Annotated in this window: 60 protein-coding genes and 1 other RNA gene (2 of these 61 only partly in view); 20 read left to right on the top strand and 41 right to left on the bottom strand. The window is 61.9% G+C overall.

Annotated features, from left to right (window positions below):
• The 3 genes from uraH to LGT41_RS09055 form a co-directional block, all read right to left on the bottom strand.
• Positions 1-234, bottom strand: partial view of a hydroxyisourate hydrolase gene (gene uraH, locus LGT41_RS09065; protein WP_274126556.1) — the 5' portion only. Its footprint begins 120 nt before the window's first position; only the first 234 of its 354 coding nucleotides appear in the window; its start codon is at positions 232-234; the stop codon falls past the left edge of the window.
• A gap of 124 nt (positions 235-358) precedes the next feature.
• The gene (locus tag LGT41_RS09060; RefSeq protein WP_274126555.1) at positions 359-1540 is read right to left on the bottom strand and encodes a M24 family metallopeptidase; all 1182 of its coding nucleotides are present in this window, start codon (positions 1538-1540) and stop codon (positions 359-361) included.
• 39 nt (positions 1541-1579) lie between these two features.
• Positions 1580-2956, bottom strand: coding sequence for an aspartate aminotransferase family protein (locus tag LGT41_RS09055; protein WP_274126554.1), 1377 nt, complete (start codon positions 2954-2956; stop codon positions 1580-1582).
• A gap of 176 nt (positions 2957-3132) precedes the next feature.
• Here LGT41_RS09055 and LGT41_RS09050 point away from each other — a divergent pair, with 176 nt between their 5' ends.
• The gene (locus LGT41_RS09050; protein ID WP_274126553.1) at positions 3133-3615 is read left to right on the top strand and encodes a VOC family protein; all 483 of its coding nucleotides are present in this window, start codon (positions 3133-3135) and stop codon (positions 3613-3615) included.
• 3 nt (positions 3616-3618) lie between these two features.
• On the opposite strand, the gene LGT41_RS09045 is transcribed toward LGT41_RS09050, so the two are convergent.
• The 3 genes from LGT41_RS09045 to LGT41_RS09035 all read right to left on the bottom strand — a co-directional run bounded on the left by LGT41_RS09045 (position 3619) and on the right by LGT41_RS09035 (position 5158).
• On the bottom strand, positions 3619-4005 hold the full coding sequence (locus LGT41_RS09045) for a hypothetical protein (protein WP_274126552.1): 387 nt from the start codon (positions 4003-4005) through the stop codon (positions 3619-3621).
• 97 nt (positions 4006-4102) lie between these two features.
• Positions 4103-4837: a gamma-glutamyl-gamma-aminobutyrate hydrolase family protein gene (locus tag LGT41_RS09040; protein ID WP_337993006.1), complete on the bottom strand. Its 735-nt coding sequence runs from the start codon at positions 4835-4837 to the stop codon at positions 4103-4105.
• Positions 4838-4897: 60 nt separating this feature from the next.
• Entirely contained in the window at positions 4898-5158 is a 261-nt protein-coding gene (locus tag LGT41_RS09035) for a GlsB/YeaQ/YmgE family stress response membrane protein (RefSeq protein WP_274126550.1), read from the bottom strand.
• Between the two features lie 139 nt (positions 5159-5297).
• Between LGT41_RS09035 and LGT41_RS09030 the strand changes: the two genes are divergently transcribed.
• A complete protein-coding gene (locus LGT41_RS09030) occupies positions 5298-5531 on the top strand; it encodes an HP1242/YdcH family protein (RefSeq protein ID WP_274126549.1) in 234 nt (77 codons plus the stop codon).
• On the opposite strand, the gene LGT41_RS09025 is transcribed toward LGT41_RS09030, so the two are convergent.
• Entirely contained in the window at positions 5528-7720 is a 2193-nt protein-coding gene (locus tag LGT41_RS09025; protein WP_274126548.1) for a malate synthase G, read from the bottom strand. The genes LGT41_RS09030 and LGT41_RS09025 overlap by 4 nt on opposite strands.
• A 152-nt stretch (positions 7721-7872) precedes the next feature.
• Between LGT41_RS09025 and LGT41_RS09020 the strand changes: the two genes are divergently transcribed.
• Genes LGT41_RS09020 through LGT41_RS08995 form a run of 6 tightly spaced genes read left to right on the top strand, consistent with a single transcriptional unit; the run spans position 7873 to position 11899 of the window.
• Positions 7873-8211, top strand: a complete 339-nt coding sequence (locus LGT41_RS09020; protein ID WP_274126547.1) for an ArsR/SmtB family transcription factor — start codon at positions 7873-7875, stop codon at positions 8209-8211.
• Entirely contained in the window at positions 8208-8660 is a 453-nt protein-coding gene (locus tag LGT41_RS09015; RefSeq protein ID WP_274126546.1) for an SRPBCC family protein, read from the top strand. The genes LGT41_RS09020 and LGT41_RS09015 overlap by 4 nt, the downstream gene beginning before the upstream one ends.
• Before the next feature lie 8 nt (positions 8661-8668).
• On the top strand, positions 8669-9157 hold the full coding sequence (locus LGT41_RS09010) for an SRPBCC domain-containing protein (protein WP_274126545.1): 489 nt from the start codon (positions 8669-8671) through the stop codon (positions 9155-9157).
• A 28-nt stretch (positions 9158-9185) separates the two neighbouring features.
• Positions 9186-9797, top strand: coding sequence for a Pr6Pr family membrane protein (locus LGT41_RS09005; RefSeq protein WP_274126544.1), 612 nt, complete (start codon positions 9186-9188; stop codon positions 9795-9797).
• 60 nt (positions 9798-9857) lie between these two features.
• Complete coding sequence (gene gatB / locus LGT41_RS09000; protein ID WP_420720212.1) at positions 9858-11369, top strand: Asp-tRNA(Asn)/Glu-tRNA(Gln) amidotransferase subunit GatB; 1512 nt, start codon at positions 9858-9860, stop codon at positions 11367-11369.
• Between the two features lie 8 nt (positions 11370-11377).
• Positions 11378-11899, top strand: a complete 522-nt coding sequence (locus tag LGT41_RS08995) for a hypothetical protein (RefSeq protein WP_274126542.1) — start codon at positions 11378-11380, stop codon at positions 11897-11899.
• On the opposite strand, the gene LGT41_RS08990 is transcribed toward LGT41_RS08995, so the two are convergent.
• A complete protein-coding gene (locus LGT41_RS08990; protein WP_274126541.1) occupies positions 11896-12156 on the bottom strand; it encodes a BolA family protein in 261 nt (86 codons plus the stop codon). The genes LGT41_RS08995 and LGT41_RS08990 overlap by 4 nt on opposite strands.
• A gap of 78 nt (positions 12157-12234) precedes the next feature.
• Here LGT41_RS08990 and LGT41_RS08985 point away from each other — a divergent pair, with 78 nt between their 5' ends.
• Both LGT41_RS08985 and LGT41_RS08980 read left to right on the top strand, forming a co-directional pair.
• Positions 12235-12774 carry a hypothetical protein gene (locus tag LGT41_RS08985; RefSeq protein WP_274126540.1) on the top strand — a complete coding sequence of 180 codons (540 nt, stop codon included), beginning with the start codon at positions 12235-12237 and terminating at the stop codon, positions 12772-12774.
• Between the two features lie 94 nt (positions 12775-12868).
• On the top strand, positions 12869-13525 hold the full coding sequence (locus LGT41_RS08980; RefSeq protein WP_274126539.1) for a J domain-containing protein: 657 nt from the start codon (positions 12869-12871) through the stop codon (positions 13523-13525).
• Positions 13526-13606: 81 nt separating this feature from the next.
• On the opposite strand, the gene LGT41_RS08975 is transcribed toward LGT41_RS08980, so the two are convergent.
• The 3 genes from LGT41_RS08975 to LGT41_RS08965 form a co-directional block, all read right to left on the bottom strand.
• Positions 13607-14173: a fasciclin domain-containing protein gene (locus LGT41_RS08975; protein WP_274126538.1), complete on the bottom strand. Its 567-nt coding sequence runs from the start codon at positions 14171-14173 to the stop codon at positions 13607-13609.
• A 187-nt stretch (positions 14174-14360) separates the two neighbouring features.
• Positions 14361-15032, bottom strand: a complete 672-nt coding sequence (locus LGT41_RS08970; RefSeq protein WP_274126537.1) for an anti-sigma factor — start codon at positions 15030-15032, stop codon at positions 14361-14363.
• Positions 15029-15568, bottom strand: a complete 540-nt coding sequence (locus LGT41_RS08965; RefSeq protein WP_274126536.1) for a sigma-70 family RNA polymerase sigma factor — start codon at positions 15566-15568, stop codon at positions 15029-15031. Before LGT41_RS08965 ends, LGT41_RS08970 begins: the two co-directional genes overlap by 4 nt.
• A 152-nt stretch (positions 15569-15720) precedes the next feature.
• Between LGT41_RS08965 and cobS the strand changes: the two genes are divergently transcribed.
• Together cobS and cobT are read left to right on the top strand one after the other, a co-directional pair.
• Positions 15721-16692, top strand: a complete 972-nt coding sequence (gene cobS / locus LGT41_RS08960) for a cobaltochelatase subunit CobS (RefSeq protein WP_274126535.1) — start codon at positions 15721-15723, stop codon at positions 16690-16692.
• Complete coding sequence (gene cobT, locus LGT41_RS08955) at positions 16685-18553, top strand: cobaltochelatase subunit CobT (protein WP_274126534.1); 1869 nt, start codon at positions 16685-16687, stop codon at positions 18551-18553. The genes cobS and cobT overlap by 8 nt, the downstream gene beginning before the upstream one ends.
• On the opposite strand, the gene LGT41_RS08950 is transcribed toward cobT, so the two are convergent.
• A complete protein-coding gene (locus LGT41_RS08950; RefSeq protein ID WP_274126533.1) occupies positions 18537-18965 on the bottom strand; it encodes a hypothetical protein in 429 nt (142 codons plus the stop codon). The two genes, cobT and LGT41_RS08950, sit on opposite strands and share 17 nt — an antisense overlap.
• A gap of 66 nt (positions 18966-19031) precedes the next feature.
• Between LGT41_RS08950 and LGT41_RS08945 the strand changes: the two genes are divergently transcribed.
• Genes LGT41_RS08945 through LGT41_RS08935 form a run of 3 tightly spaced genes read left to right on the top strand, consistent with a single transcriptional unit; the run spans position 19032 to position 21691 of the window.
• Positions 19032-20876, top strand: a complete 1845-nt coding sequence (locus LGT41_RS08945; RefSeq protein ID WP_337993005.1) for an aminopeptidase P family protein — start codon at positions 19032-19034, stop codon at positions 20874-20876.
• Between the two features lie 30 nt (positions 20877-20906).
• Positions 20907-21248, top strand: a complete 342-nt coding sequence (locus LGT41_RS08940) for a DUF427 domain-containing protein (protein ID WP_274126532.1) — start codon at positions 20907-20909, stop codon at positions 21246-21248.
• A 2-nt stretch (positions 21249-21250) separates the two neighbouring features.
• The gene (locus tag LGT41_RS08935) at positions 21251-21691 is read left to right on the top strand and encodes a VOC family protein (protein ID WP_274126531.1); all 441 of its coding nucleotides are present in this window, start codon (positions 21251-21253) and stop codon (positions 21689-21691) included.
• On the opposite strand, the gene LGT41_RS08930 is transcribed toward LGT41_RS08935, so the two are convergent.
• Together LGT41_RS08930 and LGT41_RS08925 are read right to left on the bottom strand one after the other, a co-directional pair.
• On the bottom strand, positions 21688-22659 hold the full coding sequence (locus LGT41_RS08930; protein WP_274126530.1) for a Gfo/Idh/MocA family protein: 972 nt from the start codon (positions 22657-22659) through the stop codon (positions 21688-21690). The two genes, LGT41_RS08935 and LGT41_RS08930, sit on opposite strands and share 4 nt — an antisense overlap.
• 90 nt (positions 22660-22749) lie before the next feature.
• Entirely contained in the window at positions 22750-24507 is a 1758-nt protein-coding gene (locus tag LGT41_RS08925) for a chloride channel protein (protein WP_274126529.1), read from the bottom strand.
• Positions 24508-24567: 60 nt separating this feature from the next.
• Here LGT41_RS08925 and LGT41_RS08920 point away from each other — a divergent pair, with 60 nt between their 5' ends.
• Positions 24568-25941 carry an FAD-binding oxidoreductase gene (locus LGT41_RS08920; protein WP_274126528.1) on the top strand — a complete coding sequence of 458 codons (1374 nt, stop codon included), beginning with the start codon at positions 24568-24570 and terminating at the stop codon, positions 25939-25941.
• Here the strand turns inward: LGT41_RS08920 and LGT41_RS08915 are convergent.
• From LGT41_RS08915 to LGT41_RS08805, 23 genes are all read right to left on the bottom strand, one after another.
• The gene (locus LGT41_RS08915; protein ID WP_274126527.1) at positions 25938-26159 is read right to left on the bottom strand and encodes a hypothetical protein; all 222 of its coding nucleotides are present in this window, start codon (positions 26157-26159) and stop codon (positions 25938-25940) included. The two genes, LGT41_RS08920 and LGT41_RS08915, sit on opposite strands and share 4 nt — an antisense overlap.
• An 8-nt stretch (positions 26160-26167) precedes the next feature.
• Positions 26168-26485 carry a TraR/DksA family transcriptional regulator gene (locus tag LGT41_RS08910; protein ID WP_274126526.1) on the bottom strand — a complete coding sequence of 106 codons (318 nt, stop codon included), beginning with the start codon at positions 26483-26485 and terminating at the stop codon, positions 26168-26170.
• A 62-nt stretch (positions 26486-26547) separates the two neighbouring features.
• The gene (recN, locus tag LGT41_RS08905; protein ID WP_274126525.1) at positions 26548-28209 is read right to left on the bottom strand and encodes a DNA repair protein RecN; all 1662 of its coding nucleotides are present in this window, start codon (positions 28207-28209) and stop codon (positions 26548-26550) included.
• Between the two features lie 3 nt (positions 28210-28212).
• The gene (locus tag LGT41_RS08900; RefSeq protein WP_274126524.1) at positions 28213-28992 is read right to left on the bottom strand and encodes an outer membrane protein assembly factor BamD; all 780 of its coding nucleotides are present in this window, start codon (positions 28990-28992) and stop codon (positions 28213-28215) included.
• An 87-nt stretch (positions 28993-29079) separates the two neighbouring features.
• Positions 29080-30000 (bottom strand): UDP-3-O-acyl-N-acetylglucosamine deacetylase, encoded by a 921-nt coding sequence (gene lpxC, locus LGT41_RS08895; RefSeq protein WP_274126523.1) that lies wholly within the window; start codon positions 29998-30000, stop codon positions 29080-29082.
• A 206-nt stretch (positions 30001-30206) separates the two neighbouring features.
• Positions 30207-31754 (bottom strand): cell division protein FtsZ, encoded by a 1548-nt coding sequence (gene ftsZ, locus LGT41_RS08890; RefSeq protein WP_274126522.1) that lies wholly within the window; start codon positions 31752-31754, stop codon positions 30207-30209.
• Positions 31755-31941: 187 nt separating this feature from the next.
• On the bottom strand, positions 31942-33285 hold the full coding sequence (ftsA, locus tag LGT41_RS08885; protein WP_274126521.1) for a cell division protein FtsA: 1344 nt from the start codon (positions 33283-33285) through the stop codon (positions 31942-31944).
• Positions 33282-34157 (bottom strand): cell division protein FtsQ/DivIB, encoded by an 876-nt coding sequence (locus LGT41_RS08880; RefSeq protein ID WP_274126519.1) that lies wholly within the window; start codon positions 34155-34157, stop codon positions 33282-33284. The genes ftsA and LGT41_RS08880 overlap by 4 nt, the downstream gene beginning before the upstream one ends.
• Positions 34145-35059: a D-alanine--D-alanine ligase gene (locus tag LGT41_RS08875; RefSeq protein WP_274126518.1), complete on the bottom strand. Its 915-nt coding sequence runs from the start codon at positions 35057-35059 to the stop codon at positions 34145-34147. The genes LGT41_RS08880 and LGT41_RS08875 overlap by 13 nt, the downstream gene beginning before the upstream one ends.
• A 47-nt stretch (positions 35060-35106) precedes the next feature.
• Positions 35107-36036 carry a UDP-N-acetylmuramate dehydrogenase gene (gene murB, locus LGT41_RS08870; protein WP_274126516.1) on the bottom strand — a complete coding sequence of 310 codons (930 nt, stop codon included), beginning with the start codon at positions 36034-36036 and terminating at the stop codon, positions 35107-35109.
• Positions 36033-36341 (bottom strand): hypothetical protein, encoded by a 309-nt coding sequence (locus LGT41_RS08865; RefSeq protein ID WP_274126514.1) that lies wholly within the window; start codon positions 36339-36341, stop codon positions 36033-36035. The genes murB and LGT41_RS08865 overlap by 4 nt, the downstream gene beginning before the upstream one ends.
• Positions 36342-36575: 234 nt before the next feature.
• On the bottom strand, positions 36576-36830 hold the full coding sequence (locus LGT41_RS08860) for a DUF2484 family protein (protein ID WP_274126512.1): 255 nt from the start codon (positions 36828-36830) through the stop codon (positions 36576-36578).
• Positions 36827-38224 (bottom strand): UDP-N-acetylmuramate--L-alanine ligase, encoded by a 1398-nt coding sequence (gene murC, locus LGT41_RS08855; protein ID WP_274126511.1) that lies wholly within the window; start codon positions 38222-38224, stop codon positions 36827-36829. The genes LGT41_RS08860 and murC overlap by 4 nt, the downstream gene beginning before the upstream one ends.
• Complete coding sequence (locus LGT41_RS08850; RefSeq protein ID WP_274126510.1) at positions 38221-39315, bottom strand: UDP-N-acetylglucosamine--N-acetylmuramyl-(pentapeptide) pyrophosphoryl-undecaprenol N-acetylglucosamine transferase; 1095 nt, start codon at positions 39313-39315, stop codon at positions 38221-38223. Before LGT41_RS08850 ends, murC begins: the two co-directional genes overlap by 4 nt.
• A gap of 1 nt (position 39316) precedes the next feature.
• Positions 39317-40480 (bottom strand): peptidoglycan glycosyltransferase FtsW, encoded by a 1164-nt coding sequence (locus LGT41_RS08845; protein ID WP_274126509.1) that lies wholly within the window; start codon positions 40478-40480, stop codon positions 39317-39319.
• 87 nt (positions 40481-40567) lie between these two features.
• A complete protein-coding gene (murD, locus tag LGT41_RS08840) occupies positions 40568-41968 on the bottom strand; it encodes a UDP-N-acetylmuramoyl-L-alanine--D-glutamate ligase (RefSeq protein ID WP_274126508.1) in 1401 nt (466 codons plus the stop codon).
• 201 nt (positions 41969-42169) lie between these two features.
• Positions 42170-43255 carry a phospho-N-acetylmuramoyl-pentapeptide-transferase gene (gene mraY / locus LGT41_RS08835; RefSeq protein ID WP_274126506.1) on the bottom strand — a complete coding sequence of 362 codons (1086 nt, stop codon included), beginning with the start codon at positions 43253-43255 and terminating at the stop codon, positions 42170-42172.
• A complete protein-coding gene (locus tag LGT41_RS08830; protein ID WP_274126504.1) occupies positions 43256-44698 on the bottom strand; it encodes a UDP-N-acetylmuramoyl-tripeptide--D-alanyl-D-alanine ligase in 1443 nt (480 codons plus the stop codon).
• On the bottom strand, positions 44695-46149 hold the full coding sequence (locus LGT41_RS08825; protein ID WP_274129696.1) for a UDP-N-acetylmuramoyl-L-alanyl-D-glutamate--2,6-diaminopimelate ligase: 1455 nt from the start codon (positions 46147-46149) through the stop codon (positions 44695-44697). The genes LGT41_RS08830 and LGT41_RS08825 overlap by 4 nt, the downstream gene beginning before the upstream one ends.
• A 56-nt stretch (positions 46150-46205) precedes the next feature.
• A complete protein-coding gene (locus LGT41_RS08820) occupies positions 46206-47984 on the bottom strand; it encodes a peptidoglycan D,D-transpeptidase FtsI family protein (protein ID WP_274126503.1) in 1779 nt (592 codons plus the stop codon).
• Complete coding sequence (gene ftsL, locus LGT41_RS08815) at positions 47981-48355, bottom strand: cell division protein FtsL (protein ID WP_274126502.1); 375 nt, start codon at positions 48353-48355, stop codon at positions 47981-47983. Before ftsL ends, LGT41_RS08820 begins: the two co-directional genes overlap by 4 nt.
• Positions 48352-49347 carry a 16S rRNA (cytosine(1402)-N(4))-methyltransferase RsmH gene (rsmH, locus tag LGT41_RS08810; RefSeq protein ID WP_274126501.1) on the bottom strand — a complete coding sequence of 332 codons (996 nt, stop codon included), beginning with the start codon at positions 49345-49347 and terminating at the stop codon, positions 48352-48354. The genes ftsL and rsmH overlap by 4 nt, the downstream gene beginning before the upstream one ends.
• Positions 49348-49349: 2 nt before the next feature.
• Positions 49350-49844, bottom strand: a complete 495-nt coding sequence (locus LGT41_RS08805) for a division/cell wall cluster transcriptional repressor MraZ (protein WP_274126500.1) — start codon at positions 49842-49844, stop codon at positions 49350-49352.
• Between the two features lie 446 nt (positions 49845-50290).
• Between LGT41_RS08805 and LGT41_RS08800 the strand changes: the two genes are divergently transcribed.
• Together LGT41_RS08800 and LGT41_RS08795 are read left to right on the top strand one after the other, a co-directional pair.
• Entirely contained in the window at positions 50291-51244 is a 954-nt protein-coding gene (locus LGT41_RS08800) for an endonuclease/exonuclease/phosphatase family protein (RefSeq protein WP_274126498.1), read from the top strand.
• A gap of 11 nt (positions 51245-51255) precedes the next feature.
• Positions 51256-51684, top strand: coding sequence for a DUF1801 domain-containing protein (locus tag LGT41_RS08795; RefSeq protein ID WP_274126497.1), 429 nt, complete (start codon positions 51256-51258; stop codon positions 51682-51684).
• Positions 51685-51686: 2 nt separating this feature from the next.
• On the opposite strand, the gene rnpB is transcribed toward LGT41_RS08795, so the two are convergent.
• The 3 genes from rnpB to LGT41_RS08780 form a co-directional block, all read right to left on the bottom strand.
• An RNA gene (gene rnpB, locus LGT41_RS08790) (RNase P RNA component class A) lies at positions 51687-52058 on the bottom strand.
• Between the two features lie 11 nt (positions 52059-52069).
• Complete coding sequence (locus LGT41_RS08785; protein WP_274126496.1) at positions 52070-52798, bottom strand: N-acetylmuramoyl-L-alanine amidase; 729 nt, start codon at positions 52796-52798, stop codon at positions 52070-52072.
• Between the two features lies 1 nt (position 52799).
• Positions 52800-53675, bottom strand: a complete 876-nt coding sequence (locus LGT41_RS08780; RefSeq protein WP_274126495.1) for a pseudouridine synthase — start codon at positions 53673-53675, stop codon at positions 52800-52802.
• Between the two features lie 65 nt (positions 53676-53740).
• Between LGT41_RS08780 and LGT41_RS08775 the strand changes: the two genes are divergently transcribed.
• Entirely contained in the window at positions 53741-54223 is a 483-nt protein-coding gene (locus LGT41_RS08775) for a nucleoside deaminase (RefSeq protein WP_274126494.1), read from the top strand.
• Between the two features lie 61 nt (positions 54224-54284).
• Here the strand turns inward: LGT41_RS08775 and LGT41_RS08770 are convergent, their stop codons facing one another.
• On the bottom strand, positions 54285-54977 hold the full coding sequence (locus tag LGT41_RS08770) for a metal-dependent hydrolase (RefSeq protein WP_274126493.1): 693 nt from the start codon (positions 54975-54977) through the stop codon (positions 54285-54287).
• Positions 54978-55035: 58 nt separating this feature from the next.
• On the opposite strand from LGT41_RS08770, the gene LGT41_RS08765 reads away from it, so the two are divergent.
• Positions 55036-55130 carry the start of a ceramidase domain-containing protein gene (locus tag LGT41_RS08765; RefSeq protein ID WP_274126492.1) on the top strand. Its footprint extends 562 nt past the window's final position, so 95 of the gene's 657 nt are visible here — the first part of the coding sequence; its start codon is at positions 55036-55038; its stop codon lies beyond the right edge, outside the window.

The following is a 55130-nucleotide window of genomic DNA, read 5'->3' as shown; positions in this document are numbered from 1 at the left end:
ATCCACCAGCCCGCCTGCGCGCAGATAATCGCCGACATGAAAGACCAGCTCGTAACTGCCGCTGGCCATATCTTCGGGCGCAATCAGCAGCCCGTCGGTGCGGCCATCGGCATTGGTGGTGAATGTGCCAAGCGGGCGGCGCGCGCCACCCGGATCGGCAAAAAGTTCAATTTTCAGCCCCGCCGCAGGTGCGCCGCGCGCGGTGTCAAGGACATGAGTGCTAAGCCCGGCCATAGAATCCCCCATCTGTTTTGGGCAATTCTGCGCGCATGGGGGGTGAAAATCCAGAATTTTTTTGACCAATTGGAAAAATTTCTGGATTGTTGCGCAAATTCAGTGGTTTGGGGCAGATTTTGGCCTAATCCTTGATGAATAACCGCCGTTCTGTGGTGCAAAGACACTCGTAACCATTCTCGGTAATCAGAATGGGTTCGGTGATTTCCAGGCCGCCATCATCGAGCCAGAGTGCGGGCATGAAGTGAAAGCACATGCCGGCCGCCAGCACCGATTTATCGCCCGCGCGGAACGACATGGTGCGCTCGCCCCAATCGGGCGGGTAGGACAGGCCGATGGAATAGCCGCAGCGACCATCTTTATTGAAGCCCGCCTTGTTGAGCGCGGCGTTGAAGGCGTTGGCGATGTCTTCGCACAGATTGCCCGGTTTGGCCTGTTCCAGCCCGGCCTCGACCGCATCAAGCACGGCGGCTTCGGCGTCGAGGTATTTTTGCGGCGCGGCACCCAGGAACAGCGTGCGTGATTGCGGCACATGATAGCGGCGATGCACACCGGCGATTTCAAAGAAGGTGCTTTCGTTCTTGCGCAAAGGCGCGCCATCCCATGTGAGATGCGCGGCAGTGGCATCCAGCCCCGAAGGTGCAAGCGGCACAATGGCGGGGTAGTCGCCCCAAAATTCATCGGTGCCGCGAATGCCTGCGGCGTAAATTTCGGCGACAAGGTCGTTCTTGCGCATTCCGGGTTCAGCCCGCTCCACTATGGCGGCGTGCATCTTGTCGGTAATGCTGGCCGCCCCGCGCATATAGGCGATTTCGCGCGGCGATTTGATGGCGCGCTGCCAGTTCACAAGGCCGTTTGCATCGACAAATTGCGCATCGGGCAGGCCCATGACAAGGGTGATATGGGCGGCGGCGGAATAATAGTAATTGTCTAGCTCCACGCCAATGCGCGCCGTCTCGTATCCGCGCGCCTTAAGCAGGGCGGCAAGGTCGGTCATGGTGTGGATTTCGGGGTTCTGCACCAAATAGTCGGGGTAGCCGACGATGTCGTCATCGCCCATGAACACGGTGCGCTGCGCGCCAACGGCATCCATCCCGCGGCCCCAGTAAACAGGGTCGCCCTCCATCCCCAGCAAAACGGCCTGATGCACGTAGAACGACCAGCCATCATAGCCGCTGATCCAGGCCATGTTCGATGGGTCGGAGATGATGATGCAATCAAGCCCGCGCGCCGCCATTTCGGCGCGCGTGCCCTTGATGCGGGCATGGTATTCTTCGGTGGGAAAATTGTTGATCTGGTAGGACATGCTTCGGCCTGTTGTAAGGGTCAGGCCGAAGCCTGTTGGTTAGAGCGTAGCGGTGACTTTATCGACCGCCTTTGCCGTTGCATCCACAATACGGTCCAATTCCGACGTGGATACACAAAATGGCGGGGCGAAACCCAGAATATCGCCCTGCGGCATGGCGCGCGCGATGATGCCCTGTTCGAGCATGGCCGCCGCAAGTTGCGGGCCGATCTTTTGGGCGGGGTCAAAGAATGTGCGGCTGTCTTTGTCGGCGACGACTTCGACAGCCGCCAAAAGCCCCTCGCCGCGCACATCGCCCACGATGCGCTTGCCCGACAAGGCCGATTTCAGCGCCGCGTTGAAATAGGCGCCCTGGGTTTTGGCGGCATCGACAAGCTTCAGATCGTCGATCAGCTTGAGATTGGCCACACCGGCAGCGGCGCAAATCGGGTGGGCGGAATAGGTCCAGCCGTGGCCGATCGGGCCAAGCTTGTCGGTGCCATCGGCTAGCACCTTGAACATCTTTTCCGATACGATAGAGCCGGAAAGCGGCGCATAGGCCGAAGTCAGCCCCTTGGCGATGGTGATCAGGTCGGGCTTGAGGCCGTAATGGTCCGAGCCGAACATGCTGCCGAGCCGGCCAAAACCGGTAACGACCTCATCGACCACGAGCAGGATATCGTATTTCGACAGAACCGCCTGAATGGCCGCCCAATAGCCTGCGGGCGGGGGGACAATGCCACCGGTGCCAAGCACGGGCTCGCCGATAAAGGCGGCAACGGTGTCCGGGCCTTCGGCCAGAATCAGCTCTTCCAGCGATCGGGCGCAATGGGCCACGAACTCGGCCTCGCTCTGGTCCAGAGTCTCACGGCGATAATAATAGGGCGCTTCGGTATGCACGACTTGCGAGAGCGGCAGATCGAATTTCTTGTGGAAAAGCTCCAGCCCCGTCAGGCTGCCCGTCATCAGGCCCGAGCCGTGATAGCCGCGCCAGCGCGAGATGATCTTCTTCTTTTCGGGCCGGTCCAGCACATTGTTGTAATACCAGATCAGCTTGATATTGGTTTCATTGGCGTCCGAACCGCCAAGCCCGTAATAGACCTTGGACATGCCTGCTGGCGCGCGGTCGATGATCATTTTTGAAAGCGTGATGCTGGCCTCGGTCCCGTGGCCGACATAGGCGTGGTAATAGGCCATTTCGCGCGCCTGATCGGCAATCGCCTCGGCAATTTCGGGGCGGCCATAGCCGACATTCACGCAGTAAAGCCCGGAGAACGCATCCAGCAGGCGGGTGCCGTTGCGGTCTTCGATTTCACAACCCTTGGCCGTGGTGATAACGCGGTTGCCCTGTTCACCCCGCGCAAACTGCCCAAGATGGGTTGAGGGGTGAAAGAAGGTGTCGCGGTCCCACTGGGCCAGATGGTCATTGGTCAGCATGTTGTTTCCCTGGATTGCACTGAACCTGCCTTACCACCCAAAAAAATAGGGTCAACCCCCTTGGCCGGGCCGCATGGGCGGGGCGCGCTCATTTCTTTTGCGGCATCAGGCGCGGTTCTGATAGGCTGGATGACAGCAATTTTGGCAAGCGCGGCAAGGCGGCGGGAAAGGCGCGGATGACATCTTCCAAAAACACCATCTGCCTTTGGTATGAAAGCGATGCCGAAGCAGCGGCGCGGTTCTATGCGGCAACCTTTCCCGATAGCGCGGTCACAGCCGTGCATCGCGCCCCGGCAGATAACCCGTCAACGGCGCAAGGTGCCGTGCTGACGGTGGAATTTACGGTGTGCGGCATTCCCTGTATCGGGCTGAATGGCGGGCCGGCCTTCAAGCAAAGCGAGGCGTTTTCCTTCCAGATTGCCACCGATGACCAAGACGAGACCGACCGTTATTGGAACGCGATTGTCGGCAATGGCGGGCAGGAAAGCATGTGCGGCTGGTGCAAGGATAAATGGGGCGTTTCGTGGCAGATTACTCCGCGCGCGCTGACCAAAGCGATGGCCGCAGGCGGCGAACCCGCCGCACGGGCTTTCAAGGCGATGATGCAGATGAAAAAGCTTGATGTTGCGGCGATTGAGGCGGCGGTGCGGGGCGATTAGCGGCTATTTTGCGCGTGTAAAGCCGGCTGCAAAGCGATTGCCCGTTTTCAGCCGCGCGCTCAGCGATGAGGCGTTGAGCCATGCTTCAATTTCGTCGGTAAATGCCCCCAGAAACGTAACCTCGGCAAGACCTGCAACTTTGTGCAGGGCCTTCATTTCGGGCCAGTCCATTGACGTATCATGATGCCCGATCCAAGCGGTTGGGTTTTCGTACTCGATTACAGCTTGCGCGGTTGCTTCACGCGGATTTGCAAAAAACCGGTAGGACAGCACGCCGCGATGCCCTTCTTGCTCGACCCGTCGCACAAGCGCTAAGACGGCCATGTCAAACTGCGCAGCAGGGGCGAGCAGGTTGTAGCGGTTGAGAATGGTGAGGGTTTCGTCGCTCATTGCAGAACACTAGCGGGAGTTGCAGTCCTTTGCGAGGAGCAAACGGGGGTGATGCAATTCAATCGCATTTAAGACTTCCAATCGCCCGTGCCCGGAGTTAGGCGTGGAGCGCATCGCCGAAGGCGGCGAAAAGCGGGCGTGATACGCTGTCATGCGCGGCGTTCCATTCGGGGTGCCATTGCACGGCCATCGCAAAGCCGGCAGCGCCTGCAATATGGATGGCTTCGGGCGTTTCATCTTCGGCATAGCCTTCGATGATCACGCGGCTGCCCGCCAACTCTATCCCCTGCCCGTGCAGCGAGTTGACGCGCACACGCTCGGCCCCGAACACCTGTGCAAATTTCCCGCCGGGGGCAAGGTGGACATCGTGGCGAAGGGCGAATTTTTCCTCGATCGTGCCATCGGGCGGCATTCGGTGGTTCATGCGGCCCGGCAGGTCGCGGATTTCGGGATGCAGGGTGCCGCCAAAGGCGACGTTGAATTCCTGAAAGCCGCGGCAAATGCCCAGAATCGGCTTGCCCGCCGCAACACAGGCCTGGATGAGCGGCAAAGCCAGTGCATCGCGGTTACGGTCGAAGGCGCCATGCGCCGCGGTTTCCTCATGGCCATAATGGCTGGGGTGGACATTGGGCCGCCCGCCGGGAAAGAGAAACCCCGCACAAGCCGCCATAAGGCTGGCAATTTCGCTGGTATCGGGCAAGGCGGGCACGATCAGCGGCAGTGCCTCGCACACCTCGGCCACGGCGCGCATGTTCATATCGCCCGCGCCCTGCACCATGTAACTGTCGTTGATGAGATGGGCGTTGCCGATGATACCGATGACGGGGCGCAAGCAGGCTCTCCTTTCAGGAATGGCGCAACGGGGCTGGCCGCTGCGCCATTTGTAATGCGTTTACGCCCGGTTCACAAAGCGGATGACGATGAGCAGCAGAACCGCGCCGAGTGTGGCGTTGATGATGCCGCCGATTATGCCCGAACCGATGACAACACCAATGGCCGGCAAGACAAAGCTGGCAATCGCCGCGCCAACGATTCCGACGATGATATTGCCGACAAGGCCAAAGCCATAGCCCTTGACCAACTGGCCCGCAAGCCAGCCGGCAACCGCACCGATAACAACAAGAATGATAATGCCTTCTAGAGTTATAGTCATGTCTCTGCTCCTGTTTCTGGGTGGCGCGAGTCTTGCCTATTTGTGCAAAAAAACAACCCCATTTCGGCTGTGGTTTGATCTGGCGCAATGTTGCGGGCGCACAACGCGGGCAAACTGCCCTGAAAGAAGGAGCGACAGCATGAGCCACCGGCCAAATTCACTTGCCGACCAGTTTCCCGATCAGAGCGAGCGCATTCATGCGCTAAAACTGAACGACGCGCATTTTGCCAAACTGGCCGATGACTATGAGGCGCTGAACAACCAGATCCACCGTGCTGAAACCAATCTGGACCCGGTGGATGATTTTACCGCCGAAACCTGGCGCAAGCAGCGCCTGGCGCTGCTCGACCAGATCGCGCCCTATTTGCGCTAAAGCCTGTTTGCGGCATCTGCGCGGCTTGCCTGCTGGCGCTGGTCTTCCTTGGCCTGCTGGCGATAGGCGTGCAACAGCGGCTCGGTATAGCCCGAGGGCTGTGCGGCGCCTTTCAGCACAAGATCAACGGCGGCATTGAAGGCCGGGCCGTCATAGCCCGGTGCCATTGGCCTATAGGCGGGGTCATCGGCGTTTTGCGCATCGACGACCCTGGCCATTTTGCGCATCACCTCAAGCACGCGCACATCATCCACCACGCCATGTTCCAGCCAATTGGCCATATGCTGGCTTGAAATGCGGCAGGTGGCGCGGTCTTCCATCAGGCCGACATCGTTGATATCGGGCACTTTGGAACAGCCGACACCCTGGTCGACCCAGCGCACGACGTAACCCAGAATGCCCTGCGCGTTGTTTTCCAGCTCGGCGGTGATCTCGTCTTCCGACCAGTTCTGCCCGGCGGCCAGCGGAATGTTCAGCAACCCGCCACGGCCCGGGCGCGGGCCTGCTTCGCGCAGTTTTTGCTGCACGGCGGCAACATCGCACAGATGGTAATGCGTGGCGTGCAGCGTGGCGGCGGTGGGGCTGGGCACCCAGGCGCAATTGGCACCCGCAGCCGGGTGCGCGCCTTTCTGGGCCAGCATATCGGCCATCAAATCCGGCATGGCCCACATGCCCTTGCCGATTTGCGCGCGCCCCATCAGCCCGCAGGCCAGGCCGGTATCGACATTGTTGTTTTCGTAAGCGCCAATCCAGGCGGCGGTTTTCATATCGCCCTTGCGCAGCATCGGCCCGGCCTGCATCGAGGTATGGATCTCGTCGCCCGTCCGGTCGAGGAATCCGGTATTGATGAAGGCGACACGGTGGCGCGCGGCGCGGATACATTCGCCAAGGTTCAGCGATGTGCGGCGCTCTTCATCCATGATGCCGAGCTTCACGGTATTGTTTGGCAGGCGCAGCGCGTTTTCCACTCGGTCGAACAGCTTATCGGCAAAAGCCACTTCCTGTGGCCCGTGCATCTTGGGTTTGACGACATAGATCGAGCCCGCCGCCGAATTGGCATGGTTGAACTTCAGGTCATGCAGCGCGCAAAGCGTGGTGATCATCGCATCCATAATGCCTTCGGGCACCTCGCGGCCCTCGGCATCCAGAATGGCGGGGTTGGTCATCAGGTGGCCGACATTGCGCACCAGCATCAGCGCGCGGCCCTTGACCGTCAGCTTGCCGCCATCAGGCGTTTGGTAGGTGCTGTCGGGGTTCAGCTTGCGGGTGAAGGTCTTGCCGCCCTTGGTAACGGTCTCGGTCAGATCGCCCTTCATCAGCCCCAGCCAGTTGGCATAGGCCAGAACCTTGTCTTCGGCATCGACGGCCGCGACGGAATCTTCGCAATCCATGATCGCTGAAATGGCGGATTCAAGGTAAATGTCGGAAATGCCGGCAAGGTCTTGCGCGCCAACCGGGGTGGATGGATCGACCAGAATTTCCAGCAGCAGGCCGTTCTTGCGCAACAGCACCTGCAACGGGCACAGACCGTTTTCCAGATAGCCGACAAATTGCGACGGGTCGGCAAGGCCGGTTTCGCCTTCGGGCGTGGTGGCGATCAGCATTTCACCATCAACGCGCAGTCTGGTGACATCGGCCCAGCTTCCGCCCGCCAGCGGCGCTGCCCTGTCCAGATGCGCCTTGGCCCAGGCAATGACGCGCGCGCCGCGCTGCGCATCATAGCCCTTACCGCTTGGCAAATCGCCCAGCGCATCGGTGCCATAAAGCGAATCATACAGGCTGCCCCAGCGGGCATTGGCGGCGTTCAGCGCGTAGCGCGCATTCATGACCGGCACCACAAGCTGCGGCCCCGCAATGGAGGCGATTTCGGGGTCGATATTGCTGGTTTCAATCTCGAACGCTGCGCCTTCGGGCACGATATAGCCGATATCGGCCAACATCGCGCCATAGGCGGCGGCGTCATGCGGCTTGTCGCGGTTGGCGATATGCCAGGCATCAATTTTTGCCTGCAATTCTTCGCGTCGCGCCAGCAGCGCGCGGTTCTCGGGGGCAAGTTCGGAGATGATCGCCTCGAAGCCGCGCCAGAAATCGGTGGCCGTGATGCCGGTGCCGGGCAGCGCCTGCTGCTCGATAAAGGCAACGAGCCGGTCATCGACCTGCAATCCGGATTTAATGCTGCGTGCGGTCATTCTGGCCTCTGATACTTGGGGTCTGCGGGTATGTGTATTCAGCATGTGTATACGGCGGGATACCGCCCAGATAGGGTTTTTTGGGGCCACTGGCAACCTTGGCCCCGCAAAAGGGGCTGGACAAATTTTGCGCGACGGCAATACTTAGGCTTATGACTAAGTATTCGCCGCAACTCGATTCGATCTTCCATGCGCTTGCCGACCCGACGCGCCGCGCGGTTCTGGCCCGGCTGGCCCGTGGCCCGGCCAGCGTGGGCGTATTGGCCGAACCCTTCGACATGGCCCTGCCCTCGCTGATGCAGCACATCAAAAAGCTGGAGGACGGCGGGCTGATCGAAACCCGAAAAGAAGGGCGCACACGGCAGTGCGCGCTGCGCCCCGATGCGCTGGCGCCGGTGGAAGACTGGCTGTCGGCCCAGCGCGATATGTGGAATGGCCGCCTGGACCGGCTTGAGGCCTATATCGAAACCCTGACAAAGGAAAAACCATGAACGACCTGAAATTGCACCGCATTCTGAAAGCCCCGCGCGCGCTGATCTGGGAATGTTTTACCCAGCCCGAGCATTTGAAGAATTTCTTCATTCCCAGGCCGCATAAAATTCTTGATGCCGAGGTGCAGCTTTTCGCCGGCGGGCGCTTTTATTCGCTGTTCGAGGTTGACGGGACCGAATACCCGAACGAGGGCTGCGTGCTGGAGGTTGTTACCGGCGAAAAGCTGGTCACGACCGACACGCTGCTGGCCGGTTACATTCCGGCACCCAACCCGTTTTTCACGGCAATCATGACATTTGCCGACCACCCCGATGGCACCGAATACACCGCCCTTGCCCGCCACGGAAACCCCGATACGCGCAAGCGGCACGAAGAAATGGGCTTTCATGAGGGCTGGGGCACGGTGGCCGACCAGTTGGAAGCCTATGCGCAAGGCCTGCAGAATTGAGCGCGGCTATGGACAACCGAACAATGGTGCTGGAACGCCAGTTCAATGCCACACCCGAAGTGGTCTGGGCCGCGCTGAGCGACCCGAACGTGCTGCCAACATGGTGGGGGCCGGACGGGTTCAGCTGCAAAACCAAAGAGATAGACCTGCGCGAAGGCGGGCAATGGCGGTTTGACATGATCGCACCTGATGGCACGGTCTTTGCCAACCGCCACCGCTTTACGGTTTATGACAAGCCGCGCCGCATTGTCTATTTGCTGGATGATGACGGCCGCGGAGAGCAATCCAAAACCGCAGAAATTACGCTGATGCCGCAAGATGGCGGCACGGCGCTGCGGCTCTGTATGCGGTTCGCAACAGCCGAGGACTTGCGCGCCGCCAAAACCTATAACGCGGTTGAATTGGGCTATCAGACATTGGGCAAGCTCGCCGCTTATCTGGAGGCGCATGGACAGGAAACAACCCCTTGCGCCACGCCCGATGGCGCGGTTGAATAGCGCCATTGAAGCCATGCAGGGGTGCAGAATGGGGATACGTGGAATTCACCTTGTGGTGGCGCTTGCCGCCTGGGCGACGCTTGGTACGCAAATCTACCTGACCCTGAATGATGCGGATTTTTCCGGCGCGCTGGCGGCGCTTGTGAATCTGTTCAGCTTTTTCACCATCCTGACCAACACATTGGCCGCAGTGGTGCTAAGTGCGGTCGCGCTTGCACCTTCGGGGCGGATCGCGCAAAACGCGCCACTGCGCGCGGCGGTGGCGCTGTATATCGGCTTTGTGGCGGTGGTGTATCACATTCTGCTGGCCCCGCTGTTCAGCCCGACAGGGCTGAACTGGCTGTTGGACCAGATGTTGCACACCGCCCTGCCCGCGCTTTACATCGGGCTTTGGATGGGCTTTGCGCCAAAGGCCGGGCTGCGGTTCAGCCATGCGCTTTACTGGCTGATTTATCCGCTGGCCTATTGCGCCTATGCCCTGCTGCGCGGTGCGGCGACTGGGCTTTACCCCTATTTCTTTCTTGACCCGACTGCGGCGGGCTATGGCCCGGTTGTGCAGATGGTCGGGCTGCTTGTTGCGGCTTTCCTGCTGGTCGGATTGGCACAAATCGCCTTGTGCCGCGCTGTTGCGCGTGGCTGAGCCCTTGCCCAAGCCCGCCTAACTGCCTACAACCCTTCGCAAACCTAGCTGAGGGCCATGATGAACACGCTTGCCTATACCGACCCGACCCCGAAAATCTATCACGGCGCCAAGGGCGACTATGAGGTGGTGATTGGCATGGAGGTTCATGCGCAGATCGCCAGTAAATCCAAGCTGTTTTCGGGCGCATCCACAGGTTTTGGCGCGGCCCCCAACACGCATGTCAGCCTTGTCGATGCCGCCATGCCGGGCATGTTGCCGGTGGTGAACGCGTTTTGCATCGAACAGGCCGTGCGCACCGGGCTGGGGCTGAAGGCAAAAATCAACCTGTTCTCGAGCTTTGACCGGAAGAACTATTTCTACCCCGACCTGCCGCAAGGCTATCAGATCAGCCAGCTTTACCACCCGATCGTGGGCGAGGGTGAAGTGCTGGTCGACATGGCCCCCGGCATTGGCCGCAAGGTGCGGATCGAACGGATTCATGTGGAGCAGGACGCCGGCAAATCGGTTCATGACATGGACCCGGAGATGAGCTTTGTCGACCTCAACCGCACCGGCGTTGCGCTGATGGAAATTGTCAGCCGCCCCGATATTCGCGGGCCGGAGGAAGCGGCGGAATATGTGCGCAAGCTGCGCCAGATTCTGCGCTATCTGGGCACCTGCGATGGCAATATGCAGGAAGGCAGCCTGCGCGCCGATGTGAACGTGTCGATCTGCACGGCCGGCACTTACGAGAAATTCCGCGAAACGGGCGATTTTTCGCTGCTCGGCACGCGCTGCGAGATCAAGAACATGAACTCCATGCGGTTTATCCAGCAGGCGATTGACTATGAGGTGAAGCGCCAGATCGCGATTGTGGAAGATGGTGGCACGGTCGATCAGGAAACGCGCCTGTATGACCCCAACAAGGGCGAAACCCGCTCGATGCGGAGCAAGGAAGAGGCGCATGACTATCGTTATTTCCCCTGCCCCGACCTGCTGCCGCTGGAAATTGAACAGGCCTGGGTTGATGGCATTGCCGCCAGCCTGCCCGAACTGCCCGATGCCAAGAAGGCGCGCTTTGTGGAAAAATTCGGCATGACCGAATATGACGCCGGCGTGCTGACCGCCGACACGATCAACGCCGATTTCTTTGAAACCGTGGCCAAAGGCCGCGATGGCAAGACAGCGGCAAACTGGATCATCAACGAGCTGTTCGGGCGGCTGAACAAGGAGGGGCTGGAGATCGACGCCTCGCCGATTTCCGCCGATCAGCTTGGCGGATTGCTGGACCTGCTTGCGGCTGACGCAATTTCCGGCAAGATCGCCAAGGATGTGTTCGAGATTGTCTGGACCGAAGGCGGCGAGCCTGCCGAGATTGTCGAGGCACGCGGGATGCGGCAGGTCACCGATACCGGCGCGATTGAAGCGGCGGTTGACGAGGTGATTGCCGCCAATCCCGACAAGGCGGCCGCAGCGCGCGAAAAACCGTCTATGGCGGGCTGGTTCGTGGGTCAGGTGATCAAGGCTTCGGGGGGCAAGGCCAACCCGAAAGTGGTGAATGAAATGGTCCGCGCCAAGCTCGGGCTTTAGGAGGGCGGATGTCTGACTTTGAATATAAGGTGATTGTCGCGCCAAGCGTGGCCAAAAAGGTGAAGGGCATCAAAACCCTGCCCGAACGGTTTGCGCATGTGCTGGCCGAGGCGATCAATACCGAAGCCCGCGAAGGCTGGGAGTATGTGGCCCAGGAACGCTTTCAGGTCGAGGGCAAATCCGGCCTGCTGAGCAAGGCCAAAATCGGCGAAGAAACCTTTCTGATTTTCCGCCGCGCAAAAGATGCAAAAGGCGCCGTGCCGCTTGACCAGCGCCTTGAAACGATGGTGGAAAAACGCGCCCGCAACAAGCCGGTTGAAAAGCCTGCAACGCAAAGCGCGCCGATTGAGACCATAGCGCCGGTGCCCGCCCCCAGCCAGGCCAAGACCGAGCGGGCCGAACCGCGAATGCAGGCCGACCCGGAAGCGCCGCGCACAACCAGCACCAGCGGTGTATTCAGCCCGCTCAGCAGCCGCGATACGGACAGCGATGAAAACGCCCCGAAAATCGGCCCGGCCGGGCGCGATTAGGGCGCAGCCACATCCAGCACCAGCGCATGAACGCGTTCGGCCAGTTCCTCGCGCAGCGCAGCCATGACGGCGCGCTGTGCGGCCACGCGCGACTGCCCACGAAACGCCTCGGCGCGGATTTTCACCGAAAAATGCGTCTGCCCGCCATCGCGATAGCCGCCGTGACCACGATGCGCCTCGCTATCATCTTGAATTTCAAGCAATTCGGGGTGAAATGCCTCTGAAAGTTTGCTATGTATGCGCGCGGCATAGTCCACTTGTTTTCTCCTCTGCCCAACCGGGCAAAATAAAGCACGGCTGTGCGATTCGATAAATTGAGTTCAGGACTATTACCTATGTCGACTGCCAGCAACGCCCAAGGGCGCGGACTGATTTTTCCATTTAACCTGATATTTGCACTGCTGGCCGCAGCCGTTATTTGCGGTCTGGCCGCTGCCGCCTATCTGGCCGCCAGCCAATATGCGGTAGATGCTGGCTTTGAATATTTGCAGCTTGCGGTGATACTCTGGCTGCTTTTTGGCTTTGGTGCCGGGCGCCTGGTGGCCGGGGCAGCCCGCCGCCTTGGGTTGCGCAACCCGGTTCTGGTTCTGCTGCTCGCGCTGGCAAGTGCCTGGATGATGCTGGTTGCAAATTGGGGTCTGTGGAGCCTGAACCAGCCGGGCGCAGCCTTGGCCATTGGCGAGGAAATCCTTCGCTATGCCGGATTATCCCCGCAGGGCTGGGTTGAAACGATAAATGAATGGGCGCGCATTTCCGGGCGCCAATATGGCGGCAGCTTTGGCGAGATGTTCACCAGCGCGCAAATCTATTGGCTCGAAGGCGGCGTAATGGCCACGGTGGCGGGCCTGACCGTTCTCATCAAATCCCGGCGATAATAGGCAGAGTTTGGCAATTTGAAGCAATCCGCCCTTGGCCTTGGCGCCAAAATGGCTATGGTGTTGCGCTCTTGAGCCTTTGGGGAATCAACCTATGCGCCGTCGCACGCCACTCGAATTTGATATTTCCGTGTCTGCCGACAAGAAGAAACGGGCCCGTGCGCGCGGCATGTCGGGGGCTGTGGAAACCTCGTCGCGCAAATGCGACCAGGCGGGCTGCGAGAAGCCCGGCAAGTATCGTGCGCCCAAAAGCGTGGACAACCCCGACGAGTTCCACTGGTTCTGCCTTGATCATGTGCGCGCCTTCAACCAGAAATGGAACTTTTTTGACGCCGCCGCCGCCCCCAGCCCCGATGAGCAGGTGCAGGCCGATGGCGTGTGGGGCCGGGCGACCAAGCCGTTTTCAGGCTCAAGCGAAAAGCTGCGCAATGCCAACCCCGAGGGGCGCGCCTGGCACCGCTTTGGCTTTGATGACCCGCATGAACTGCTGGGCGACAAGGCCACGCTGAACCCCGCCAGCCCGACCGCACGTTCATCGCAACGCCGCCTGCCCCCGACCGAACGCAAGGCGCTGGATATTCTGGGCGCAAAGGATGACATGACCAAGGCCGAAATTCGCAAGGTTTACAAAGCCCTGGTCAAAGACCTTCACCCCGACACGAATTCCGGCAGCCGCGCGGATGAAGACCGCCTGACCGAAGTCGTCTGGGCCTGGGACCAAGTGAAGGCCAGCCGCAGCTTCAGGGATTAGGCACGAAAAAGGGCCGCATGGCGAACCATGCGACCCCGTTGCGCCGGCCGTGTGGGGGAAACCGGCGCGCCAACGTTGAAATTACATCGCTGGCAGCAGGACGCGGTCGATCACATGGATAACACCATTTGACTGTTTAACGTCTGCAATCGTCACATTTGCGACCCCGCCTGTTTCGTCTTCGATCATGATGTTGTCATCGGCGCCATAGCTGACTTTCAGCGTGCAGCCGCCAACGGTTTCCACGTTGTGGACGCCGCCATCATCATCAACCATGCCGCGAATGGCATCTGAAAGCGCATTGGTTGGAACAACATGGCAGGTCAGGATCTTGACAAGCGTATCTTTGTTTTCCGGCAACAACAGGCTTTCAACCGTGCCTTCGGGAAGCGCATCAAACGCCGCGTTGACCGGGGCAAACACGGTGAACGGGCCTTCGCCCTGCAAGGTTTCAACCAGACCGGCGGCGGCAACAGCGGCCACAAGCGTGGTGTGGTCGGCCGAGTTCATGGCGTTTTCTACAATGTTCATGGTTTCGAACATTTCAGCGCCACCCACCATCGGGTTGCCCATTGAATGGCTTTCGGCAAATGCGGTGCCTGCGGTCATCGACAGGGCGATAGCGGCGGTCATCATACGGATCTTCATTGTGTCTCTCCTTTGTTGGCAGTCCTACTCTCACGCGGACCTGAAGTAGATACGCAGGCAGCGGACAGATAGTTTCAAAGGTGGGAAATTTTTTTCTGATGACCTTTGGAAACAGGCCGGGTAACGCAGCTATACCGTTGTTTTTTAACAGTTTAATTTTTGCGAAAAAACGACGGGTAAAGCCGGATCAGTTCAGCGCAAGCGGCCCGACGGCCAGCACGGCGCCGGTTGCAACGCCCGTTGGCGAGCCACCCGAAGGCTCATCCGAAATGGCCAGAACCGCCTGGTTCAGATTGGCGCGGAAGGTTTCGGGAATGGTGATTTCGGTCACGGTATCGGGCAGCACACCCAGTGAAATTGGCGCGTCCACCTCGGGCACGATCAGCCAAAGCTCCTGGTCGCGACCTTCGGGCACAATGCCGGAAACACGCGTCACGGTCAGCGCGCCGGTTGCGGCGTTGACAGCGGCAGTCAGCACGATGCTGCGGGATTCATCGGCCATTTCGGCGGTGTAAACCGGCGCATCAGGGGCGAACAGGCCGGGTTGCAGCACAACCACGGCCAGGGCTGCGGCCACAAGCCCGCCCGCCAGCCACGGCCACCATAGGCGGCGGCGGGCTGGGGTTTCAAACAAGCGCGCCTCGACCTTGGCAAACAGATTGGCGGGCGGCACGGCAGGGGCGAATTCACCATCCAGCGGCGACAGGCGGTCGTGCCAGAAATCGACCATTGCGCGCAAGGCGGGTTCAGCCGCCAAACGCGCCTCGAACGCCGCCCGCTCTGCAGGCGCCATCAGATGCAGCGCGTATTCAGCGGCGCTGTCCTCGTCTGAAGGTTTATGCAGGTCGGTGTCGCTCATTTACTCAGGCACTCTTTCAGTTTTTGCAGGCTGCGGCGCAGCCAGGTTCGCATTGTATTCAGCGGCACATCGTGGCGTGTCGCCAGATCCTGGTAGCTGTCACCGTCCAGATAGACGCGGCGCACCGCATCGGAATGGACAGGGTCGAGCCCGTCGAGGCAGGCACCAAGCTGGGCGCCTTCATCGGCCGCAAGCGCGGCCTGTTCGGGGTTGGGGCCACTATCGGGCAGGGTTTCCAACACCTCGGTGCCATCGGCGGGCGCACGGCGCGCGCGCAAATGGTCTATCGCAAGGTTGCGGGCGATGGTGATCAGCCATGTCATGGGGGAATAGCCCCGCTGCGCATATTGATCCGCCCGCTGCCAGATCCGGACATAGGCTTCTTGCAAAGCATCCTCGGACTCGGCCCTATCCCCTAAGATACGAAGGCAAACGCCAAAAAGTTTCGCCGAAGTCGCCTGATAGAGCGCCAAAAACGCCGCACGGTCGCGCAAGGCAACCTGTCCGATAAGCTTTTCAACGTCATTCAACTGCACTTATTGGCTTTCATTGCGGGGCGTTGCTGCCAGACTATGGGACTTCCGCGCAATGGCAAGCGCAATTTGCTGGCTTACTCTTGAACCCGCTTTACGATTCATCCATACCTCGAACAAGCATTTGCAAGCATATTTCGCCGATAGAGGACCGTATGGAACAACGCATCAAGCCCACCGAAGATATTGACGTTCGCGAAGTATTCGGAATTGATTCCGATATGTCGGTGAAGGGCTTTGAAGAGCGGAGCGACCGTGTGCCCGATATCGACAGCACCTACAAGTTCGACCCGGACACCACGCTGGCTATACTGGCAGGCTTTCGCAACAACCGGCGCGTGATGATCCAGGGCTATCACGGCACGGGCAAATCGACGCATATCGAACAGGTTGCCGCGCGGCTGAACTGGCCCTGCGTGCGCGTGAACCTTGACAGCCATGTCAGCCGGATCGACCTGATCGGCAAGGACGCGATCAAGCTGAAAGACGGCAAGCAAGTCACCGAGTTTCAGGAAGGCATTCTGCCCTGGGCGCTGCGCAACAACTGCGCGATTGTGTTTGATGAATATGATGCAGGCCGCCCCGATGTGATGTTCGTCATCCAGCGCGTGCTGGAAACCGATGGCAAGCTGACCCTGCTTGACCAGAACAAGGTGATTACCCCGCACCCGTATTTCCGCATTTTCGCCACCTCCAACACGGTGGGTTTGGGCGATACGACCGGGCTTTACCACGGCACGCAGCAGATCAACCAGGGCCAGATGGACCGTTGGTCGCTTGTCGCCACGCTGAACTATCTCAGCCATGATGCCGAGGCGGCGATCGTGCTGTCCAAATCCCCGCATTACAATTCCGAAAAAGGCCGCAAAACCATTGGCCGCATGGTTACCGTGGCGGATTTGTCGCGCGCCGCGTTCAAAAACGGCGATATTTCGACGGTGATGTCACCCCGCACTGTCATCACTTGGGCCCAGAATGCCGAGATTTTCGGCTCCGTCGGCTTCGCCTTCCGCCTGACCTTCCTGAACAAATGCGACGAGCTGGAGCGCCAGACGGTCGCCGAATTCTACCAACGCTGCTTTGACGAGGAACTGCCCGAAAGCGCTGTGAGCATGAGCCTTGGCTAAACCATCCGACAACCCCTCTGATCCGTTCAAAAAGGCGCTGGTGGAAGCCACGCGCGCGATTGCGGGTGATGGCGAGCTGAACGTGACATTCTCGCTCGACCCGGCGGGGTTGACGGGCGATGGCGGGCTGCGCTTGCCGCAGGTTTCCCGCCGCATGGCTGCCGATGAGGTGATTGCCGCGCGCGGCACCGCCGATGCGCTGGCGCTGAAGCTGCGCTTTCACGATGCGGGCGTGCATCGGCGTTACCGTCCGCAGGGCGAGGTGGCGGCGGCCTTGTATGAGGCGATGGAAACCGCGCGCTGCGAGGCGATGGGGGCGGAAACCATGCCCGGCACGCAGCGCAACATAGATGCGCGCATCGGGGCCGAGGCAAAGCGCATGGGCTATGCGCAACTGCGCGACGCCGCCGATGCACCGCTGGCCACGGCGGCGGGCTATTACTTGCGCCAGATGGCCACGGGCCGCGCCCTGCCCGAAGGGGCCGATAATGTGCTGAACCTCTGGCAGGGGTTCCTTGACAGCAATGCCGGCGACACGTTGCGCAATGCCTCGGACATGATGGATGACCAGGCCAGCTTTGCGCGGCTGGCGCGGCAGGTCATCTCCGACCTTGGCTATGGCGACCAGTTGGGCGATGACCCCGACGAGATGGATGACGAGTCCGAGGAGAACGCGGAATCCGAGGGCGAGGATAGCGAACCGCAAGACGATGGCGGCGAGGATGAGAGCGAGGGCGATCCTTCCGACGAGGAGAGCCAGGAAAGCAGCGAGGACGAGCAGCAGCAGCAGGCCCAGGCCGCCTTGCAGGATGATGCCGATGCCGAGCCGATGGACGATGCCGAAATGCAGGACGGCGCCCCGCCCGATGAAACCGCGCCACCGCCCCCCATTTCGGAGGCTGATGTCAACTACAAGGTTTACCAGACCGCGTTCGACGAGGAAATTCTTGCCGAAGACCTTGCCGACCCTGCCGAGCTGGAGCGTTTGCGCAGCTATCTGGACCAGCAGCTAGAGCCGCTGAAAGGCGCGGTCAGCCGCCTTGCCAACAAGCTGCAACGCCGCCTGCAGGCCCAACAAAACCGCGCCTGGGAGTTTGACTTGGAAGAAGGCACGCTCGATGCCGCCCGCCTTGCGCGCGTGGTGGCCAACCCGACGACGCCGCTTTCCTTCAAGCAGGAACAGGATACCGAGTTTCGCGACACGGTGGTGACGCTGCTGCTCGACAATTCCGGCTCGATGCGCGGGCGCCCCATTTCCATTGCCGCGATCTGCGCCGATGTTCTGGCCCGCACGCTGGAACGCTGCCAGGTGAAATGCGAGATTCTGGGGTTCACAACCCGCGCCTGGAAGGGCGGGCAAAGCCGCGAGGCATGGCTGGCGGCCAACCGCCCCGCTTTGCCCGGCCGGCTGAATGACTTGCGCCATATCGTCTATAAATCGGCCGATGCGCCGTGGCGGCGGGCGCGGCCGAATTTGGGCCTGATGATGAAAGAAGGCCTGCTCAAGGAAAACATAGACGGCGAGGCGCTGGAATGGGCGCATCGGCGCATTACGTCCCGCCGCGAGGCGCGCAAGATTCTGATGGTGATTTCCGATGGTGCGCCGGTCGATGACAGCACGCTCAGCGTGAACCCGGCCAACTATCTGGAAAAACATCTGCGCGATGTCATTGAAATGGTCGAGAGGCGGCGCGCGGTCGAGCTTTTGGCCATTGGCATTGGCCATGATGTGACCCGCTATTACAAGCGCGCCGTGACCATAACCGATGTCGAACAGCTGGCCGGTGCCATGACCGAACAGCTTGCCAGCCTGTTTGAGACCGACAGCCGCAAACGCGCGCGCATCAGCGCATTCGCCTGACCGGCCCGCTGCGGCTGGCCTGCACTGTATCATGCTTGTTATCATGAAGCGCGGCAGCGTTGCGCCGGGCACGGGTAGAGTTTTTGGCCACCTTCACCTTGCCCGGCCTTGGCGTGGCAACCCGGTTCCGCCGGAACAATCCACCCAGAACCCATAGCACAACGGCAATAACGGCCAGGGTCGGGGCGGCGGGCATCATCAGAAATTGAAACACATAATCCATCGCGCTCCACAGGCCCATCTGCTCCATTGCGGCCTGCATTCCGAACAGGCTGTCAGGATCCAGCCGGAACCAGTGGTCGCCGATTGACAGGAATTCGAAATCGGTGCGCTTGTCGAAGGCGAAAAACGCGTCCATGCCGCCCGCCGCCAGTGCCGCGATGAAAATAATGAATGCCAGCAGCCTTGCCATTCGCGGCCCTTTCGTATTGCATCTGCCGCAATGCTAGCCATGTTTGTTTCGCTGCGCAAACGGCATATGCCACGTGATACCAGAAAGCCGGATACCATGTTCCAGACCTTTGAAGCCTCGACATCGCCACATACGGGGGCCGAACGGCTGAAACATCTGCGCAACGAACTTGCGCGCCGTGGCCTTGACGGGTTTCTGGTGCCGCGCGCCGATGCCCATCAGGGCGAGAACGTCGCCCCCGCCGATGAGCGTTTGGCCTGGCTCACGGGGTTTACAGGCTCGGCCGGGTTGGGGCTGGTGCTGGCCGACAAGGCCGGGGTGGAGGTTGATGGCCGCTATCGCCTTCAGGCCATAGCACAATGCGATACAACCGTCTTTACCCCGGTGCATGTGCCCCCCGCCACCAGTGGCCGTTGGCTGGCCGAACATGCGCCGGAAGGTGCAATGATCGGCTATGATCCGATGTTGCACACTGCCGACCAGATCAAGGCACTGGACGAGGTTTTGGCCGCAAAAGGCGCAAAGCTGGTGAAATGCCAGAGCGCGAGCGGCGCGCCGGATAACCCGATTGATGCGATCTGGGCCGACCAGCCCACCCGCCCTGCCGCGCCCATCGTGCCGCATCCGCTGGAGTTTGCGGGGGTTGCCAGCGCCGATAAACGCGCCGCGCTGGCTGAAAGTCTGCGCAAGGCAGGCCTGGCGGCCTGTGTGCTTAGCCTGCCGGATTCGATTGCCTGGCTGCTGAATATCCGCGGGGCCGATATTGCGCGCACACCGGTCATGCTTGCCTTTGCCATAGCCTATGACGATGAAAGCGTTGATCTTTTCGTAGAGCCTGCGCGCATTACCCCCGCGCTTGCCGCGCATTTCGGCCCGGCGGTCCGGCCCATTGCCCCCGCCGATCTTGGCGCGGTTCTGCGCGCGCTTGAAGCGCCTGTCGGGGTGGATATGGCCAGCGCGCCGGTCTGGATTTCTGACCAGCTTGAACACCCCCGCCCGCTGACCGACCCGTGCCGCCTGCCCAAAGCGCGCAAGAACACCGCCGAACTGGCCGGACTGCGCGCCGCGCATCTGCGCGACGGGGCGGCAATGGCCGAATTCCTGTTCTGGCTCGAGTCAACGGCAACCAAGGGCGATTTGACCGAAATTGACGTTGTCACAAAACTTGAGGCAATCCGCGCTACATCCAACCAGATGACCGATATTTCCTTTGAAACCATCTGCGGGGCCGGGCCGAACGGGGCGATCATCCATTATCGCGTAACCGAGGATACCAACCGTGCCGTAACCCCCGGCGAGCTGCTTTTGGTCGATAGCGGCGCGCAATATCTGGATGGCACCACCGATATTACACGCACCGTGGCCATCGGCACCGCCCCGCCCGAGGCTGTTGCCCCCTTCACGCGCGTGCTGGCCGGCATGATCGACATGTCACGCATCCGCTTTCCCGAAGGGATTGCCGGGGCGCATCTTGATGTGCTGGCGCGGGCGGCGCTTTGGGTCGCCGGGCAGGATTATGACCACGGCACCGGGCATGGGGTGGGTGCCTATCTGGGTGTGCATGAAGGCCCGCACGGGCTGGCCCGCCGCGCCACAACACCCATTGAAGCCGGTGTCGTGCTGTCCAACGAGCCGGGCTATTACCGCGAAGGGGCGTTTGGCATCCGGCTCGAAAACCTGATGGCCACCCTGCCCGCCGAGGCGATTGAGGGGGGCGACAGGCCCATGCACGGCTTTGAAACCCTGACGCTTGCGCCCATTGATCGGCGACTGATTGACGCGGCCCTGCTGAATTCTGCCCAGCTTGACTGGCTGAACGGCTATCATGCCCGCGTATTGGCCGAAATCGGCCCGCTGGTCAGCACCGCTTGCCAAAACTGGCTGCGCGATGCCTGCGCGCCGATTTCGTGATATACCCAAACATCCAAGCCAGGAGGCCTTATGACAGACGCTTTACGGATTGAACCCGCACCGGGCCATTATGTGCTGCGCGGTGGTGGCGCGGTAATCGGTGAAACCGACAATGCCGTCTGGCTTTATGATGACGGGCCCGAACCACGGCTGTATCTGCCCCGCGCCGATATTGCGATGGAGTTTCTGGACCCGTCGGAAACGGTTACGCAATGCCATCTGAAAGGCACGGCCAGCTATTTTTCGATTGTCAGCAAAAGCATGGTCATCAAGGACGTGGCCTGGAGCTATGAATCCCCGCTGCCCGGCGCCGAAGCCATTGCCGGAATGCTGTCATTCTATGATGACAAGGTCACGGTCGAGCGGATATGAGCATGACCCCGCAGCGCGTAACCCTGATCACGCTGGGGGTCGATGACCTGCCCCGCGCCAAGGCGTTTTACAACGCGCTTGGCTGGGTCGAGGCGCGCGCACTTGAATCTGTTGTGTTTTTCCAGATGCAGGGCGCGGTTCTGGGGCTGTTTGGCCGCGCGGCCCTGGCTGAAGACCAGGGTCGCAAGGGCGCAGCACTTGGCACGGGCGCAATGAGCCTTGCGCAGAATTTCAGCACCAGGGCAGAGGTCGATACCGCCTTTGCAACTGCACTGGCGGCTGGCGCGCGCGCGCTCAAAGCCCCGGAGGAGGTGTTCTGGGGCGGCTATTCCGGCTATTACGCCGACCCCGATGGCCATGTCTGGGAACTGGCGATGAACCCGTTCTGGCCGCTCAACGCCGATGGCACACTGACCCTGCCAGACGACCCGGAACAGATCTAGCCAGCCGCCGCCGCGAACACCATTTCAAGCATGGCCTGCGTGCCGCGCGCCTGTTCCAGCGGCCAGGCATAAGCCGTGCCATTGCGCGCGGCATCGCAAAAGGCCTGCACCTGCAGCACATATTGGTTGACTGCCGGAAAACGTTCCACAACGCGGCGGTTGTCGGGCAAGGACAGTTCGATCTGTGCAAGGTCAAACACCCCCGCATTGAACGGTGTTTGCAAGCTCATCACGCCCTTTGTGCCGTGAAACACCATCGCCTGCCGGTTGGCCATGCGCATCGACACCATTGCGCTGAAGCTTGCGCCACCAAATTCGGCACTGACATGCGCGGTGGTATCGACACCGTTCTCGATATGCAGCATCGCATGGGCAATGGACTCTGGCTCCGCCCCCAGCATCCAGCGCGCCGCGCCAAACGGATAGACACCGATGTCGCGCAGCGCCCCGCCGCCGGTTTCCGGGCGGTTGCGGATATTGGCGGCATCGGCGTTGAAATAGCTGAACACCCCGTCGACATGCCGGATTTCACCAATCATGCCCTCACCCAGCAGCGCCCGCGCGCGCTGCCATTGCGGATGGTGGACGATCATATAGGCCTCGGCCAGTTGCAGCCCGCTGGTATCGCGCGCGGCGATGAGCTGGTCAATTTCCGTGGCCCGCAGCGCGATCGGCTTTTCGCACAGCACATGCTTGCCCGCCGCATTGGCCTTGAGCGCCCATTCGACATGCAGGTGGTTGGGCAGCGGGATGTAAACGGCGTCAATCTCAGGGTCGGCGAGCAGGGCTTCATAACTGTCATGCACGCGCAAATCGGGGCAGAAGCCGGTGAATTTCGCAATATTGGCGGGGTTCTGGCTGGCAAGGGCGGCAAGGCGTGCGCCCTGTGCGGCATGAATGGCCGGTGCCATTGCGCTTGCGGCAAAATGCGATGCGCCCAACACGCCGAAATTGAGTGGTTTATCCATGATGAATGCCTCTGAATGCTCGTCGGGGCACTATGGGTGCAGGGCGGCGCGGGCGCAAGGCTTCAGGCAAACTGCCCTTGTCGCGCCGCGTCAGGAATGTTCTTCGCGCGCCGTTTCAGCCAAGGCGCGGGCATAGGCTTTCAACGCATCGACATGGTAAACCGCACCCAGAATTTCCGGCCCGCTCCCATCGGCGGCTTGCCGCACAACGGGTAAGAGGCCGACCTTGTCGAGCAATGGCAGCGCCTTTTCAAGCGTGTCATTGGGGGCCACGAACACGCCTTGCGCCACCAGATCGCTCAACTGGCTTTCAGACGGGCCGTTATCGGCCCCCAGCGCGCGCATCAGGCGGCCCGCCGAAATTGTGGCGGGCAGATAGTCTTGCGGCCCGCCTGCCAGATGCACGCCACTGCGCTCGAGCTGCGTCAGAAAGAAGGAGCGATGCACCAGACGGCTGGCAAGGGCCGAGGCAAGCGAGACGGTCACCATCACCGCAATCCCGGCCTGCCAATCGCCCGTCAGTTCAAACACGATCAATGTGGTGGAAATTGGCGCCCCAAGCACGGCCGCCGCCACCGCCCCCATGCCCGCCAGCGCGTAAAGCGTTTCGGTGCCTGAAACGCCGGGGAAGATTGTGGTTGCCACCGCCCCGAAGGCCAGCCCGGTCAGCGCCCCCATCATCAGCGAGGGCGAGAATATCCCGCCCCCCATGCGCCCGGCAAAGGTAATGGCCACGGCAATGCATTTCGTTATGGCGAAAACTATCGCCTCCCAAAGCAACAGGTTGCCGGTCAGCGCGGCTTCGGTGGTTTCATAGCCCACACCAATGATATGCGGATAGGAAATGGCAATTCCGCCAAGCAGGGCCCCCGCCACAGCCGGGCGCAGCCATTTCGGCATACGGGTAATGCGCGCCACATAGTCGCCCGCATCTTCGGCAATGAAGATCGCGCGCATCATCGCATATGCCACAAAGCCGCAAAGCAGGCCAAGAATGGTAAAGGCGGGCAGCTCTTCGTAGAAACCCAGCATGTTCACCGGCAAAATGAACTCGGTCACATTGCCCATTTGCAACCGGCTGACCACCGTGCCGGCAACCGAGGCTATGACTATGGGCGCAAAGGCGTGAACGGCGAAATGGCGCAGCACAACCTCTAGCGCGAACAGCGCACCGGCAATGGGGGCGTTGAAGCTGGCGGAAACAGCCGCCGCCACGGCGCAGCCCATCAGGTCGCGCGCGGTAATGCCATCGGCATGGATGACATTGGACACCCAGCTTGAAATGACCGCCCCCAGATGCACGACCGGCCCTTCGCGCCCGCTGGAGCCGCCGGTTGAAAGCGTGATGAGCGAGGCGAGGGTCGAGGCGAGCCCCACCCGTTTTTGAACCCGCCCGTCGCGCAAAGCCGCACCCTCGATCACCGAGGCCAGGTTCTGGGCACGGCCATCGGGGGTGAATCTGTGCAGGATCAGCCCCACCGCCAGCCCGCCCAGAATGGGAATGGCAACCACCCAGCCCCAATGAAGCTCGGCCAGATGGCTGGCAAGGGTGAAGTCATCGACGCCGTAAAACAGCTCTTGCAGGGCCAGAATGGAGACACGAAAGCCGATGGCCGCCAGCCCGGCGACAATGCCGATCACCAGCGCGATCAGCCAGAACTGCACCTGCCCCGGCCCTTTCAGGCGAATGGTGGTCAGCCCGGCGCGCAGCTCGGCCCCGATGGCCCGCCGCCAGCGCGCCAAAACCGCGCCGGTTTGCACCGCACCCGCCCCCAGCCCGGCCCGCAGCCGCGCCAACCGCCCTTTCGGGGCGGGCGCATCGGTCTGGTCTTTTTCGGCCTCAGCCATCCACACCCTTTTACTTGCGTAATTTGCGCGCTACCGTGCCGGCGCATCGGAGACGCATGAATGAGCATTGATACAGCGATTGAAGCCCTGCGCAACCTGTTGGGCACCCGGCTTTCCACCAATTCCGCCATAATGGACCAGCATGGCCAGAACGAGGCCTATTTCCCCGTGACCCCGCCCGATGCGGTGGCCTTCCCCACCAGCACGGCCGAGGTGTCGCAGATTGTGAAAATTTGTGCCACGCATGATTGCCCTGTGGTTGCCTATGGCACCGGCACCGCGCTTGAAGGCCACCAGCTTGCCGCGCGCGGTGGCGTGGTGGTCGATCTGATGCGCATGGACAAGGTGCTGGCCGTTCATGCCGAAGACCTCGACTGCACCGTGCAACCCGGTGTCACGCGCGAGGCATTGAACACCGAGTTGCGCGCCACCGGCCTGTTCTTTCCCATCGACCCCGGCGCGAATGCCAGCCTTGGCGGTATGGCGGCCACCCGCGCCAGCGGCACAGCCGCCGTGCGCTATGGCACGATGCGCGACTCTGTGCTGGCGCTGGAGGTGGTCATGGCCGATGGCCAGATCATCCGCACCGGCACGCGGGCGCGCAAATCATCCAGCGGCTATGACCTGACGCATCTGTTCGTCGGCTCGGAAGGCACGCTTGGCATCATCACCGAACTCACGCTGAAATTACAGGCCATACCCGAGGCGACCAGCGCCGCCACCTGCCGCTTTGCCAGTTTTGAAGATGCGGTGAATACCGTGATCACGACCATCCAATCCAACATTCCGATGGCGCGGATTGAATTTGTAGACGAGATGATGGCGCGCGGCTTCAACCTTCATGCGGGGGTAAACCTGCCCGAAATGCCGCATTTGTTTGTGGAATTCAACGGCTCGAAAGCCAACGTGCAGGAACAGGCGGCTGCTTTCGGTGAGATCGCCAACACGTTTGGGGCCGAAGGCTTTGAATGGGCGCATCTGGCCGAAGACCGCAGCCGGCTATGGAAAATGCGCCACAATGCCTATTACGCGCAAAAGGCACACCGCCCCGGCGCGCGGGTAAAAAACACCGATATCTGCGTGCCGATTTCCATGCTGGCCGAGGCTGTGGCCAAAGCCCGCGCCGATGCGACCGCGCTTGGCCTGACCGTTTCAATGGTCGGGCATGTGGGCGATGGCAATTTTCACTGCGGCATTTCGGTTGACCATGACAACCCCGACGAGATGGCCCGCGCCCAGGAATTTTCCAACCGTTTGAACGGTCTGGCTCTGTCGCTTGGCGGCACGATCAGCGGCGAACACGGAATTGGCATGGGCAAGACTGCCTATATGGAGGCCGAGCATGGCCCCGCGCTGGATGTGATGCGCAAGATCAAGGCAAGCTTGGACCCGCAAAACATCATGAACCCCGGCAAGCTGCTGCCGGGCAACTAGCTTTCGGTTGGGGGTTTGGGGCGCGCGGGGCGGCGCGCCATTGTGGCCGCAAGCGATTTTTCGAGCGCCGCCAGATCATCTGGCACCGGCATTCCCATGCCGCGCAGCCCGGCCAGCTCTTCTTGCAAACGCTCCAGCAATTCATGGCCGTCATGCGGGGTGCTGGTGGCCTCGTCCATGAACATGGCAATGCGGGCCTTGAGCGATTCAAATGACATAAACTCTCCTATGGGGCGCAGTTTTTACAAAATGGCGTATGCGGGACAAGGTCAAGCCGGGCTTCGGCTATGTCTTCGCCGCAGATGGTGCAAATGCCGTAATCCCCGCTTTCAATGCGCGCAAGGGCGGCGTTGATCATGCGGATTTCAGCCTGACTGGCCGCGCCGATCCCTTCCAGAACCTCGTCATCCTCACGCTCGACCGCGCGTTCCTCGGAATCGGCGCTGGGGGTTTCATCCAGCGCGTCCTCTATCTCGACAAGCTTCCAGTTCAGCTCTTTGAGGCGGTTTTCAAGTGCTGCGCGGCGGTCACTATGCGGGTTCATCGGCAAACTCCATTCTGTTTGCTTATATCACACCCTTCATGTGTTGGCTGCGTTGATATAAATCAAGATGCTGTGCGCGAAGCGAGCAGCGATTGTGCGGCGGCGCGCGCGGCGTCGGTAATGCTGTCACCCGCCAGCATACGGGCAATCTCGTCTACCCGTTCCGGCGCATCAAGCGGGCGCACGCGGGTTTCGGTTTGCCCCTTCTGCACGGCCTTTTCCACGCGCCAATGATGCGCGCCCTGCGCGGCCACCTGCGGTGAATGCGTCACCACCAGCACCTGGCTTCTTGCGGCAACGGCGGCCAGCCGGCGGCCCACCGCATCGGCGGTCGCGCCGCCCACGCCGCGGTCGATCTCGTCAAAGATCATCGTCAAGCCAGAGCTGCGCGCCGACAGGCAGACCTTAAGCGCCAGCAAGAACCGCGAAAGCTCGCCGCCCGAGGCGATACGGTCAATCGGCCCGGCCGGGGCGCCGGGATTGGTGGCCACCACGAAGCTGACGGAATCGACCCCGTCCGGCCCCGCCGTGGCTTCACCGATCGCGGTGGAAAACCGCGCCTGTTCCAGCTTCAGCGAGGCAAGCTCGGCAGCCATTGCGGCATCGAGCTTCTTGGCGGCCTTCTGGCGCGCGGCCGTCAGCGCCCCGGCCTGCGTTTGAAATGCCTCTTCGGCCCTGATGGCGTCGGCCTTCAGCCTTGCCAAGTTTTCCGCGCCACTGGTGATGGCCCCAAGCCGCGCGCGCAATTCATCGGCCAGCCCGGCCAGGTCATTCGGGGCCACCTGATGTTTGCGCGCGAGGGCACGCAAGGCAAACAGCCGCTCTTCGACCAGGTCGAGATCATCCGGGTCGGCCAGCAGGCGGTCGAGCGCGCGCTCAACCTCGGACTGTGCCTCGCCAAGCTCGTTGAGCGCGCGGCCAAGCGCGTCGATCGCGCCATCGAGCAGGCCTTCGGCTTTGGGGGCGACATCTTCCAGCCAGCGCAAGGCATCGCCCATCGCGCCTTCGGCCCCTTCATGCGACATGGCATTGGCGGCCTTGGCCACGTCTTCACGAATGCGCTGCGCGGCCTGCATCAGGCGGCGGCGGGTGTCCAGCGCCTCATCCTCGCCGGTTTCGGGGGCAAACTGGTCAAGCTCGGCCACGGCATGGGTCAGAAAGTCTTTGTCGCGCGCGGCGGCGTCCTGCGCGGCCAGCGCCTTGGCAATGGCGCTGCGAAGGCTGGCAAGCTGGCGCCAGGCGGCGCGGGTCGCCTCAAGCTGCGCATCGTTCTGCGCGAAACTGTCGAGCAGGCCCATATGGCCGCGCGCATCAAGCAGGCCACGGTCATCATGCTGGCCGTGGAGTTCGACCAGAACATCGGACAGGCTGCGCAAAACCTCGCCACTTACGGGCCGGTCGTTGACCCAGGCCCGCTTGCGGCCATCGCGCCCGGCGACGCGGCGCAGCAACAGCATATCGCCCCCCGGCAGGCCCGCCTCATCCAGAATGGCCTGCGCGGGGTGGTCGGCACTTAGGGCGAATTCGGCCGTTACCTCGCCCTGCTCGGCCCCCTGGCGCACGACATCGGCGCGGCCACGCCAGCCCAACACAAAGCCAAGCGAGTCGAGCAGAATGGATTTGCCTGCCCCGGTTTCACCCGTCAGCACGTTGAGACCGGGCTGAAATGCAAGTTCAACCCGGTCAATCAACAACACATCACGGATGACGAGCTGAAGCAGCATCCGTCAGTAACGGAACCGGCCGCCCGCATTCGGCTGCCGCCCGGTGGTCAGCAGTGATTGCGCGGCTGCGTTCCAGCTGCTTTCGGGGTATTCGGCGGCCAGTTGCGCCGCGGCCGCAGCGGCCTGCCCATCAAGACCAAGCGACAGATAGGCCTCTACCAAACGGTGCAATGCTTCGGGGCGGTGCGGCGTGTCGCCGTAATCTTCCACCACGGCGGTAAACCGCCCGATGGCCGAAGTATACTGGCGCTGGCGCAGATACCAGCGGCCCACATCAACCTCTTTGCCGGCCAATTGGTTCAGTGCTGTCTGGAATTTGGGCGCGGCCAGGTCGGCATATTCGGTGCCGGGGAAGTTTTCCATCACATCGCGCAGCGCCATGAGCGCCTGGAATGTATTGCCCTGATCGCGCTGGATATCGACGATCTGGTCATAATAGGACAGGGCCACCAGATATTGCGCCAGCGCCGAGTATTCGTCGCGCGGGTAGTAATCGAGATAACGGCTCGCCGCGGCGCGGCTTTCAATGAGCATCCGCGCATCATGATAGGCTTTTGCGGCCTCGACCAGGGCAAAGCGGCTTTCGGCGGTGAAGGGGTGCAAACGCTCCACCTCCATGAACAGGTCGGCGGCGCGTTTTTCACGGCCACGCGCCAGTTCTGCCTGTGCCAAACCGATAATCTCGCTTGCGGGGGTGGAATCATCAACAAGATCGCCAATCGCGCGGCCACCGCAGGCCGCTACAAGAACGATCAGCGCCACCAATCCCATTCGGCGCATCATCACACTTACCATAACCCGACCCTTCTGCCTGTGTCTGTCGATTGACTAACACATTCCTTGGCGGTGAAAAACGGAAATTGGTGTTTTTTAGCCAACCCGCGCAAGATCGGCGCGGTTTAGCCCGCTGCCGGGCAAGCGCGCTTGCAGGTTTGTATCGGCCAGCACGGGCAAAAGCGCGCCCGGCGTGGCAAAAGCCCGGCGCAAAAGCTGGTTTGTCAGCCCATGCCCGGCGCGCACACCGCGATAGCGCCCCAAAAGCGGCCCGCCCGCCAGTGCCAGATCGCCCAAAGCGTCGAGCATTTTGTGGCGCACGCATTCATCAAGGCGGCGCGGGCCTTCGGGGTTTTCATATTCCATGCCGTTGATGACAAGCGCATTGTCATGATTGCCGCCGCGCGCAAGGCCACGGGCGTGCATGGCGTCAACATCCTGACGGCGGCAGAAGGTGCGGCAATCGGCCAGTTCGCGCACAAAAGTGCCGTTCTGCATGTCGAGCTTGCGCGCCTGACGACCGATGATCGTGCCCGCAAATTCGATCTCGAAGTCGATTTCGAAAGATTCTGCCGGCGAAAGCTCGGCCCAGGCGCTGCCCTGTTCAACGCGCACGGTCTGCATGACCTGCATCACCCTTGCAGGCGCTTGCTGCGCCACAAGGCCGGCGGCCAGGATTTCGGCCACAAATCGCCGCGCGCTGCCATCCATGATCGGCACTTCCGGCCCGTCAAGCTCAACACGCACATTGCTCAGGCCAAGCCCGGCAAAGGCGGCCATAAGGTGTTCGATGGTCGAAACTTCAACGCCATCTTCATTGGCGATACGCGTGCAAAGGCCGGTATCGTTCACCATATTCCAAAGGGCGCGCACATGCGCGTTGCGCTGGCGGATATCGGTGCGAGAAAAGCTGATGCCCGCATCAACCCCGGCCGGATGAAGCGCCATGCGCACGGCACGACCGGAATGCAGTCCGGTGCCAATCAATGACACTGTGCGTTTCAATGTGTGCTGCATCTGTCGTCCTGCCGGGTTATGCGCAAATTTCGCGCCAGACTGTTCTGCGCCACTTTTCTGCGTCGTTCCGGCCGATGTATAGAACATATGCGCGCGCGCCATAACCCCGGTGCCCGTCACCTTTTGTGACTCATTATTGCAATAATATGACAACCAAAGAAAAGGGCGCCCAAACGGGGCGCCCTGAAGTCTTGGAGGAGGGTCGTCTAATTGGCTTGGCGGCGCAAAAACGCTGGAATTTCAACACGCTCCCGCTCGTCATCCTCATAGCTGGCCTGGTCGTTCACCTGCGGGGCGGCGGGGGCTACTGGGGCCGAAACCGTGGCCGTGGGGATGGGTGCCCTGACCTGCGGCTGGCTGGTTGGCCGCTCGTCGCGCTGCGCGCTGCCGGTCATGCGGTTGATGAGGTTGTTGAGCGCAAAGCGCGGATGTTTTTCACCAGCGGCGCTGCCTTCGCCTTCGGGCTGCTTGGCCGTCGGGTCGGGGCGGTTCTGCACGGCGGCACGCAAGCGCAGCAGGGTTTCCTGCGACGGTTGCGCAGTTTTTGCGGCCATCGGTGCGGCAGGTTCGGCCTGCACCTCATGCTCGGCCGACATTTGAAGCGGCGCCGGGCGCGCTGTCATCGGAGCCGCAGCCGCGGGGGCGGGCGTGAAAATAGCCTCTTCCTCTTGCGGGGCTTCAGCGGCGATTTCAACGTCGTCTTCGACCTGCTCAACGGGTTCAGGCGCTGCGGCTGCAACCGGCTCGCTGAAGCTGCGGCGCTGCTGGGGCACGGCGCGCTGGTCTTCGACCACATCGATGCCCGTGGCCACAACCGACACGCGCAGCACACCTTCCATCGAAGGATCGAGTGTCGAGCCGACGATGATATTCGCGTCCGGATCCACCTCTTCGCGGATGCGGTTGGCGGCTTCGTCCAGCTCGAACAGGGTCATATCGGCCGAGCCTGTGATGTTAATCAGCACACCGCGCGCGCCGCGCAGACTGATCTCGTCAAGCAGCGGGTTGGCAATGGCTTTTTCGGCGGCCTGAATGGCGCGGTTCTCGCCCGAGGCTTCGCCGGTGCCCATCATCGCCTTGCCCATTTCGTCCATCACGGAACGCACATCGGCAAAGTCGAGGTTGATGATACCGGGGCGCACCATAAGGTCGGTCACACCCTTGACGCCCTGATACAGCACATCGTCGGCCAGGCTGAACGCCTCGGTAAATGTGGTTTTTTCATTGGCAAGGCGGAACAGGTTCTGGTTGGGGATGACGATCAGCGTATCAACAACCTTTTGCAGCGCAGCGACGCCTTCTTCGGCCTTGCGCATACGCGAGGCACCTTCAAACTGGAAGGGTTTGGTCACAACACCAACTGTCAGCACACCAAGTTCACGCGCGGCCTGCGCGATGATCGGCGCAGCGCCGGTGCCCGTGCCGCCGCCCATGCCGGCGGTGATGAAACACATATGGCTGCCGGCCAGATGGTCCAGAATTTCTTCAAGGCTTTCCTCGGCGGCCGCGGCCCCCACCTCGGGGCGGGCCCCTGCGCCCAGCCCTTCGGTGACGCGGGCACCAAGCTGCACTTTTTTGGGCGCTTCAGACTGGCTCAGTGCCTGGGCATCGGTGTTTGCGACCACGAAATCCGCGCCTTCGAGCGATTTTGCGATCATGTTGTTGACTGCATTGCCGCCCGCCCCGCCAACGCCAAAGACCGTGATCTTCGGCTTGAGTTCCTGGGATTCCGGCATACGAAGATTCAAAGCCATTTTCTGTCCGCCTGTATTTGTTGTGCGCCCATGTTCGGACTGTCGTTGCTAAGGTGTTGATTCGACAATGTAACCCATAGACGAATCTCGGTCACGCGTTATTCAACCATTTATCCACAATATCTTGTGGAAAACTACCAGATAAGCGATATTTCGCAAGTCCCCACGCCAGTTCTTGCATGAAATACTACCAATTATCGCGAAACCAGCGCATTGCGCGCCGGATGCGCCGCGCGCCAAGCCGGTCGGCTGGCACTTCAAAATCCCAACATTCATCGGAAGGATGGCTGGCATGAAGCGCCAGACCCACGGCTGCGGAAAAGGCCGCGCCCGTTGCGGCCTGCGGCAGGCCCTGCACGCGCAAGGGCCGCCCGATGCGCACCTGCCGGCCCAGAATGCGGCTGGCCATATGGTCCATCCCCGGCACCTGGCTTGCGCCACCCGTCAGCACAATGCGCTGGCTTGGCAGATGCTCAAAGCCCGACGCATCGAGACGGTCGCGCACCTCTTCCAGTATTTCCTCGACCCGCGGGCGCATCACGCCAATAAGTTCCGAACGTGAAACCGTGCGCCGGTCGTTTTCCCACTGCGCCATCGGGTTGGGCAATTCGATCTGGTCACGGTCATCGGCGCCGGTCGCCACAAGCCCGCCATGCAGGGTTTTGATGCGCTCGGCCACATCGAACTGCACCTGTAGCCCATGCGAAATATCGCTGGTGACCTGATCACCACCAAGGCGCACGGCATCGGCATAGATGAGCTGCTTTTTGATGAATACCGAAAGCCCGGTGCTGCCCCCGCCCATATCGACCACGGCGGCGCCAAGCTCCTGCTCATCCTCTACAAGTGCCGAAATGCCGCTGGCAAAGCCCGAAAAGGCAAGCCCGGCAAGTTCCAGATCGCAGCGGCGGATGACTTGAAGCAGGTTATGCACGGGGTTGCCCGCCACGGTGAGCATGTGCAGATCGACCGCCAGCCGAAAGCCGATCTGGCCGCGCGGATCAGACAGGCCTGTGCGGTGGTCAAGGCTGAAATTGACCGGCATCGCGTGGATGACTTCGCGGTCGTGGCCATAGGGCGGCACATCGCAAGCCGCCAGCACATGGCCGATATCACGCTCGGTCACTTCGCCGTTCTCGACCTCGATCTCGCCATCCAGCCCGTAGGAACGTGGCCGCCCGCCGCTCATGCAAACAATCACATGGTCAACCCGCTGGCCGGCCATTTTCTGTGCGCCCTGCACCACGGTGCGAATGGCGCGCTCGGTTTCCACCATATCGGTGATTTCGCCGAACTTGACCCCGCGCGAACGTGTGGTCTTGACCCCGACAACCCGGAATGCGCCCATTGCGGGCAGGTTTATATCGGGCTGCGCTGCGCCACGCTCGTCGTGCATTTCAGGGGCGAATTGCAGGATGAGGCAGGCCACCTTGCTGGTGCCGATATCCAGAATGGCCACCGTGCCCCGGCGCACGGCATTTTCACGGCGCTGGCGCATTTCGCGCTGAATTTCAAAAAGATTGGGGGTCATATCGCATCATCCCGTGCTGTGGCGCGCGCATCCCGCAAGGATTGCAGCGCGTCAGGGTTTAGCCGCAGTATGGGGCGGTCGGCATTACGCATATCAACTACAGAAATGTCGCGGTCCAGCAGCGCCTCGCTGGCCTGAAGCGCGATGACCTGGCGCAAGGCATCGGCTGCGCCGGATTCAGGCAGCATGATGGTCTGGTCGCGGTCCAGCACCACGTTCCAGCGCCGCGCACCCACCCGCACAAGGCCACGCATCCGCGCACCCAAAGGTGCTGCGACGCGCAAAAGACGCAGCGCATCTTCAACCGCCGCATCCGCCGCCTCGCCCGCCACGACGGGCAGGTCGGGCTGGGCACCGCGCGCCGGCACAAAGGCCACGCGCGCGCCGGTTTCATCGAGCATTTCCAGCACGTCGCCCTTGCGCCACAAAATGACGGGGCGGCGCTCGACCACCTCTATCTGCAAGCTGTTCTGCGCACCAAGCCGCAATGTAGCCGATTTGACGGCATCCAGGCTTTCAACCTGGGCGCGCAGCCCGGCAAGGTCGAGATCGAGCGCCGAAATCGGCAGATCCATCTCAAGTATCGCGGCGATCTGCGCGGTCAGATCAGGGCTGGCATTGGAAATGGTCATAGAGGCGATCTGCATTTCGGGCCGTTCGGCAACCGTATCGCGCAGGGCGGCGGTTTGCGCACCAATCCAGGCCTGCACGCGCCCGTCGTTTATGACACCGGCAACCACCGCAACCAGAATGCCAATCGGCAGGCCGCGGCGCAGGAACCAGCGAAAGCGCTGGGTCAGCCAAAGCCGCTGCAAGCGGTAGCGGATGCGTGATGGCGCCGGGTCGTGGCGCGTGGGAACTAGCGCAAACATGAGGCATCCTCCACCAGCCAACGGCAGAGCGCACCGAAGGACATGCCATGAAATGCAGCCTGTTCGGGTGCAAGCGAAGTTGGCGTCATGCCGGGTTGGGTGTTGGTTTCCAGCAGGAACAGCCCGTTGCGCCCGCGGCTTTCATCCCAACGAAAATCGGTCCGGCTCAGCCCGCGGCAGCCCAGTGCCTCATGCGCGCGCAATGCGTAATCTTCGCAGGCGGCATAAACATCGGCAGGAATATCGGCAGGCATCACATGGCGCGAGCCGCCGACGCTGTATTTCGCATGGTAGTCATACCAGCCATCGGCAATGATATCGGTCACACCAAGCGGGCGGTCGCCCAAAACCGAGGCGGTCATCTCGCGCCCGGGCACAAAGGCTTCAACCATCAGGGTTTCGGGCATGTCGCCGGAAAGCTGCGCCGGGCCATTGGCGCTTTCATGCACAATGTAAACGCCAACCGACGAGCCTTCGTTATAGGGTTTCACCACATAAGGCGGCTTCATCGGATGGCCCGCCTGCACCGCGGCAGCGGGCACCAGCAGGCTTTCGGCCACCGGCAGGCCCACCCGGCGATACACCGCCTTGCTGCGCGCCTTGTCCATTGCCAGCGCCGAGGCCAGAACGCCGGAATGCGTGTAAGGAATGCGCAGCCATTCCAGCAGGCCCTGCACGCAGCCATCTTCGCCCCAACGGCCATGCAGCGCGTTAAAGGCGACATCGGGTTTGGCATGGGCCAATTGCGCGGGCAAATCATTGCCAGCGTCAATCTCGACGACCTCATACCCTTCGCCCCGCAGTGCGGCGGCACATTCCTTGCCGGATGACAGCGAAACGGCGCGTTCAGCCGAAAAGCCACCCATTAGCACTGCGATGCGGTTTGCTGTCCTGCTCGACATCACCGCCTCTAGCCCCCATGCCTTTGCGGCTTATTGGGGTGTTCGTTTTATAAAACGCGTTCTCCGACGCGCCTTATTTCCCACTGTAACGTGATACCGCTTGAATCGAAAACCTTTTTTCGCACCAATTCGCCCAAATTTTCCAAATCTTCGGGGGTGGCGCTATTTGCGTTTATCAGGAAATTCGGGTGTTTGGGCGACATTTGTGCGCCGCCAAGCGTAAATCCGCGCAAACCGGCATCGTCAATCAGCTTCCATGCCTTCAAATCATGCACATCATCGGCCTGCCCGGTAGAGGAAAACCCGGCAGGGTTGCGGAAAGTCGACCCGCAGGAGCGGTCTTCAACCGGCTGGGTGGCGGCGCGGCTTTCCAATGCGGCCTCCATTTTTGCCACAATGGCGGCGGGCGCGCCTTTGGGTGCGCGAAGCAGGGCCGACACAACCACCGCCCCTTCGGGCAGGTCGGCATGGCGATAGCCGAAATCGAGCCGCGCCGCTGGAATGTCGCACCGCTCGCCAGTGCGCAGCACCACGCGGATGCTTTCGCAGATATCGGCCATATAGCTGCCATAACAGCCCGCATTCATGGCCACCGCCCCGCCGATTGTGCCGGGGATCGTGCGCAGAAAGGCAAGGTCATACCCCGCCTCGGCGGCGCGTTTGGCGACCATCGCATCAAGCGCGGCAGCGCCCGCGCGAATGCGGCCATCGGGCAAAATCTCGACCCCGTTGAAACCGCGCGCAAGCCGGATGACCACGCCTTTGATACCGCCCGACCGGATGATCAGGTTCGAGCAGACACCAATGGCAAAGACCGGAATTTCGCCAGACAAGGCGGCCAGAAACTGCGCCAGATCATCCTCGTCTGCGGGGGTGAACAGCACCTCGGCCGGCCCGCCCACGCGCAGCCAGCTCAGATCGGCCAGCGGGCGGTTGGCCAGCAGGCGACCACGCGTTTGGGGCAGGTTTTCAATCATCTGTGGCGCTGCCAGCGGGCGCGGGCTTCCGCGTCATCCAGTTCGGGCGGAAAATCCATGCCAAGCGCGCGGCCAATCATGCGGCCCATATAGCGCAGCACATTGCGCAACTGCCAGGCAACGATGAAATAAAATATCGCCAGCACCAAACCGCCATAGGCCTGCCCCAGCACATAGCCGACAGGGCCAAGTGACAGAAAGAAGATGTAAAACAGCACCCGGTTGAAATAGGGCCCGGCAATCATCGAGGTGAGATTGAGCGCCAGAAGCCAGCCAAGGGCAAGGAATGGGGCGTAGGTCGTCATCAATATCCGCAGATCGGTTGTGTTTGCAGCAGGTTTAACCCGATTTGATGCGCAAGGGAAAGTGGGTGTGCAAGTTTACCCGCTCCACTGCGCCCCATCCAGCGCAACCGTCATGAAACCACCCCATATCAGGAACCAGCGGCACAGATACATTGCGCCCTAAAATGGCCTCATCCGCAGTCGACTGATCGGCAATTTGAACTCGCCAAAGGGCCGGGGGAAGCACCCGGCCCTTCAGTTTTGTGCGCTGCGGCGCGTTGCGCGCCATTTGCGCCACCAATGCCGCAGCAATAGCCGCAACTGAAACAGCGTCAGCATAAAAAACCCCAGCGCCCAGCCCCAGTGATGGGCATAGGCAAGGCCAATGGAAATGGGCAGAATGCAGGCGATGAGGGTATAGGCGCCCGGTCGGTTCCAGCTATGGGGCAGCACGGCCAGCACATTGGCCGAGATCGACCAAGCCAGCGCGGCATATCCCGCCCAGCTCATTTTTCCAGTGCAGCGGGCAGGTTATGCGCCCATGCGGTAATGCTCCCCGCCCCCAGAAACACCACCATATCGCCCGGTTTCGTGCTGTCGCGCACCAGCGCGGGCAGGTCGGCCTCTGTTTCCACGGCGCGCGCATCGCGGTGTCCGTGGCGGCGCAAGCCGGCGACAAGCCCGTCGCGGTCGGCGCCGTCGATCGGGTCTTCGCCCGCGGCATAGACATCGGCAATGACCACGGTATCGGCCTCGTTGAACGCATTGCAGAAATCGTCGAACAAATCATGCAGGCGCGAATAGCGGTGGGGTTGGTGTATGGCGATGACCCGCCCCTCGCAAGCCTGGCGCGCGGCGCGCAGCACGGCGGCAATTTCAACAGGGTGATGGCCGTAATCATCGATGATCGCCACACCGTTCCATTCGCCCACACGGGTGAAGCGGCGGTTCACCCCGCCAAACGCCCTAAGGGCGCTGCGAATTTCATCATCCGTAACGCCAAGCTGGCGCGCGGCGGCAATGGCGGCGGCGGCGTTCAGCACGTTATGGTCGCCCGGCATCGGCAACACCAGCCCTTCAAGGCGGCGGCCCTCGTCGGTAAAGCCCACATCAAAATGCGCCTGCCCGGCAATGTAATGCAGGTTTTCGATGCGCACATCGGCCTGCGGGTTCCGGCCATAGGTGATGACACGGCGGTCGGTGATGCGGCCCACAAGCGCCTGCACCTCGGCATGGTCGATGCAGCAGATCGCGGCACCATAAAAGGGGATGTTCGACACAAAGGTATGGAACGCCTCGCGGATCGCATCAAAGCTGCCGTAATGGTCGAGGTGTTCTGGGTCGATATTCGTGACGATCGCAATGGTGGCAGGCAGGCGGTTGAAGGTGCCGTCGCTCTCATCCGCCTCTACCACCATCCAATCGCCCGTGCCCATGCGCGCATTGGAGCCATAGGCATGGATGATGCCACCATTGATGACCGTCGGGTCGAGCCCGCCGCCGACCAAAAGCGCTGCCACAAGCGATGTGGTTGTGGTTTTGCCATGCGTGCCCGCAACGGCAACATTGGATTTCAGGCGCATCAGCTCGGCCAGCATTTCGGCGCGGCGCACAACGGGAATGCCCTGGGCGCGGGCGGTATCCAGCTCTGGGTTGCCGCGTTTGATGGCCGATGAAATGACCACAACCGCAGCACCGGCCAGATTTTCGGCACGCTGGCCAATGAAAATTTCGGCGCCCTTTTCTGTCAGGCGCTGGGTAATCGGCGTGGCGCGCAGATCCGAGCCCTGAACCTGGTAGCCGTGGTTCAAAAGCACCTCGGCAATGCCCGACATGCCAATGCCGCCAATGCCGACAAAATGGATGGGGCCAATATCTTGCGGCAGGCGCGTATGGGCGTTCATGGCTGCTCCTGGGTCGCGGTCGATTCTACCAGATCGGCCAATTGGGTTGCGGCCTCGGGCTGGCCAAGCGCCAATGCCGCCGCCGCCATCGCCTTGGCGCGGCCCTCATCGGCAAGAATATCGCGGATATGCTGCATAAGCGTATCGGCTGTCAACGCCGTCTCTGCCAGAACAATCGCCGCACCCGCGGCGACAAACGGCGCGGCATTGGCGGATTGATGATCGCCCGTTGCGGCGGCAAAAGGCACCAGAATTGCCGGGCGGCCGATCACCGACAGGTCGGCAAGGCTCGAGGCACCGGCGCGCGAAATGACCAGTTGTGCCTCGCTCATACGGGTCGGGATGTCGCTAAAGAACGGCTTGACCTCGGCCTTGATACCCGCAGCGGCATAGGCGGCGACAACCGCCTCCTCGTCCTCGGGGCGGGCCTGATGGGCGATGCGGATACGGCTGCGCAGGTCTTCGGGCAGGCTGGCCAGCGCGGTGGGCACGATCTGCGACAGAATGCGCGCACCCTGACTGCCCCCCAGCATCAGCAGCGACATCGGATAGTCGCCCGGCGGAATATAGGCGGCGCCGGCCTTGGCCTTGATGGCGGCGCGCACGGGGTTGCCGATATTCACCCCCGCCACGCCCTTGGGCAGGCTGGTTGGCCAGGTGCCGCAGGCCACGGCCGAAACACGCGGTGCAAAGACTGTGTTCACCCGGCCAAGCACACCGTTTTGCTCATGTATCATGCGTGGCAGGCGCAAGGCCCAGGCGGCCAGCATGGCCGGAACTGCCGGATAGCCGCCAAAACCGATGACAATATCGGGCCGGTTGCGCTTGAACGAGCGCCGCGCAGCCCAGGCGCCTGCCAGAATGCGCGGCACCACCAGCGCCTTGCCAAGCAGGCCGCCCCGCGCCGTCGTGGCCGATTTGACCACCTCGCGCGCAACGGCATCGGGAAAGCCGCTTGCATAACGCGCACCGCGCGCATCGGTTGACAGTTTCACCTGCCAGCCGCGCGCCAGCAATTCTTCGGCCAGCGCCTGTGCAGGAAACATATGCCCGCCGGTGCCACCGGCCGCAATTACCACCAGGCGCGCCATATTACCGGCCCCGGCCCAGAACATCGGCCAGGTCATCTTGCGGGCGGCGGCGGGTCAGCGCCAGCAGGCACCCCATCATGATGCCCGTGGCCAGCGCGGATGAACCGCCATAGGAGATGAACGGCAATGTCATGCCCTTTGCCGGCAAAAGCCGCACGGCAACGCCAAGATTGATCAGCGCCTGAAATGCCAGAAGCGCCGCCAGCCCCACCCCGGCAAGGCGCACGAAGGCGTCGCGCTCGCGCAGCAGGCGCAGGATAGAGCGCACGACGATCGCCGCAAACAGGCCGACAATCAGCAGGCAGACCAGCACGCCATATTCCTCGGCGGCCACGGCAATGATGAAATCGGTATGCGCGTCGGGAAGTGACCATTTCACGCTGCCCGCGCCAGCGCCCACGCCAAGCAGGCCGCCTTCCTGAATGGCGTTGGTCGCAAAGCCAAGCTGCGTGGTCGGGTCAAGCTCCGAGGCAAGGAAACCATCTATGCGGCGGGCGAAATGTTCGGAAAACGTATAGGCTGTCCAGCCCGCGCCCCCGGCCATGCCACCAAGCACGATCAGCAGGCGCACCGGCGCACCAGAGACGAAATACATCATCCCCCAGGCGGCCATGATCAGCCCCGCCTGCCCGAAATCGGGCTGCAAGGCCAGCAGCAGCGCCAGAGTGATCGCCACGAAAAACGACAGCATCCGCCCCGGCGGGCCGTTCAGATCGCTCGACCCGGCCATCAGCCAGGCCGAAAGCACGATGAAGGCGGGCTTCACAAATTCGGAGGGCTGCAAGGAAACGATACCCAGCGAGAACCAGCGCGTTGCGCCCTTGCCATAATCGGTGCCGGCAAACGGCAGGATCAGGAGCGACAGAAAGACCGCGACAAACCCCAGCACCATAAGGCGGCGCAGCCGTTGCGGTGAAAATGTCGAAATCACCACCATCGCGCCCAGCCCGAGCAGGCCAAAGGCAACCTGCCGCTTCACGTAGTAAAACGCTTCAAGCCCGTTGCGTTCGGCCAGGGGGGGCGATGCCGCAAGCCCCAGCAACACGCCGATCACAAAAAGCACCAGCACAAAGCCCAGGGTCCAACGGTCCATCGTGCGCCACCAGCGCGATAGAATCGCTTCGTCATGCCGTGTTGCCACGGTATTGAAAACCATTTCGGTCATGGGGCTGCTCATCCTCATGTAACGCCGCCGGTTTGCCCGGTCATTCGTAGAGCGGAGTCTAGCGCGAAAAAACCGCACTGGCCAGTGTTACGATGTCAGCGCAAGCCCACAAAGTGCGGCAAACTGCGCACCGCGGTCTTCAAAGCTGGAAAACTGGTCGAAACTGGCACATGCGGGTGAAAGCAAAAGCACATCGCCCGGTGCCGCCTCGGCCAGGGCTTTGGCCACGGCATTGGCCAGCGTTTCGCAACACTCATGCGGATGATCGCCAAGCGTTGCGGCAAATTCGGCCTGCGCATCGCCGATCAGGTAAGCCTTGGTGACATTGCCAAAATACGGCGCAAGCGATGTTATCCCCCCCGCTTTCGCCTGCCCGCCCGCAATCCAGCGGATATTCTTGAACGCGGCCAGCGCATAGGCGGTGCTGTCGGCGTTGGTGGCCTTTGAATCATTGATGATGCGCACGCCCTCCACTTCGCCCAGCAACTGGCAACGATGCGGCAATGCGGCAAAGCTTGCCAAGGCCGGCTCTATCTGGCGCGGGCCAAGGCCAAGCGCGCGGCAGGCGGCATAGGCGGCGGCGGCGTTCTGGTGGTTATGCGCGCCGGGCAGCCCTGCAAAGCCGCGCAAATCAATGCTGGCCATCTGTTTGTTTCTGCGCCATTCGGCCAAGAACCCCTTGCGGGCCAGCACATACCAGCCCGGCCCGCCAAGCTTGCCGCTCGATGATACGCGGATCAGCCGGTCATCCTCGGGCGCAAGGGCAATCTGGTTGGCAAGCATCCGGCCTTCGGCCTCGTCGACACCCACAATGGCACGGTCCGGCCCGCCTTCGGCAAACAGGCGGCGCTTGGCGGCAAAATACCCCCCCTGCCCGCCATGCCTGTCCAGATGATCGGGGGTGAGGTTGGTGAACACGGCAATGTCCGGTGTCAACGCGCGGGCAAGCTCGGTCTGGTAGCTCGAAAGTTCCAGCACGATCACCTCGCCATCATGCGCCGGTTCAAGGTCGAATACAGCGCGCCCGATATTGCCACCCATCTGGCAGGGAAGGTTATTGCGCTCCAGTATATGGTGGATCAGCGCCGTCACGGTCGATTTGCCGTTGGAGCCGGTCACAGCCACCACGCGCGGCACAGATTCCAGCTTCGCCCAGTCCGCCCCCCCGAACGAGGCGAAAAACAGGCCGATATCATTGTCGACCGGCACACCGGCAGCCATTGCGGTGGCAATGATCGGGTGCGGTGCCGGGTAGAGATGCGCAATGCCGGGGCTGACAATCAGCGCCGCAATCTCGGACCAGTCGGCACGGCGCAGATCGGCCAGCGGAATGCCAGCCGCATCCGCCGTGCCGCGCGCCGCCTCGCCATCATCCCAGGCCAGCACCTCGGCCCCACCCGCAACCAGTGCGCGCGCTGCGGCAAGGCCCGAACGCGCCAGCCCAAGCACGGCGACCTTGCGGTTGGCATATGCGACAACGGGGATCATAGCTGTAGCCTTTTTGATGACATCACCACCTAGCGCGGAACGTGGCAAGCTGGCAAGGCACAGGGTGCGGTCGTGCGCGCATTCTGCCGCGACCCACGCGCACCACGCCGCCCCGGACCTGATCCGGGGCCTCTGCGCTTGCAATCAGGAGGCCCCGGATCAGGTCCGGGGCGGCGCAGTCGTCTGGATTGGCCTTGCGCCTCAACGCAGCTTCAGCGTTGCCAGCCCGATCAGCGCCAGAATAACAGAGATGATCCAGAAGCGGATGACGATCTGCGCCTCGCCCCAGCCCTTTTTCTCGAAATGGTGGTGAATCGGGGCCATCAGGAACACGCGTTTGCCGGTGCGCTTGAAGTAGAACACCTGTATGATCACCGACATCGCTTCAACCACGAACAGCCCGCCGATAACCGCCAGCACGATTTCGTGCTTGGTGGCCACGGCAATCGCGCCGAGCGCGCCGCCAAGGGCAAGGCTGCCGGTATCGCCCATGAACACGGCCGCGGGCGGTGCATTATACCACAGAAAGCCAAGCCCCGCGCCGATAAGCGCCGCTGCGAAAATGGCTATCTCCGAGGTGCCGGACACGTAATGCACCTCCAGATATTCGGTAAAATCCGTGCGGCCAACCACATAGGCGATAACGCCAAGCGAGCCGCCTGCGATCATCACCGGCATAATGGCCAGCCCGTCCAGCCCGTCGGTCATGTTCACGGCATTTGCCGCGCCCAAAATCACGATCATCGCGAAGGGCACAAAGAAATATCCCAGATACAACAATGCGTTCTTGAAAATCGGGAACGCAAGATAGCCCGACAGTTCGGGCGGCTGCAAATACATGGCCCAGATGCTGGCAATGATCGCCACAATCGCACCGATGCCCATGCGCAGCCTGCCAGACACACCTTTTGTGTTTTGCCGCGTCACCTTGGCATAGTCATCGGCAAAGCCGATAAGGCCAAAGCCGGCAGTGACAAAGAGAACCAGCCAGATATAGCCATTGTCGGGCCGCGCCCATAACAGCGTGGACACCAGCAAGGACAGCAGGATCAGCGCGCCCCCCATCGTGGGTGTGCCCGCCTTTTGCAATATATGGCTTTCCGGCCCGTCATCGCGTATTGGCTGGCCGGTTTTCTGCTTCTTTTTCAACCAGTTGATCATTGGCTGACCAAAGGTGAAGCTGATGATCAGCGCGGTCAGAAATGCGCCCCCCGCACGAAACGAGATATAGGTGAAGAGATTGAATAGATCCCCGATATTCGACAGGTCTTTGAGCCAATACAGCATTTACGCCCCTTCGCTTTGCTCCAGCGGGCTGCTTTCGCCCAAATTCTTGATCGCGTCAACCACATGGCGCATGGCCGCGCCAAGCGAGCCTTTGACCATGACGACATCGCCAGCATCCAGAAGCTTTGCAGCCATTGCCGCACAGGCCTGAGAGGTTTCAAACCATTGGCCGCGTTTATTGCCCGGAAGTGCCTCGTGCAGCGCCTTCATGCGCGAACCGACACAGTGGATGATGCTGATACGGTCCAGCGCCGCATGGCTGGCCAGCGCGGCGTGAAGCGCCAGTTCTGCATCGCCCAGCTCCAGCATATCGCCCAGAATGGCAATGCGCCGCCCGGCGGCGACACGGCCGATGCCATCTTCAACGGGGCACAGGGTCAGCAGATCCAGCGCCGCGCCCATGCTTGCCGGATTGGCATTATAGCTTTCGTCAATCAGGGTTATCCGCCCGTCCATTCCGCTGGGGCCAAGGGCAATGCCAAGCCGCGCGCCGCGCCCCGCGGGGGCGCGCCAGGCGGCAAGGCTGAGGGCGGCGCGCGCAAGATCGGCCCCGGCGGCCTGCGCGGCGGTCAGCGCGCCAAGCGCATTCATCGCCAGATGCAGCCCCGGCGCGCCAAGTTTGAACAGAAACGGCCCCTCGGGCCCGCGCGCATTGATAACCGTCGCCGTCGGGCCGGGGCGGGCCTCTATTTGCTGGAAGGTTGCTGCATCTGCCCTGCCAAAAGTTACAATGTTACCCGCATGGCGCTGCGCAACCGCAAAAAGCCGCTCGAAATGCGCGTTATCGGCGGGCAGAACGGCAATGCCGCCGGGCACGAGCCCCTCGAAAATTGCGGCCTTCTCATCGGCAATCTCCGCGACGGATGCAAATGCGCCAGCATGGACGGCGGCAACCGTGGTGATCAGCGCCACATGCGGGCGGGCAAGCCGGGCGAGCGGGGCAATCTCTCCGGGGTGGTTCATGCCAAGCTCGATCACGGCAAAAGCGGCCTCGCGCGGCAATCGCGCAAGGGTCAGCGGCACACCCCAATGGTTGTTATAGCTCTTTTCGGCGGCATGAACCTGGCCCTGATCGGCAAAGATCATGCGCAGCATGTCTTTTGTGCCGGTTTTGCCAACCGAGCCGGTGACTGCAACCACCCTTGCCGCAGACCGCGCGCGCGCGGCTTTCGCCATCTGGCCCAGCGCGGCCAGCGGGTCGGGCACGATGATCAGCCTTTCGGGCGCGACACCGGGAAGCGCGCGCGCCACAAGTGCTGCGGCGGCCCCCTTGTCGAGCGCATCGGCCACAAAGTCATGCCCGTCGCGCTGGTCGAGCAGGGCCACAAACAGGTCGCCCGGCTTCAGGCTGCGCGTGTCAATCGAAACACCGGCAACGCCGGCAACCGCCACGGGCGCGCCTGTGGCGGCGGCAAGCTCGGCCCCTGTCCAAAGCCAGTTCACAGGCCCAGCCCGTCGAGCGCCTTGGTGGCCATGCTCGCCTGCTCGACATCATCAAAGGGTAAAATATCGCGCCCGACGATCTGCCCGCTTTCATGGCCTTTACCGGCAATCAGCACGGCATCACCGGGTTGGGCTGCATCAATGGCGCGCAAGATCGCCTCGGCCCGGTCGCCAACCTCGATACCTTCGGGGCAACCGGCCAGAACGGCGGCGCGAATGCTGGCCGCATTTTCGGTGCGGGGGTTATCGTCGGTCACAAAAACAAGATCGGCATAATTGGCCGCGGCCGCACCCATCAGCGGGCGCTTGCCACGGTCGCGGTCACCGCCCGCGCCAAACACCGCAATGAGCCGCCCCAATACATGCGGGCGCAGCGCGGTCAGCGCGGTTTGCAGCGCGTCGGGCGTGTGGGCATAGTCGACGAACACCTTCGCGCCATTGCCGCGCGTTGCGGCAAGCTGCATACGCCCGCGCACGGTGGCGAGTTTGGGCAGGGCGGCAAAGACAGCTTCGGGCGCCGCCCCGCAGCCTATGGCCAGGCCCGCGGCCAGCAGCGCATTGCCCGCCTGAAAACCGCCGATCAGCGCCAGCCGCACAACCTGGCTTTCACCCCGCCAGTCAAAGCGCAAATCCTGCCCGTCGGCGTCAAACCGTGTGGCGCGAATGCGCAGATCGGCGGCAGGGTCGCGCCCGACGCGGATAATCCTCTGCCCACGCGCGCTTGCAACTTCGGCCATGCGCGCGCCGAACGGATCGTCCATATTGATCACGGCAGTGCCGTCTTGCGGCAAGACCTGGCTGAACAGCAGGGCCTTGGCGGCGAAATAGCTTTCAACATCGGGATGATAATCCAGATGGTCGCGGGTAAGGTTGCTGAAGGCGGCCGCGCGCAGCCGCACGGCGGAAAGGCGTTCTTGCGCCAGCCCGTGGCTCGACGCTTCCATCGCCGCGTGGCTAACCTGCTGTGCGGCCAGATCGGCCAGCAGTTTATGCAGGGTCAGCGGTTCGGGCGTGGTATGCGACAGCGCCGCCACCACGGCGCCCTCAACCCCGGTCGTGCCGAAATTGACCGCCGCCTCGCCCAAAGCCTCGAATATTTGCCGCGCAAAGGTCGAAACCGAGGTTTTGCCATTTGTGCCGGTCACCGCGACAATCGTTTCAGGCTGGGCGCCAAACCAGTTGGCCGCCGCAACCGCCAGTGCCCGGCGGGGGTTTTCGGCCAGCAGAACCGGCGCGGGCAGGCTGCCAAACTCCTGTTCCAGCAGTGCCACGCCCTCGGCATCGGTCAGCACCGCAACCGCGCCCATGCGCAGCGCGAAACTTGCAAATGTCGCGCCATGCGCGTTGGTGCCGGGCATCGCGGCAAAAAGATGGCCGGGTTTTGTTGTGCGGCTGTCAACCGAAATGCCGCTTAGCGCAAGGCTTTCCACCGCACCCAGAGGGCGGACCATGTCGCCAAGTTGCAGGTCTGCCAAGGACCGGGTTGGTCTGTCCATTTTGCCACGTTCTATTGCGACGCCAACACAACCGGCGCCAGTTCTGAATAGTTTGGACGCATCCCCATAAGCGGTGCAATCCGGCGAATAATCTCTGCGCCAACCGGCACAGATGTCCAACCCGCGGTGCGGCGCGGCTCGGTTCCTGTCGTGTCCTCGGGCTCGTCAAGCGTGACGATCAGCACATAGCGCGGGTTTGACATAGGAAAGGCCGCCGCGAAAGTGGCGATTACGCGGGAATCATAATAGCCGCCCTGCGGATCGGGCTTATCGGCGGTGCCGGTCTTGCCACCCACCTCATAGCCCTCGACATCGCCCAGCGATGCGGTGCCGCGCGAGACGACCGCGCGCAGCATTTCACGAATGCTGGCCGATGTCTGGGGCGAGATGACACGATCGGCCTCGGTGGGCAGGGGGCTGTCCATCAGCAGGCTGGGGCGCACACGCAGCCCGCCATTCACCAGGCTGGAATAGGCGGCGGCAAGGTGCAGCGGTGTAACCGCAATACCGTGGCCGTAAGAGACGGTCATGGTTGAAAGCTCGGACCAGTTCGGCGGGGTAAGCGGGCGCGAATGAGTGGATTCCGGCAAATTCAGCTCAAGTGGATCGAGCAGACCCAGCTTCGCCAGAAATGCCTGCTGCGCTTCGGCCCCCATTGCTGCGGCCAAGCGCGCAGCGCCGATATTGGACGATTGCACGATCACATCCCGAAGGCTCAGGCTTGGGCCGTAATCGTGAAAATCGCGGATACGAAACCGGCCCCAGACCAGCGGGCCCGAAGTATCAATCATGGTATCGGGCGTGGCATACCCGCTTTCCAACGCCTGCGCCGCGACAAATATCTTGAAGGTCGAGCCTAGCTCGTAGCGGCCCTGCACGGCACGGCTGAAAAGCGGGCTGTCGGCCGGGTCCCCCGATGTGGGCGGCAATGGGCGGTGGTTGGGGTCAAAATCCGGCAGGCTGGCCATTGCGACGATCCGGCCGGTATCCACCTCCATCAGCACCGAGGTTGCAGCGCGTGCATTCATCAGCGCCATGCCGCCGGCAAGCACCTGCTCCATCGCGGCCTGCACCGGCATGTCCAGCGAAAGGCGCAATGGCGCGCCCTGGTTGGCCGGGTCGCGCAAATAGGAATCAAAGGCCAGTTCCACACCTGCCGTGCCGATCACCTCGGCGGCATAGACACCTTCGCGCCCAAAGCTCGTGCCGCCCAGAATATGTGCGGCAAAGGCGCCATTGGGATACAGGCGCAGCTCGCGCGGGCCAAATTGCAATCCCGGCTCGCCCAGATCATACACTGCCTGCTGCTGCTCTGGCGACATTTTGCGCCGGACCCAGATGAACTTGCGCGTGCCGGAGAACTGCCGCAGCAGATCGGCCGCATCGAGATCGGGGAAAATCTGCGCCAGCCCCTCGGCGGCGGCCACCCGGTCGATCATCTCTTGCGGATTGGCATAAAGCGAGGCGGTGGCAAGGTTGGTTGCCAGAATTGCGCCGTTGCGGTCTACAATATCGGCGCGCTGGTTCACAATGGGCGAGGTGTTGACGCTGGCCACCGGCTCGACCGCCTCGGTTGTGGCCAGCACGAACATTTTGCCGCCGACCGTAAAGAACGCCGCCAGAAACACTGCCGCCAGAAACCAAAGCCGCAATTCCGCACGGCGCTTTTCAGCGGCCCGCAAGCTGCGCATCCGCGCGGCGCGGGCTTCGGCTTCAATCTTGTCGGGGTCTTCGCCCCTGATGCGGGCGCGCAAAATGCGGGCCAGCGGGCGCAGCGGCCGGCGGATCATGGCTCGTCTCCATTCATGTCAGCCTCGTGCGCGGCGGTATCGACCATATCGCTGATCATCCCGTCAATGTCATCGGGGATGGGCGGGCGCGGCATGGCCACATCGCCAATCGCGGCGAAATGGTCGGAATGCAGCGGCATCAGGCGCAGATCGGCAAAGTTCATCTCCACCAGCACGCGCAAACGCTCGGGGCGGTTCAGATAGGCCCATTCGGCGCGCAAAACGGCCAATGTCTGGCGTTCCTGCGCGATTTCGCGCTGCAACGTGCTGACATAATCCATTTCCGATTTCGTGCGGTAATTCACCTGATAGGCCCATGTGGCGAAGATCAGCACAAGCGCCAGCGCGCAAAGGTAAAGCAGGTTCTTCACGCCCAAATCCCCCCAACATCAAAACGTGGTGCGCCAAGCACGCGGGCATCGACCGGCCTTGCATCGCCTTCCAGCCGCCGGGCCACGCGCAGCCGGGCCGAGCGCGCGCGCGGGTTGGCGGCGCATTCATCCTCATCGGCCGTAATCGCCTTGCGCGTCACCCTGTCCCAGCGCAGTGCTGTGTGTTGGCCGGCGGGCGCGTAACGATTGACCCTGGTGCCATCATCGGCACCGCCCGCCATGAAGCGTTTCACCATGCGATCCTCCAGCGAATGAAAGGTCACAACCGCCAGCAAGCCACCGGGGGCGAGGATGGATTCAGCAGCTTCAAGCCCCTTGGCCAATTGCCCAAGCTCGTCATTCACGGCAATCCGCAAGGCCTGAAAGCTGCGGGTAGCGGGGTGGATCTGGCCCTTTTTGGGGCGCGGCAGGCATTTGGAGACGATCTCGGCCAAAGCCTCGGTCGTGGTGATCGGCGCAAGCGCGCGCGCCTCGACAATGGCACGCGCAATGCGGCGGCTGGCGCGTTCTTCACCAAACTGGAACAGAATATCGGCCAATGCGGCTTCGGGTGCGGTATTCACCACATCGGCAGCACTCGGCCCCGATTGCGCCATGCGCATATCCAGGGGGCCGGGCTTGGCAAAGGAAAAGCCGCGCGCAGCCTGGTCGATCTGCATGGAGGAGACGCCGATATCCAGCACAATGCCCGCCAGCGCGCTGTGGCCCTGTGCGGCTGCGATATCGGCAAGCTCGCCAAATTCGCCGGCCACGAATGTGAATTTACCGGGCCTTGCGGCGGCCAGCGCATCGCCTGCCGCTTGCGCATCGGGGTCACGGTCAACGCCGATCACATGCTCAGCGCCCGCCGCGATCAGCCCGGCACTGTAGCCGCCCGCACCGAAGGTGCCGTCAAGCCAGACACCGCCGACGGGTGCAACCTGCGCCAAAAGCGGGGCCAGCAGCACCGGCACATGTGCTGGCGCCGACATGGCTAAACCCCCTGCCGCGGCGCGTTCAACGCCTCGAGCAGGTTAATGCCTTGGGCATCATCCTCGGCATCGAGCAGCGCCTGATCAGCCTCGAAGGCTGCTGGCGTCCAGATTTCGAATTTCTCGTTCATCCCGGCGAATTTCGCCTCGTCGGTAATGCCGAACTGGTCGCGCAAGGCCTGCGACAGCACAAAGCGGCCATTGTCATCCAGCGTAAGATAGGCCGATTGCGTCATCAACCGCCGCTCCATCCGCTTGCGCATGGTGCCATAGGGCATATTGGCGATTTTCTCGCCAAGCCTGTCGGCCTCGCGCTTGGTATAACCATTCAGGCAAGTGGTGCCATCAAGCCCGTAGATCAACACAAAGCTGGGGTTGCCGCCCTCAACCCAGTCAGGATCGCCAAGCTCAAGCACACGCCGAAAGGACGCCGGAACCGAAACACGGCCCTTGGCGTCCACCCGGTGGACTGACTCGCCTCTGAAACGTAGCTCCACGTCTCATGCTCCTGTTACCGCCCCCTAAACGGAAACGGCGGATCGTGACTGCTAGCACGATCCGCCGACTGTCCCGTTCGGGCCCTGCCCGACTGCGCGCCACTTGCGTGTCTGCTCACGTCGCGTCGGATCTCATCTCAAGAAATGCGGGGCCTGTATGAAACCTGCTCTGGTTTGTGGCCTTTGGCCTTATGTCGTATCCCGAACCTCTTGATAGGTTTGGAGTAGCGTAACATTTCATGGAAATCAATGACATTTTGCCCCACCAAGCATAAAAAACATGGGCAAATTGGGGGATATGGCAGGTATTGCGGTTCCTTCACCCCCACCCACTATATGTAGTGCAGCCAGATTTTCGCAGCCCGCGCGCGAAGTTTCAAAAATTCCGTGTGGTTGCGGTTTTTCGTGCTAGGTTTTGCCCGAAACCTGTGTTGGGAGCTGAATTTATGCGGCAGAAATTGCTTGGACTTGTGCTTTGCGCCCTGGCGGCCCCGCTGCAGGCGGAAACGCTGAGCATCATGTCATTCAACATTTTCGGGGGCGGCGCGAGCGATGGCAAACCCGTCGATGAAACGCTTGCCGTGATCCGCGCAATGGATCCCGATATTGTCGGCCTGCAGGAAACACGGCTGATCAGCGAAATTTGCGAGGCCGAATATTGCCCGGCCGATGGCGCCTCGGCTGCTGCCGTGCTGGCCGCAGAGCTGGGCTATTACTATTACGAGCAAACACAGGAAAACGTGGCGCTCTGGTCAAATGCTGTCATAAGCCGCTATCCGATTATCGGGCAAAGCAACAACGACCTTGGGGTGCAGATTGATGTGAACGGCACCGAAATCTGGCTGTTCAACATCCAGCTCGATGACGAACCCTACCAGCCCTATCAGGCGCTGGGCATCGAATATGGCCCCGCGCCCTTTGTAAACACCGAACCCGAGCTGATCAAATGGGCCACCCGCACCCGCAGCCCGGCGCTGGACCTGCTCTTTGCCGATTTCACCAAACCGGGCGATGCCATTATCATCATCACCGGCGATTTCGGCGAGCCATCGGCGCTGGATTGGACCGAGGCGACGGTCGAAGCCGGTCTGCACCCGCTGGCTGTGCAGTGGCCCACAACCCAGCGGCTGGCCGATGCCGGCTTTGTAGATGCCTACCGCGCCATCTGGCCCGACCCGCTGGAAAAGCCCGCCTTTACCTGGACCCCGCGCTGGACAACCGAGGATGACCCCGAGGACCACCACGACCGCATCGACTATATCTTTGTGCGCGGCGCGACTGACCGGCCTGTAACCGTGCGCGAGGCGGCGATTGTGGGCGAGCCGGGCATTCGCAGCGATATCATCATCGAACCCTGGCCATCGGACCACCGCGCGGTATTCGCCATTGTCGAGTTTTAGGAGCGAAGCCTATGGCAGAAAACAAGACCAGACCCACCGAAGTTTCAGTTGCGGAATTTCTGAACGACATCCCCCACCCGACCCGGCGCGCCGACGGGCTGGCGCTGGATGCGCTGTTTCGCAAGGTAACCGGCTATACCCCGCAAATGTGGGGGCCGACAATGGTGGGCTATGGCAGCTATGATTATGTCTATGAAACCGGCCATTCCGGCACCAGCCTTGCCACCGGCTTCAGCCCGCGCAAGGCAAATTTGGTTCTGTATATCCTGCCGGGTTATGCCAGACTGGGCGATATGCTCACCCGGCTCGGCAAACATAAAATCGGAAAATCCTGCCTTTACATCAACAAACTGGCCGATGTGGACATGGATGTTGTGGCCGAGATTATCCGCGCGGGGCTGGATGATCTGGCAGCCCGCTGGTCGGTGAAACCAAGCTGAAAATGTGCGGATGGCCTGTAAGCCGGATTTTGTGCCTTGCTTGCGCAAGGTGACGACCATTCATCTATGCCACCTGTTGCCAGATGGCTTTAGCAGCCAACCCGAACCACTGGCTGAAGTGCGCCGGGCATGTGCCCGCGTGGTTCCTATTTGGCCTTGCTCCCGGCGGGGCTTGCCCTGCCCGCCCTGTTACCAGCGCGGCGGTGGGCTCTTACCCCACCGTTTCACCCTTACCCCAAAGCCTTGGGGCGGTCTGTTCTCTGTGGCGCTATCCCTCGGGTTGCCCCGGCCGGCCATTAACCGGCGCCGTTTACTTCTGGAGTCCGGACTTTCCTCGGGCGGGCGGGCCCGCACGCGGCCGTCCAGCCATCCGCACAGCGCCCAGTTAAGCCTTGGGGCGGGCTTCGTCAATGCAGGGATAGGCGTGTGCCAGCGCCTCGATCTGGGAAATGTCCGCATGGCCTGGCGGCTGGCCAATGCGTTCGGGCGCAAAGCGCAACCGGAAGGCCGCCAATACTGTTTCTGGCGCAACCGTCGCGCAATAGCCAAACCGGCGCGCCGCGCGATGAAATCGCGCCAAGGATGGCACGCCATCCTTGGGGTCGCCTTGCGACCCGGGCGCGCCTGCCGCCCAAACCGACCGCCCCGCTTTTGCAAGCCGCCGCCAGTCAAAAGCCGGGCCGGGGTCGGCCTTGCGGCCCGGCGCCATATCGGAATGGCCGATAATACGCTCCGGCGGGATGGTGTGGCGCTGCATCAGCTCATCGAGCAAGGCTTCAAGGCTGCGCATTTGCCTATGCGCAAAGGGTGGCAAGCCGATCAGCGCACCGGCATTGCACAGCTCCACGCCAATAGACCGGCTGTTCACATCCCGAGCCGCACCCCAGCTTCCCGCGCCCGCGTGCCAGGCGCGCATCATCTCATCAACCAGTTGGAAAACCGTGCCATCGCGGGCAATCAGGTAATGGGCGGACACCTCGGCCACGGGGTCGCATAACCGCGCCAGCGCGGCTTCTGCGCTGTCCATGCCCGTGTAATGCAGCACGATCAGGTCGGGCTTGGCGCCACCCTTGCGCGGGCCAAAATTTGCCGAAGGGTGCTGCACAATCTGCATATCAGCCGCGCTTGCCGCCCTTTGGCCGCCCGTCTTTTGGCCGCAGCGATGCTCCGCTTTGATTGGCGGGCCGCGCACGGCTGCGCGGGCCTTTTTGCGCCTCGGCCCGGCTGGCGGCTTGCGCGCGCAATTCCGGCTCTGGCATCCGTTCGACCCCCAACTGGTCGCGCAAGATTTTCGGGCGGATTTCCTCAACCGCGCCGCGCGCCAATTCGCCTAGCTGGAACGGCCCGTAGGAAAGCCGGATCAGCCGGTTCACCTTCAGCCCCACAAATTCCAGCGCCCGGCGAATCTCGCGGTTCTTGCCTTCCTTTATGGCCACGGTCAGCCAGATATTCGCGCCCTGCACACGGTCAATATCAATGGTCATCGGCTGGAACCGCTCGCCATCAACGGTGACGCCCGCGCGCAGCGGGGCAAGCGCCTTGTCCTCGATCGAACCATTGGCGCGCACACGGTATTTGCGTGTCCAACCCGTCGAGGGCAATTCCAGCCGCCGCTTCAGATCACCATCATTGGTCAGCAGCAACAACCCTTCCGAGTTCAGATCCAGCCGGCCGATGCTCATCACACGCGGCATGTCGGGCGGCAGCTTGTCAAACACCGTGTCGCGGCCCTTTTCGTCGGCATTCGATGTCACCAGCCCCGATGGCTTGTGATAGCGCCACACGCGCACCGGCTCGCTTGCCGCCAAAGGTTTGCCATCAACGATGATACTGTCGCTTTTGGTCACGTTCAGTGCCGGGCTGTCGATGGTCTTGCCGTTTACCGCGACGCGGCCTTCGGCAATCATCCGTTCGGCTTCCCGGCGCGAGGCGAGGCCTGCGCGCGCCATGCGCTTGGCGATCCGCTCGCCGTCATATTCCTGTTTGCTCATCGCGCCCCCATACACCCCGCCGCCTGCCGCGCCAAGGCAATTTGCTTGCACTGGCGCCAAAACCCATGAATACCGTGCCTATGAGCCGCTTTCAAAGCCATATGGACCATGCCCTTGCCGAGGCCCGCGCCGCCGCCGCGCGCGGCGAAGTGCCGGTGGGGGCCGTGGTGATCGGCCCCGATGGCGCGGTGCTGGCCAGCGCGGGCAACCGCACGCGCGAGTTGCTCGACCCAAGCGCCCATGCCGAGGTGCTGGCCATCCGTGCCGCCTGCGCCGCCCTTGGCCAGCCGGTGCTGGTGGGATGCGACCTCTACGTTACGCTTGAACCCTGCCCGGCCTGCGCGATGGTCATTTCCGCCGCCCGTATCGCGCGGCTTTATTATGGCGCGGATGATGCAAAATCTGGCGGGGTGGACCACGGTCCGCGCATCTACACACACCCCCAGGCGCATCATAAGCCCGAGGTTTATGCCGGGCTGGCCGAAGCGGATTGCGCCCGGCTTTTGCGCGATTTCTTTGCCGAACGCCGCAACATACCACAAGGCTAGCGGGCGGCGCGGGCGCAACCTTGCTGCAGGTGCTACCGTTTCCGCGCCGCCTTGGAACGGCCTAAAGCGTGATCGGCACCATAACTTCCGGCTCGATGACATCCACGCCCGGCAGAGCGGCTTTCAGCCTGTCGGCGCTCTGCTCCAGCGCGTCAAACGTGCGGTAATGGCAGGGGATGAGGGTTTTGAAGTTGAAATACCGTTTGGCCGCATAGGCCGCCGCCGCCATATCCATCGTATATACCCCGCCCGCCGACAGAATGCCGATATCGGGGCGATGATAGTCCCCGAACCAGTCCATATCGGCCATGATATCGGTATCGCCCGAAAAATAGATCTTGCGCCCCTCACCCGCGATCATGAAGCCGCATTCGCTGCCCGCCACGCCGCGTGTGCCGGAATCCGGGTAAGAGGATGAATGCGAGGCGGCCACAAGCGTTAGCGCAACATCGCCCAGCTTCGCAGTGCCGCCCCGCCCGATGGCAATGCCTTCATTGCCCGTAATCTCGGCCAGTATTTCGGCCAATTCAAACACAGCCACAATCGGCGCGCCGGTTTCGCGGGCAATTTCAACGACATTGCCCGCATGGTCGCCATGCCCGTGGCTGATGAGGATATGCGTCACCCCTGCCAGCGCCGCGGCGCGGTGCGCTTCATCAAACATCGGGTTGCCCACCAGCCACGGGTCGATTAGCAACACCTTACCGGCAATTTCAATGCGAAAGCCCGAATGGCCCAGCCAGATAATTTTCATTTTCGACTCTCCCTTGTTTTGAGGCCATGATAGACGCAGCACAAAAGCGGAGTCCAAGATGAACTGGCTGGAACAGGTCGACAATTACTGCGAAAGGCTGGGGCCGGGCCTGCTGGCCGAGCCGTTGAACCTGGTCTCCAACCTCGCCTTTCT

It is taken from the genome of Abyssibius alkaniclasticus (genome assembly GCF_020447305.1).
GTDB classification, from domain to species: domain Bacteria; phylum Pseudomonadota; class Alphaproteobacteria; order Rhodobacterales; family Rhodobacteraceae; genus Abyssibius; species Abyssibius alkaniclasticus.
Note: the sequence above shows the minus strand (reverse complement) of the source record. Positions and strands in the feature narration are given on the sequence as shown.

Excerpts from the sequence above, each read along its gene's own strand:
- LGT41_RS08925 (WP_274126529.1), bottom strand. The coding sequence starts at position 24,507 with ATGGCTGAGGCCGAAAAAGACCAGACCGATGCGCCCGCCCCGAAAGGG.
- gatB (WP_420720212.1), top strand. The coding sequence starts at position 9,858 with ATGAACACGCTTGCCTATACCGACCCGACCCCGAAAATCTATCACGGC.
- LGT41_RS08825 (WP_274129696.1), bottom strand. The coding sequence starts at position 46,149 with ATGGTCCGCCCTCTGGGTGCGGTGGAAAGCCTTGCGCTAAGCGGCATT.
- LGT41_RS08985 (WP_274126540.1), top strand. The coding sequence starts at position 12,235 with ATGTCGACTGCCAGCAACGCCCAAGGGCGCGGACTGATTTTTCCATTT.
- LGT41_RS09055 (WP_274126554.1), bottom strand. The coding sequence starts at position 2,956 with ATGCTGACCAATGACCATCTGGCCCAGTGGGACCGCGACACCTTCTTT.
- mraY (WP_274126506.1), bottom strand. The coding sequence starts at position 43,255 with ATGCTGTATTGGCTCAAAGACCTGTCGAATATCGGGGATCTATTCAAT.
- cobS (WP_274126535.1), top strand. The coding sequence starts at position 15,721 with ATGGAACAACGCATCAAGCCCACCGAAGATATTGACGTTCGCGAAGTA.
- LGT41_RS09045 (WP_274126552.1), bottom strand. The coding sequence starts at position 4,005 with ATGAGCGACGAAACCCTCACCATTCTCAACCGCTACAACCTGCTCGCC.
- LGT41_RS09005 (WP_274126544.1), top strand. The coding sequence starts at position 9,186 with ATGGGGATACGTGGAATTCACCTTGTGGTGGCGCTTGCCGCCTGGGCG.
- LGT41_RS08930 (WP_274126530.1), bottom strand. The coding sequence starts at position 22,659 with ATGGATAAACCACTCAATTTCGGCGTGTTGGGCGCATCGCATTTTGCC.
- LGT41_RS08910 (WP_274126526.1), bottom strand. The coding sequence starts at position 26,485 with ATGAACCCGCATAGTGACCGCCGCGCAGCACTTGAAAACCGCCTCAAA.
- LGT41_RS09020 (WP_274126547.1), top strand. The coding sequence starts at position 7,873 with ATGACTAAGTATTCGCCGCAACTCGATTCGATCTTCCATGCGCTTGCC.
- LGT41_RS08935 (WP_274126531.1), top strand. The coding sequence starts at position 21,251 with ATGACCCCGCAGCGCGTAACCCTGATCACGCTGGGGGTCGATGACCTG.
- LGT41_RS08950 (WP_274126533.1), bottom strand. The coding sequence starts at position 18,965 with ATGGCAAGGCTGCTGGCATTCATTATTTTCATCGCGGCACTGGCGGCG.
- LGT41_RS09035 (WP_274126550.1), bottom strand. The coding sequence starts at position 5,158 with ATGACTATAACTCTAGAAGGCATTATCATTCTTGTTGTTATCGGTGCG.
- LGT41_RS08775 (WP_274126494.1), top strand. The coding sequence starts at position 53,741 with ATGAATACCGTGCCTATGAGCCGCTTTCAAAGCCATATGGACCATGCC.
- ftsA (WP_274126521.1), bottom strand. The coding sequence starts at position 33,285 with ATGACCCCCAATCTTTTTGAAATTCAGCGCGAAATGCGCCAGCGCCGT.
- LGT41_RS09025 (WP_274126548.1), bottom strand. The coding sequence starts at position 7,720 with ATGACCGCACGCAGCATTAAATCCGGATTGCAGGTCGATGACCGGCTC.
- LGT41_RS08995 (WP_274126542.1), top strand. The coding sequence starts at position 11,378 with ATGTCTGACTTTGAATATAAGGTGATTGTCGCGCCAAGCGTGGCCAAA.
- murD (WP_274126508.1), bottom strand. The coding sequence starts at position 41,968 with ATGATCCCCGTTGTCGCATATGCCAACCGCAAGGTCGCCGTGCTTGGG.
- LGT41_RS08940 (WP_274126532.1), top strand. The coding sequence starts at position 20,907 with ATGACAGACGCTTTACGGATTGAACCCGCACCGGGCCATTATGTGCTG.
- LGT41_RS08860 (WP_274126512.1), bottom strand. The coding sequence starts at position 36,830 with ATGAGCTGGGCGGGATATGCCGCGCTGGCTTGGTCGATCTCGGCCAAT.
- LGT41_RS09015 (WP_274126546.1), top strand. The coding sequence starts at position 8,208 with ATGAACGACCTGAAATTGCACCGCATTCTGAAAGCCCCGCGCGCGCTG.
- LGT41_RS08880 (WP_274126519.1), bottom strand. The coding sequence starts at position 34,157 with ATGTTTGCGCTAGTTCCCACGCGCCACGACCCGGCGCCATCACGCATC.
- murC (WP_274126511.1), bottom strand. The coding sequence starts at position 38,224 with ATGAACGCCCATACGCGCCTGCCGCAAGATATTGGCCCCATCCATTTT.
- LGT41_RS08970 (WP_274126537.1), bottom strand. The coding sequence starts at position 15,032 with ATGAGCGACACCGACCTGCATAAACCTTCAGACGAGGACAGCGCCGCT.
- LGT41_RS08975 (WP_274126538.1), bottom strand. The coding sequence starts at position 14,173 with ATGAAGATCCGTATGATGACCGCCGCTATCGCCCTGTCGATGACCGCA.
- LGT41_RS09030 (WP_274126549.1), top strand. The coding sequence starts at position 5,298 with ATGAGCCACCGGCCAAATTCACTTGCCGACCAGTTTCCCGATCAGAGC.
- LGT41_RS08795 (WP_274126497.1), top strand. The coding sequence starts at position 51,256 with ATGGCAGAAAACAAGACCAGACCCACCGAAGTTTCAGTTGCGGAATTT.
- LGT41_RS08785 (WP_274126496.1), bottom strand. The coding sequence starts at position 52,798 with ATGCAGATTGTGCAGCACCCTTCGGCAAATTTTGGCCCGCGCAAGGGT.
- ftsZ (WP_274126522.1), bottom strand. The coding sequence starts at position 31,754 with ATGGCTTTGAATCTTCGTATGCCGGAATCCCAGGAACTCAAGCCGAAG.
- LGT41_RS08845 (WP_274126509.1), bottom strand. The coding sequence starts at position 40,480 with ATGACCGAAATGGTTTTCAATACCGTGGCAACACGGCATGACGAAGCG.
- LGT41_RS08780 (WP_274126495.1), bottom strand. The coding sequence starts at position 53,675 with ATGAGCAAACAGGAATATGACGGCGAGCGGATCGCCAAGCGCATGGCG.
- murB (WP_274126516.1), bottom strand. The coding sequence starts at position 36,036 with ATGATTGAAAACCTGCCCCAAACGCGTGGTCGCCTGCTGGCCAACCGC.
- LGT41_RS08875 (WP_274126518.1), bottom strand. The coding sequence starts at position 35,059 with ATGTCGAGCAGGACAGCAAACCGCATCGCAGTGCTAATGGGTGGCTTT.
- LGT41_RS08850 (WP_274126510.1), bottom strand. The coding sequence starts at position 39,315 with ATGGCGCGCCTGGTGGTAATTGCGGCCGGTGGCACCGGCGGGCATATG.
- LGT41_RS08920 (WP_274126528.1), top strand. The coding sequence starts at position 24,568 with ATGAGCATTGATACAGCGATTGAAGCCCTGCGCAACCTGTTGGGCACC.
- LGT41_RS08770 (WP_274126493.1), bottom strand. The coding sequence starts at position 54,977 with ATGAAAATTATCTGGCTGGGCCATTCGGGCTTTCGCATTGAAATTGCC.
- LGT41_RS09060 (WP_274126555.1), bottom strand. The coding sequence starts at position 1,540 with ATGTCCTACCAGATCAACAATTTTCCCACCGAAGAATACCATGCCCGC.
- LGT41_RS08945 (WP_337993005.1), top strand. The coding sequence starts at position 19,032 with ATGCCACGTGATACCAGAAAGCCGGATACCATGTTCCAGACCTTTGAA.
- LGT41_RS08980 (WP_274126539.1), top strand. The coding sequence starts at position 12,869 with ATGCGCCGTCGCACGCCACTCGAATTTGATATTTCCGTGTCTGCCGAC.
- lpxC (WP_274126523.1), bottom strand. The coding sequence starts at position 30,000 with ATGCAGCACACATTGAAACGCACAGTGTCATTGATTGGCACCGGACTG.
- LGT41_RS08865 (WP_274126514.1), bottom strand. The coding sequence starts at position 36,341 with ATGACGACCTACGCCCCATTCCTTGCCCTTGGCTGGCTTCTGGCGCTC.
- LGT41_RS08900 (WP_274126524.1), bottom strand. The coding sequence starts at position 28,992 with ATGATGCGCCGAATGGGATTGGTGGCGCTGATCGTTCTTGTAGCGGCC.
- LGT41_RS08915 (WP_274126527.1), bottom strand. The coding sequence starts at position 26,159 with ATGTCATTTGAATCGCTCAAGGCCCGCATTGCCATGTTCATGGACGAG.
- recN (WP_274126525.1), bottom strand. The coding sequence starts at position 28,209 with ATGCTGCTTCAGCTCGTCATCCGTGATGTGTTGTTGATTGACCGGGTT.
- LGT41_RS08820 (WP_274126503.1), bottom strand. The coding sequence starts at position 47,984 with ATGATCCGCCGGCCGCTGCGCCCGCTGGCCCGCATTTTGCGCGCCCGC.
- LGT41_RS08800 (WP_274126498.1), top strand. The coding sequence starts at position 50,291 with ATGCGGCAGAAATTGCTTGGACTTGTGCTTTGCGCCCTGGCGGCCCCG.
- rsmH (WP_274126501.1), bottom strand. The coding sequence starts at position 49,347 with ATGTCGGCGCCAGCACATGTGCCGGTGCTGCTGGCCCCGCTTTTGGCG.
- LGT41_RS09010 (WP_274126545.1), top strand. The coding sequence starts at position 8,669 with ATGGACAACCGAACAATGGTGCTGGAACGCCAGTTCAATGCCACACCC.
- LGT41_RS09050 (WP_274126553.1), top strand. The coding sequence starts at position 3,133 with ATGACATCTTCCAAAAACACCATCTGCCTTTGGTATGAAAGCGATGCC.